General features: G+C 69.4%; 51 protein-coding genes and 11 pseudogenes (2 of these 62 only partly in view). 39 read left to right on the top strand and 23 right to left on the bottom strand.

The features are described from left to right. Positions 1-803, top strand: the 3' portion of a protein-coding gene (locus ACKTSN_RS00920) for an SDR family oxidoreductase (RefSeq protein ID WP_409467306.1). 88 nt of this gene lie to the left of the window's left edge; the window shows 803 of its 891 coding nt (coding positions 89-891); its start codon lies beyond the left edge, outside the window; the stop codon is at positions 801-803. A 771-nt stretch (positions 804-1,574) separates the two neighbouring features. On the opposite strand, the pseudogene ACKTSN_RS00915 reads toward ACKTSN_RS00920, so the two are convergent. Then, positions 1,575-4,372 (bottom strand): annotated as a pseudogene (locus tag ACKTSN_RS00915) (ATP-binding protein). A 226-nt stretch (positions 4,373-4,598) separates the two neighbouring features. Here ACKTSN_RS00915 and ACKTSN_RS00910 point away from each other — a divergent pair. The 5 genes and pseudogenes from ACKTSN_RS00910 to ACKTSN_RS00890 all read left to right on the top strand — a co-directional run bounded on the left by ACKTSN_RS00910 (position 4,599) and on the right by ACKTSN_RS00890 (position 8,948). Then, on the top strand, positions 4,599-5,141 hold the full coding sequence (locus ACKTSN_RS00910) for an epoxide hydrolase family protein (RefSeq protein ID WP_409467305.1): 543 nt from the start codon (positions 4,599-4,601) through the stop codon (positions 5,139-5,141). Positions 5,142-5,174: 33 nt separating this feature from the next. Continuing rightward, on the top strand, positions 5,175-5,798 hold the full coding sequence (locus ACKTSN_RS00905; RefSeq protein ID WP_409467304.1) for a hypothetical protein: 624 nt from the start codon (positions 5,175-5,177) through the stop codon (positions 5,796-5,798). A gap of 83 nt (positions 5,799-5,881) precedes the next feature. Beyond that, positions 5,882-6,115: pseudogene (locus ACKTSN_RS00900) on the top strand (helix-turn-helix domain-containing protein); the annotation flags it as partial. A gap of 527 nt (positions 6,116-6,642) precedes the next feature. Beyond that, positions 6,643-6,723: pseudogene (locus ACKTSN_RS00895) on the top strand (IS5/IS1182 family transposase); the annotation flags it as partial. A 182-nt stretch (positions 6,724-6,905) separates the two neighbouring features. After that, positions 6,906-8,948 carry an NACHT domain-containing protein gene (locus ACKTSN_RS00890; RefSeq protein WP_409467303.1) on the top strand — a complete coding sequence of 681 codons (2,043 nt, stop codon included), beginning with the start codon at positions 6,906-6,908 and terminating at the stop codon, positions 8,946-8,948. A gap of 129 nt (positions 8,949-9,077) precedes the next feature. Here the strand turns inward: ACKTSN_RS00890 and ACKTSN_RS00885 are convergent, their stop codons facing one another. Further along, a complete protein-coding gene (locus tag ACKTSN_RS00885; protein WP_409467302.1) occupies positions 9,078-9,875 on the bottom strand; it encodes an alpha/beta hydrolase in 798 nt (265 codons plus the stop codon). A 72-nt stretch (positions 9,876-9,947) separates the two neighbouring features. Between ACKTSN_RS00885 and ACKTSN_RS00880 the strand changes: the two genes are divergently transcribed. Then, entirely contained in the window at positions 9,948-10,976 is a 1,029-nt protein-coding gene (locus ACKTSN_RS00880) for an AraC family transcriptional regulator (protein ID WP_409467301.1), read from the top strand. 305 nt (positions 10,977-11,281) lie between these two features. Here the strand turns inward: ACKTSN_RS00880 and ACKTSN_RS00875 are convergent, their stop codons facing one another. Beyond that, the gene (locus ACKTSN_RS00875; protein ID WP_409467300.1) at positions 11,282-11,635 is read right to left on the bottom strand and encodes a DNA cytosine methyltransferase; all 354 of its coding nucleotides are present in this window, start codon (positions 11,633-11,635) and stop codon (positions 11,282-11,284) included. A gap of 65 nt (positions 11,636-11,700) precedes the next feature. On the opposite strand from ACKTSN_RS00875, the gene ACKTSN_RS00870 reads away from it, so the two are divergent. Next, on the top strand, positions 11,701-12,261 hold the full coding sequence (locus ACKTSN_RS00870; protein ID WP_409467299.1) for an SMI1/KNR4 family protein: 561 nt from the start codon (positions 11,701-11,703) through the stop codon (positions 12,259-12,261). 895 nt (positions 12,262-13,156) lie between these two features. Here the strand turns inward: ACKTSN_RS00870 and ACKTSN_RS00865 are convergent. Together ACKTSN_RS00865 and ACKTSN_RS00860 are read right to left on the bottom strand one after the other, a co-directional pair. Next, complete coding sequence (locus ACKTSN_RS00865; RefSeq protein WP_409467298.1) at positions 13,157-13,705, bottom strand: DUF1062 domain-containing protein; 549 nt, start codon at positions 13,703-13,705, stop codon at positions 13,157-13,159. Positions 13,706-13,915: 210 nt separating this feature from the next. Then, positions 13,916-14,290 (bottom strand): hypothetical protein, encoded by a 375-nt coding sequence (locus ACKTSN_RS00860; RefSeq protein WP_409467297.1) that lies wholly within the window; start codon positions 14,288-14,290, stop codon positions 13,916-13,918. A gap of 152 nt (positions 14,291-14,442) precedes the next feature. Here ACKTSN_RS00860 and ACKTSN_RS00855 point away from each other — a divergent pair, with 152 nt between their 5' ends. The 5 genes and pseudogenes from ACKTSN_RS00855 to ACKTSN_RS00835 all read left to right on the top strand — a co-directional run bounded on the left by ACKTSN_RS00855 (position 14,443) and on the right by ACKTSN_RS00835 (position 19,057). Further along, a complete protein-coding gene (locus tag ACKTSN_RS00855; RefSeq protein WP_409467296.1) occupies positions 14,443-14,910 on the top strand; it encodes a hypothetical protein in 468 nt (155 codons plus the stop codon). Positions 14,911-14,971: 61 nt separating this feature from the next. Next, positions 14,972-15,337, top strand: a pseudogene (locus ACKTSN_RS00850) (transposase); the annotation flags it as partial. Positions 15,338-15,490: 153 nt separating this feature from the next. Further along, entirely contained in the window at positions 15,491-16,810 is a 1,320-nt protein-coding gene (locus ACKTSN_RS00845; RefSeq protein ID WP_409467181.1) for an ISL3 family transposase, read from the top strand. A gap of 7 nt (positions 16,811-16,817) precedes the next feature. Next, positions 16,818-17,723 (top strand): annotated as a pseudogene (locus ACKTSN_RS00840) (IS701 family transposase); the annotation flags it as partial. A gap of 212 nt (positions 17,724-17,935) precedes the next feature. Further along, entirely contained in the window at positions 17,936-19,057 is a 1,122-nt protein-coding gene (locus ACKTSN_RS00835; protein WP_409474697.1) for an IS630 family transposase, read from the top strand. Positions 19,058-19,089: 32 nt separating this feature from the next. Here the strand turns inward: ACKTSN_RS00835 and ACKTSN_RS00830 are convergent, their stop codons facing one another. The 3 genes from ACKTSN_RS00830 to ACKTSN_RS00820 all read right to left on the bottom strand — a co-directional run bounded on the left by ACKTSN_RS00830 (position 19,090) and on the right by ACKTSN_RS00820 (position 22,208). Then, entirely contained in the window at positions 19,090-19,410 is a 321-nt protein-coding gene (locus tag ACKTSN_RS00830) for an antibiotic biosynthesis monooxygenase family protein (protein WP_409467293.1), read from the bottom strand. Between the two features lie 561 nt (positions 19,411-19,971). Beyond that, a complete protein-coding gene (locus ACKTSN_RS00825) occupies positions 19,972-21,165 on the bottom strand; it encodes an ISAs1 family transposase (RefSeq protein WP_409467292.1) in 1,194 nt (397 codons plus the stop codon). Between the two features lie 155 nt (positions 21,166-21,320). Continuing rightward, the gene (locus tag ACKTSN_RS00820; protein WP_409467291.1) at positions 21,321-22,208 is read right to left on the bottom strand and encodes an alpha/beta fold hydrolase; all 888 of its coding nucleotides are present in this window, start codon (positions 22,206-22,208) and stop codon (positions 21,321-21,323) included. 155 nt (positions 22,209-22,363) lie between these two features. Here ACKTSN_RS00820 and ACKTSN_RS00815 point away from each other — a divergent pair, with 155 nt between their 5' ends. Further along, positions 22,364-24,397, top strand: a complete 2,034-nt coding sequence (locus ACKTSN_RS00815; protein WP_409467290.1) for a BTAD domain-containing putative transcriptional regulator — start codon at positions 22,364-22,366, stop codon at positions 24,395-24,397. Between the two features lie 416 nt (positions 24,398-24,813). Here the strand turns inward: ACKTSN_RS00815 and ACKTSN_RS00810 are convergent. The 4 genes and pseudogenes from ACKTSN_RS00810 to ACKTSN_RS00795 all read right to left on the bottom strand — a co-directional run bounded on the left by ACKTSN_RS00810 (position 24,814) and on the right by ACKTSN_RS00795 (position 27,034). Then, positions 24,814-25,697: pseudogene (locus tag ACKTSN_RS00810) on the bottom strand (aldo/keto reductase). A gap of 15 nt (positions 25,698-25,712) precedes the next feature. Beyond that, the gene (locus ACKTSN_RS00805) at positions 25,713-25,910 is read right to left on the bottom strand and encodes a hypothetical protein (protein ID WP_409467289.1); all 198 of its coding nucleotides are present in this window, start codon (positions 25,908-25,910) and stop codon (positions 25,713-25,715) included. A 70-nt stretch (positions 25,911-25,980) separates the two neighbouring features. Next, positions 25,981-26,067, bottom strand: a pseudogene (locus tag ACKTSN_RS00800) (winged helix-turn-helix domain-containing protein); the annotation flags it as partial. A 73-nt stretch (positions 26,068-26,140) separates the two neighbouring features. Then, positions 26,141-27,034, bottom strand: a complete 894-nt coding sequence (locus ACKTSN_RS00795; RefSeq protein WP_409467288.1) for a helix-turn-helix transcriptional regulator — start codon at positions 27,032-27,034, stop codon at positions 26,141-26,143. A gap of 264 nt (positions 27,035-27,298) precedes the next feature. Between ACKTSN_RS00795 and ACKTSN_RS00790 the strand changes: the two genes are divergently transcribed. The 6 genes and pseudogenes from ACKTSN_RS00790 to ACKTSN_RS00765 all read left to right on the top strand — a co-directional run bounded on the left by ACKTSN_RS00790 (position 27,299) and on the right by ACKTSN_RS00765 (position 34,045). Further along, entirely contained in the window at positions 27,299-28,315 is a 1,017-nt protein-coding gene (locus tag ACKTSN_RS00790; protein WP_409467287.1) for a zinc-dependent alcohol dehydrogenase family protein, read from the top strand. 96 nt (positions 28,316-28,411) lie between these two features. After that, positions 28,412-28,822 carry a (R)-mandelonitrile lyase gene (locus tag ACKTSN_RS00785; RefSeq protein WP_409467286.1) on the top strand — a complete coding sequence of 137 codons (411 nt, stop codon included), beginning with the start codon at positions 28,412-28,414 and terminating at the stop codon, positions 28,820-28,822. Positions 28,823-28,868: 46 nt separating this feature from the next. Continuing rightward, positions 28,869-29,901: pseudogene (locus ACKTSN_RS00780) on the top strand (NAD(P)-dependent alcohol dehydrogenase). 660 nt (positions 29,902-30,561) lie between these two features. Beyond that, the gene (locus ACKTSN_RS00775; protein WP_409467285.1) at positions 30,562-31,833 is read left to right on the top strand and encodes a multidrug effflux MFS transporter; all 1,272 of its coding nucleotides are present in this window, start codon (positions 30,562-30,564) and stop codon (positions 31,831-31,833) included. 64 nt (positions 31,834-31,897) lie between these two features. Then, complete coding sequence (locus tag ACKTSN_RS00770) at positions 31,898-32,887, top strand: aldo/keto reductase (protein WP_409467284.1); 990 nt, start codon at positions 31,898-31,900, stop codon at positions 32,885-32,887. A 594-nt stretch (positions 32,888-33,481) separates the two neighbouring features. Next, a complete protein-coding gene (locus ACKTSN_RS00765) occupies positions 33,482-34,045 on the top strand; it encodes a dihydrofolate reductase family protein (RefSeq protein ID WP_409467283.1) in 564 nt (187 codons plus the stop codon). Between the two features lie 240 nt (positions 34,046-34,285). Here ACKTSN_RS00765 and ACKTSN_RS00760 read toward each other — a convergent pair whose 3' ends face one another. Next, positions 34,286-35,026: a VOC family protein gene (locus ACKTSN_RS00760; protein WP_409467282.1), complete on the bottom strand. Its 741-nt coding sequence runs from the start codon at positions 35,024-35,026 to the stop codon at positions 34,286-34,288. Between the two features lie 186 nt (positions 35,027-35,212). Here ACKTSN_RS00760 and ACKTSN_RS00755 point away from each other — a divergent pair, with 186 nt between their 5' ends. The 4 genes from ACKTSN_RS00755 to ACKTSN_RS00740 all read left to right on the top strand — a co-directional run bounded on the left by ACKTSN_RS00755 (position 35,213) and on the right by ACKTSN_RS00740 (position 38,420). Continuing rightward, positions 35,213-36,517: a hypothetical protein gene (locus ACKTSN_RS00755; RefSeq protein ID WP_409467281.1), complete on the top strand. Its 1,305-nt coding sequence runs from the start codon at positions 35,213-35,215 to the stop codon at positions 36,515-36,517. Between the two features lie 39 nt (positions 36,518-36,556). After that, positions 36,557-36,862, top strand: a complete 306-nt coding sequence (locus tag ACKTSN_RS00750) for a transposase (RefSeq protein ID WP_409467273.1) — start codon at positions 36,557-36,559, stop codon at positions 36,860-36,862. A 29-nt stretch (positions 36,863-36,891) separates the two neighbouring features. After that, positions 36,892-37,776, top strand: coding sequence for an IS3 family transposase (locus ACKTSN_RS00745; RefSeq protein ID WP_409467272.1), 885 nt, complete (start codon positions 36,892-36,894; stop codon positions 37,774-37,776). A gap of 251 nt (positions 37,777-38,027) precedes the next feature. Further along, positions 38,028-38,420 (top strand): hypothetical protein, encoded by a 393-nt coding sequence (locus ACKTSN_RS00740; RefSeq protein ID WP_409467280.1) that lies wholly within the window; start codon positions 38,028-38,030, stop codon positions 38,418-38,420. 3 nt (positions 38,421-38,423) lie between these two features. Here the strand turns inward: ACKTSN_RS00740 and ACKTSN_RS00735 are convergent, their stop codons facing one another. Both ACKTSN_RS00735 and ACKTSN_RS00730 read right to left on the bottom strand, forming a co-directional pair. Further along, complete coding sequence (locus ACKTSN_RS00735) at positions 38,424-38,807, bottom strand: hypothetical protein (protein ID WP_409467279.1); 384 nt, start codon at positions 38,805-38,807, stop codon at positions 38,424-38,426. A gap of 288 nt (positions 38,808-39,095) precedes the next feature. Further along, entirely contained in the window at positions 39,096-40,340 is a 1,245-nt protein-coding gene (locus tag ACKTSN_RS00730; protein WP_409467278.1) for an MFS transporter, read from the bottom strand. A gap of 134 nt (positions 40,341-40,474) precedes the next feature. On the opposite strand from ACKTSN_RS00730, the gene ACKTSN_RS00725 reads away from it, so the two are divergent. Beyond that, the gene (locus ACKTSN_RS00725) at positions 40,475-41,410 is read left to right on the top strand and encodes a LysR family transcriptional regulator (RefSeq protein ID WP_409467277.1); all 936 of its coding nucleotides are present in this window, start codon (positions 40,475-40,477) and stop codon (positions 41,408-41,410) included. A 102-nt stretch (positions 41,411-41,512) separates the two neighbouring features. Here the strand turns inward: ACKTSN_RS00725 and ACKTSN_RS00720 are convergent, their stop codons facing one another. After that, positions 41,513-41,911, bottom strand: coding sequence for a hypothetical protein (locus tag ACKTSN_RS00720; protein WP_409467276.1), 399 nt, complete (start codon positions 41,909-41,911; stop codon positions 41,513-41,515). 304 nt (positions 41,912-42,215) lie between these two features. Here ACKTSN_RS00720 and ACKTSN_RS00715 point away from each other — a divergent pair, with 304 nt between their 5' ends. Together ACKTSN_RS00715 and ACKTSN_RS00710 are read left to right on the top strand one after the other, a co-directional pair. Beyond that, the gene (locus tag ACKTSN_RS00715; RefSeq protein ID WP_409467275.1) at positions 42,216-42,461 is read left to right on the top strand and encodes a hypothetical protein; all 246 of its coding nucleotides are present in this window, start codon (positions 42,216-42,218) and stop codon (positions 42,459-42,461) included. Between the two features lie 197 nt (positions 42,462-42,658). After that, positions 42,659-43,192: an AAA family ATPase gene (locus ACKTSN_RS00710; protein ID WP_409474696.1), complete on the top strand. Its 534-nt coding sequence runs from the start codon at positions 42,659-42,661 to the stop codon at positions 43,190-43,192. Between the two features lie 427 nt (positions 43,193-43,619). Here the strand turns inward: ACKTSN_RS00710 and tnpA are convergent. Beyond that, positions 43,620-44,045, bottom strand: a pseudogene (tnpA, locus tag ACKTSN_RS00705) (IS200/IS605 family transposase). Between the two features lie 104 nt (positions 44,046-44,149). Here tnpA and ACKTSN_RS00700 point away from each other — a divergent pair. The 6 genes and pseudogenes from ACKTSN_RS00700 (at position 44,150) to ACKTSN_RS00675 (ending at position 48,097) form a co-directional block, all read left to right on the top strand. After that, positions 44,150-45,438, top strand: a pseudogene (locus ACKTSN_RS00700) (RNA-guided endonuclease InsQ/TnpB family protein). A 10-nt stretch (positions 45,439-45,448) separates the two neighbouring features. After that, complete coding sequence (locus tag ACKTSN_RS00695; protein ID WP_409467274.1) at positions 45,449-46,075, top strand: glyoxalase; 627 nt, start codon at positions 45,449-45,451, stop codon at positions 46,073-46,075. Between the two features lie 115 nt (positions 46,076-46,190). After that, positions 46,191-46,496 carry a transposase gene (locus tag ACKTSN_RS00690; RefSeq protein ID WP_409467273.1) on the top strand — a complete coding sequence of 102 codons (306 nt, stop codon included), beginning with the start codon at positions 46,191-46,193 and terminating at the stop codon, positions 46,494-46,496. A gap of 29 nt (positions 46,497-46,525) precedes the next feature. After that, a complete protein-coding gene (locus ACKTSN_RS00685) occupies positions 46,526-47,410 on the top strand; it encodes an IS3 family transposase (RefSeq protein WP_409467272.1) in 885 nt (294 codons plus the stop codon). A 113-nt stretch (positions 47,411-47,523) separates the two neighbouring features. Continuing rightward, positions 47,524-47,661, top strand: a pseudogene (locus ACKTSN_RS00680) (IS5/IS1182 family transposase); the annotation flags it as partial. A gap of 214 nt (positions 47,662-47,875) precedes the next feature. Beyond that, a complete protein-coding gene (locus ACKTSN_RS00675; protein WP_409467271.1) occupies positions 47,876-48,097 on the top strand; it encodes a hypothetical protein in 222 nt (73 codons plus the stop codon). A gap of 175 nt (positions 48,098-48,272) precedes the next feature. On the opposite strand, the gene ACKTSN_RS00670 is transcribed toward ACKTSN_RS00675, so the two are convergent. The 3 genes from ACKTSN_RS00670 to ACKTSN_RS00660 form a co-directional block, all read right to left on the bottom strand. Next, positions 48,273-48,623: a hypothetical protein gene (locus tag ACKTSN_RS00670; protein WP_409467270.1), complete on the bottom strand. Its 351-nt coding sequence runs from the start codon at positions 48,621-48,623 to the stop codon at positions 48,273-48,275. 212 nt (positions 48,624-48,835) lie between these two features. Further along, positions 48,836-49,504 carry a hypothetical protein gene (locus ACKTSN_RS00665; protein WP_409467269.1) on the bottom strand — a complete coding sequence of 223 codons (669 nt, stop codon included), beginning with the start codon at positions 49,502-49,504 and terminating at the stop codon, positions 48,836-48,838. Between the two features lie 10 nt (positions 49,505-49,514). Then, complete coding sequence (locus tag ACKTSN_RS00660; protein WP_409467268.1) at positions 49,515-50,228, bottom strand: TetR/AcrR family transcriptional regulator; 714 nt, start codon at positions 50,226-50,228, stop codon at positions 49,515-49,517. Positions 50,229-50,372: 144 nt separating this feature from the next. On the opposite strand from ACKTSN_RS00660, the gene ACKTSN_RS00655 reads away from it, so the two are divergent. The 3 genes from ACKTSN_RS00655 (at position 50,373) to ACKTSN_RS00645 (ending at position 52,093) form a co-directional block, all read left to right on the top strand. Then, entirely contained in the window at positions 50,373-50,978 is a 606-nt protein-coding gene (locus tag ACKTSN_RS00655) for a DUF6232 family protein (RefSeq protein ID WP_409467267.1), read from the top strand. Then, positions 50,975-51,409, top strand: coding sequence for a hypothetical protein (locus tag ACKTSN_RS00650; RefSeq protein WP_409467266.1), 435 nt, complete (start codon positions 50,975-50,977; stop codon positions 51,407-51,409). Before ACKTSN_RS00655 ends, ACKTSN_RS00650 begins: the two co-directional genes overlap by 4 nt. A 186-nt stretch (positions 51,410-51,595) precedes the next feature. Then, positions 51,596-52,093 carry a hypothetical protein gene (locus tag ACKTSN_RS00645; protein ID WP_409475113.1) on the top strand — a complete coding sequence of 166 codons (498 nt, stop codon included), beginning with the start codon at positions 51,596-51,598 and terminating at the stop codon, positions 52,091-52,093. Here the strand turns inward: ACKTSN_RS00645 and ACKTSN_RS00640 are convergent. Then, positions 52,002-52,811, bottom strand: coding sequence for a zinc ribbon domain-containing protein (locus ACKTSN_RS00640; RefSeq protein WP_409467265.1), 810 nt, complete (start codon positions 52,809-52,811; stop codon positions 52,002-52,004). The two genes, ACKTSN_RS00645 and ACKTSN_RS00640, sit on opposite strands and share 92 nt — an antisense overlap. Further along, positions 52,781-53,302 carry a hypothetical protein gene (locus ACKTSN_RS00635; protein WP_409467264.1) on the bottom strand — a complete coding sequence of 174 codons (522 nt, stop codon included), beginning with the start codon at positions 53,300-53,302 and terminating at the stop codon, positions 52,781-52,783. The genes ACKTSN_RS00640 and ACKTSN_RS00635 overlap by 31 nt, the downstream gene beginning before the upstream one ends. 387 nt (positions 53,303-53,689) lie before the next feature. Here ACKTSN_RS00635 and ACKTSN_RS00630 point away from each other — a divergent pair, with 387 nt between their 5' ends. The 3 genes from ACKTSN_RS00630 (at position 53,690) to ACKTSN_RS00620 (ending at position 54,874) form a co-directional block, all read left to right on the top strand. Next, positions 53,690-54,103: a hypothetical protein gene (locus tag ACKTSN_RS00630; RefSeq protein WP_409467263.1), complete on the top strand. Its 414-nt coding sequence runs from the start codon at positions 53,690-53,692 to the stop codon at positions 54,101-54,103. 117 nt (positions 54,104-54,220) lie between these two features. Beyond that, entirely contained in the window at positions 54,221-54,490 is a 270-nt protein-coding gene (locus ACKTSN_RS00625) for a hypothetical protein (RefSeq protein WP_409467262.1), read from the top strand. Positions 54,491-54,667: 177 nt separating this feature from the next. Beyond that, entirely contained in the window at positions 54,668-54,874 is a 207-nt protein-coding gene (locus ACKTSN_RS00620; protein WP_409467261.1) for a transposase family protein, read from the top strand. 292 nt (positions 54,875-55,166) lie between these two features. Here ACKTSN_RS00620 and ACKTSN_RS00615 read toward each other — a convergent pair whose 3' ends face one another. Next, positions 55,167-55,609, bottom strand: the final stretch of a protein-coding gene (locus ACKTSN_RS00615) for an exonuclease domain-containing protein (RefSeq protein ID WP_409467260.1). It continues 1,189 nt past the right edge of the window; the window shows 443 of its 1,632 coding nt (coding positions 1,190-1,632); its start codon lies beyond the right edge, outside the window — the gene reads right to left on this strand; the stop codon is at positions 55,167-55,169.

The raw sequence follows: 55,609 nt of genomic DNA, 5'->3' as shown, positions 1-55,609 counted from the left end.
GGACCGGTCCGATGGACCCACCACCCGATCACGGTGAGGAGTCCTATCGCGGCGCCGGTCGCCTGACGGACCGTAAGGCGGTCATCACGGGCGGGGACTCCGGCATCGGCCGGGCCGTGGCCCTCGCCTTCGCCCGTGAGGGCGCAGATGTGCTGTTCACCCACCTGCAGGAGGAGGAGAACGAAGCGCGCGAGACGTCCCGGCTGGTGGAGGACGCCGGCCGCAAGGCGGTCGCGGTTTCCTGCGACATACGCGAGGAGGAGAACTGCCGGGCGCTGATCGGGCGGGCGGTCGCCGAGTTCGGCCGCATCGACATCTTGGTGAACAACGCCGCTTACCAGATGTCACAGCCGGACGGTATCGAGGCCATCTCGACCGAGCAGTTCGACCGGGTCATGCGCACCAACCTCTACGGAATGTTCTGGCTGACGAAGTTCGCCCTGCCGCACATCCCGGAGGGCGGCAGCGTCATCAACTCGACGTCGGTGCAGGCATACAAGCCCAGCCCTCACCTCCTGGACTATGCGACGACCAAGGGCGCGATCGTGACCTTCACCCAAGGGCTGGCCCAGATGCTCGCGAAGCGCGGTATCCGTGTCAACGCGGTCGCGCCAGGGCCGGTGTGGACGCCCCTGATTCCCGCCACGCTGCCCGACACGGTGCAGTTCGGCCGGCAGAGCCCTCTCGGCCGCCCGGCACAGCCCGCCGAGCTGGCCCCGGCGTACGTCTTCCTGGCCTCCCAGGAGGCCAGCTACATCACGGCGGAGATCCTCAATGCCACCGGCGGCACGCCCCTGCCGTAGGAGACGTGCACAGTGATTCCGGGGGAGCGAAGAGGAGCCGCTGGAAACAACGGAATGGCATTGGACGAATCCCGGGAGGGGGCTTGACCCGGAACCTTGGACACGGGCTATGCGGCTTGGGCCAGGGTAGTTGATGTTGTGTCGAGTGATGACGGCGCCGGCGAGGCTGCTGGTGTGGCCCGTGCGAGACCGCCTCCGTCAGCAGCGGTGAGGAGACCACGGTGAACGGCCGTCCCGCCCTCGACGCACGTCTCTCCGTCGAGGGCAGCGCGCCCTGCTTGGTTCCACCTGCCTCATCGCCCATGAAGCCCACGTGGTTCAGGTCGCGACCCTCGGTCCTGCGGCAGACGAGGAGGCCGTGGACCAGATGCACCAGCAGGCCCTCGACGGCGTCAGCATGCCCTCTTCGGCACCCTCTTCCGCAGAGTCCGTCTGACTCCTGGAGTCTGCCGGGGTGCAGCACCATCGGACCGGGGCACAGAACCAGCACGATCACCCTGGACATATGCGCACGCGATACGGACGACGCCTGACGCCAGAAGCCCCTCGGGATGATCCCGAGGGGCTTGTGTTCTGTGTGCACTCGGCAGGATTCGAACCTGCAACCTTCTGATCCGTAGGATCGGGCGGGCTGCTGGGCGGAGGGTCCGTGGTCTTCCGGATCGATCGTCGACAGCGGTGATCATCGGTCAGCATGCATCGTGGCCGTCAGAGTTGCAGTCAAGGCCCGGAGCCCCACGGCGCCGCTCCTCATGGGGCATCCGCTGCTGGTTACGCCATCGGCATCCCCGGTTCCGGAGGAGACAGCACTGAGCGGAGGTGTCTGCGAGAGCTGACTCCGAGCTTGGCGAATACGTTGCCGAGGTGCCACTCCACCGTGCGAGGACTGATGAACAGCTGGGCGGCGATCTCGGAGTTGGTGTGCCCGTCTCTGGCCAGCCTGGCGATCTGGGCCTCCTGACTGGTGAGTTCCGCGTCGACGCCGTCCGTCCGCTTGCGTACGGTTTCTCCGGTCGCCAGAAGTTCCCTGCGGGCGCGTTCGGCGAAGCCGTCGGCTCCGATGCGGCTGAACACGTCGTAGGCGGAGCGCAGCTGAGTACGACTTTCCTGACGCTGGTTCTGGCGGCGCAGCCACTCTCCGTACAGGAGACGGGCGCGGGCGAGGTGGGCGGTGATGCGGCAGCGTCCGAGGTGCTCGATCGCCTCCTGGTAGAGAGCGTCGGCGACCTGGCCGTCGCTCAGCTGCGCGTGCGAGCAGGCCTCCGTGCTCAGGGCCCACTCGGTTCCGCTGGCGCGTGTGCGTTCGGTGAGTTTGGCCAGCGCGGATGCGGCGACCTCCGGCTGCGCGCTGCGGGCGGCCGCCTCGATCAGTTCGACCAGTGCCCAGCCGAAGAATCCCAGATCCTCGTACTGGCATGCGCGCGTCGCGGCCGCCAGCGCGGCGTCGTAACGGCCGAGACCGTTGTACAAAACAGCGCTCGCGTACTCGGCGAGGCTGAGAGCGCGTCCCTCGCCCCGGGAGACCACTTCCTTGGTGGTGGTCTCGATGAGGTCAAGCGCCTGGGACTGCTGTCCTCGCCAGGCGGCGAGGACCAGTGACGTGTACATCATGGGTACGCCGCCTGCCGCCTCCGAGATCGCTGTCGCCTCGTCGATCAGAGTCGCCGCGGTGTCGAAGTCGCCGGCATGCACGTGGAAGCAGGCCTGGTAGGTCAGCGCCATCGGGAGGACGGCGAGTGCTCCTGCTTCGCGGGCGACGGCGACGGCGCCGGTCGCCAGCTCGTGCCACGCCTCGTCGTCCCACAGCTCCGGTGCGAGAGGCTCGGGTGTCACCCGGAACGCCAGCCACAGCCAGCGCCTGTCCGCATCCGCCGCGCCGGACCTCTGCTCCTGCCGGACGGCGTGCAGTGCGCGCCTGAGGGCGTCGACGCCGGCGGTGTGGCCGTCGATGACCAGGCCGGACATGCTGTCCAGGAGGATGTCGACCATCCGCGGCGGCGTCGACGGCGGCGGTCCGGCGCGGGCCGCCTCGGCCACCTCCCGCTGTCCGGTCCCTCGGTCAGACGGCCGGCGAAGACCGCCGCGCCGATCGCTTCCAGCAGGGTGTCGCGGGCGAGGGCGGCGTCGAGGGGCGCCAGCCGGTGCGCGGCGTCGAGCAGAAGCCCGGGCGCGTCGCCGCCGCGCCGCTGGGCGAAGACCAGCCGGGCTCGCAGCCGCTCGAGCCGGGCGCGCTGCAGGTCGTCGAGCGGGCCGGCCTCCGCGGTCGCCAGCATGTTGTGGGCATGGTCGGCCCCGCCGGCGTCGATGTCGGCCTGAGCGGCGGCCAGCGCACGGGTGACGCGGCGCGCGGGATCGGGCGTCAGCTCCGCCGCCCGTCGCAGGAACGAGGCCGCCGCCGCGGCTCCTCCCCGGCCCTGGGCCCGGCCGGCCGAGCGCTCCAGGTCGACGGCGACGCTCTCGTCGAGCCGGGCGGCGGCGTGGGCGCGGTGCCACGCCCTGCGATCAGGATCAAGGCAGGGATCGGTGGCTTCCGCCAGCGCACGGTGCGCCGCCCGGCGGTCCGGCGCGGACGCCCTCTGATACACGGCCGAGCGCACCAGGGGATGGTGGAACCGCACTCTGGCGCCGAAGCCGACCAGCCCTGCGGCTTCGGCCGGCACTGCGGCTTCGGCCGGTATCTCCTGCAGACCGGCCGCACGCCACAGCAGGTCCACATCTCCGGTTGGCTCGGCCGCGGCGGTCAGCAGAAGCCGCCGACTGTCCTGCGGCAGTGACCGGAACCGTTGATGGAAGGCGGTCTCGATGCGGCTCGCCAGGGGGCGTGTGCCGGGAAGCCAGAACCCGCCCGCGAGCTCGGCAGGCGCGAGCGCGCGTGGCAAGGTCAACAGGGCCATCGGGTTGCCGTGCGCTTCGGCCACGATCCGGTCCCGTACCAGCGGGTCGAGCGGCACGCGGACGGCCGACGTCAGCAAGGCACGTGCGTCGGGCTCGCTGAGGCCCCCGACGATCAGCTCCGGCAGACCCGCCAGCCCACGATCGTCGTAGGAGTCCTGCACGGCGAAGATCAAAGCCACCGGTTCGGCCATCAATCGCCTGGCGACGAACGCCAGCACCTGCAGGGACCCGTCATCGAGCCACTGTGCATCGTCGACGAGGCAGGCCAGCGGCCGGTCCTCGGCGGCGCCGACCAGCAGACCAATCACGGCCAGGCCCACCAGGAAGCGGTGGGGCGCCTCACCCTCCCGTAGCCCGAACGCGACGGACAGTGCGTCGCGCTGCGGTCCGGGCAGTCGATCGAGCCGGCTCAGCAGGGGCGCGCAGAGCTGATGGAGGCCCGCGAACGGAAGTTCCATCTCCGACTCGACGCCCGCGACGGCGACGGTGCGGAACCCGACGGCCCGGCCGGCCGCGTAGTCCAGCAACGCGGTCTTGCCGATCCCGGCTTCACCGCGCAGCACCAGGACCGCGCTGCTGCCCGCCCGCGCCGTGGCGAGCACCCGTTCCAACGCGGCCAGTTCCCTGCCCCGGCCCCGCAGTGCGACCTGCGAATCGATGGCTGGCATCCCCATGGGTCGATCTTCCTGCCGCCGCTTGGTGCGCTAATGCGATCTTATTCCCTTCTGGATTTTATGAGAGTTGTGTGGGCTCATGCCCCGCCCCCGGGTCCGGCCACGGGACCAACCCCAGGGGTTTCCCCTGGGGCGACGCGCATCGGCCCAGTCCAAGGTGGACGAGCCAGCGGCACGGCGTCGCTGGTCACAGCGAGTCGCTGACCACAGCAAGGAGACCCTCCACATGTCTGTTACTCCCGAAGCGCCGGAGATCCGGCCGTTCTCCTTCGAGTTTCCCGAGGCGGAGCTCGAGGATCTGCGTCGGCGTATTGAGGCGACGCGGTGGCCCGAGAAGGAGACCGTCACGGATCAGTCGCAGGGCACACAGCTCGCAACGATCCAGGAGCTCGCGCGCTACTGGGCGTCGGAGTACGACTGGCGCAAGGTCGAGGCGAAGCTGAAGGCCCTGCCGCACTTCATCACCGAGATCGACGGGCTGGACATCCACTTCATCCACGTCCGCTCGAAGCACGAGAACGCTCTGCCGCTGATCGTGACGCACGGCTGGCCCGGCTCGATCATCGAGCAGCTGAAAATCATCGAGCCGCTCACCGACCCCACCGCCCACGGCGGCGATGCCGCGGACGCCTTCCACCTGGTGATCCCGTCGATGCCCGGCTACGGGTTCTCGGGCAAGCCCACCACGACCGGCTGGGGCCCCGAGCGCATCGCCCGTGCCTGGGGCGAGCTGATGAAGCGCCTCGGTTACACGAAGTACGCGGCGTAGGGCGGCGACTGGGGCGCGGTCGTCACGGACACCATGGCTCTTCAGCAGCCCGAGGGCCTGGTCGGTATCCACACCAACATGCCCAAGGTGGTTCCGCCCGCCATCGAGCTGGCGATCGTGGCCGGCAACCCGCTGCCGTCCGACGTCGTCCTCGCCAACGACGAGGAGAAGGCGGCAGTCGAGCAGCTGAACTTCGTGTACCGGCACGTCTACTACGCCTACATGATGGGGTCGCGTCCGCAGTCGCTGACGGCGTTCGCGGATTCTCCCGTGGGTCTGGCGGCCTTCATGCTCGACCACGACAGGGACAGCCTGGCCCTGATCTCCCGGGCGTTCGCCGGACAGAAGGAGGGCCTGACGCGTGACGACGTCCTCGACAACATCACGCTGTTCTGGTTGACGAACACGGCGGTCTCCGCAGCGCGTCTGTACGCGGAGAACAAGCGCCCGTTCTTCGGCGCCCTGGGCGTCACCCTCCCGGTCGCCGTGAGCGTCTTTCCCGACGAGCTCTACCAGGCCCCCAAGAGCTGGGCGGAGCAGGCGTACCCGAACCTCATCCACTACAACCGGCTGCCCAAGGGTGGCCACTTCCCTGCGTGGGAGCAGCCGGAGCTCTTCGTCGAAGAGCTCCGCTCGGGCCTCCGCTCGCTTCGCTAGTGCTGTGACCGCATAGGTTCGCCGGGTTGGTGGTCGTGGCGGTTGGATGTGCGGTGATGTCCGTTCCGATCGCTGGAGGCGCGGTGGCCGAGTCTGTCCGTGTGCGCAGACTGACCGACCAGGAGGGCCAACGGCTGCAGCAGATCGTGCGCCGGGGCAGCACCGGTTCGGTGCGCTACCGGCGCGCGATGATGCTGCCGGCCTCGGCCGGCGGGAACCGCGTGCCGGTGATCGCCCAGCTGGTGGAGGCCGACGAGGACACCGTCCGCGATGTGATCCACCGCTTCAACGAGATCGGCCTGGCCTGCCTGGACCCTGATTCCTTGTCAACAGCTCCAGCGGCGGGGACCACCCGCGCCGGACTGTTCGAGCGCGGAACTACGACGCCTTTCTGGACCCTGGCCGATGAGGCCTCCACTGAGAGCGGTGTGGGCCCCGATGCTCATGGTGGTGGTCGCGTGGGCTGTCGGACGGACGCCTCAGGAGGCCCTGGCCTCGACGTCTCACAACAGAGCGGCGGCGTTCGGCGTCCTCGCGGCCACCACCGTAAAGCGAGGGGCTGGCGCTCGTGGGCGCCGGGCGGACGCCTGTGCTCTACCTGGCCACGATGCCTCCGTGCAGAGCGGTGAGCCCGGCGCCGTCGAGCGTCAACACCCCTTGCCTTGATCACTCGTTGGTGCTGGTGGTGCGAGCCCACCACACGGTGACCTCTCGATACGCCCGAGCCCTCCGAGCTCCCGCATAGACCGAGGCCCGCGTGGTGCGCTGGTGCCACGAACAGCTAGTGAGGTGGCGGACCAGCCCCCATGGGCCGAGTCCTGGAATTAGGTCGTTGCGTGGCTTCCGCGACTGCCGCCTCAAAAGCGACGGCGTCCACCACGCGATGCTCGGCATCGCCAGCCTGCACAACCTCGCCCTCGCCGGACAGGTGAGCGGGCTGCGCAGCGAACAGTCGCGCCCACACCGACTCGAAGATTGCAGACGGGCAGGTCACCGTCACCGGCTCGACGCCGCCGACAGCATCAAATCCCAAGAAGGCCGTGCGAGATCTCGGATGATCGCTGTATGAGACGTCAACAACTACGGAAGGGGGGAGGACTGCTCTATGTGGTCGCGGCCGTGGTGGGAGCGGTGTGGTACAAGGCTCACTCCCAGATCGACATGCCCGTATTCATTGCGCTGCTCGGCGGCCTGCTCATGTTGCCCGCAGGGCTGCTTGCCGCACTTGTCTTGGGCGGATCCAAACCGGCCTCTGCTCCGCTGGACGAGGTAGCCGACCAACTCGCCGATAGGATGCGCGGCGACTGGAACAAGGAGGTGCAGGCCCTCTACTCTGCCCGTCCGCTGCCGGTTGCCTGGACGGCAGCCGGCGAGGACCTCGAGGACCTGGTCGAGGAGTGGTCGCGGCTGCGGGAGATGGCCGAAGAATGGCCCGGCGGTCCGCCCGGTGATCCTGCCAAGTGGGCCGCTGACCCTACGCAGCTGGCCGGCCAGTGGGGCGACATCGCCCGGGTTTTCCACGAGCGTGTTCCCACCCGCCGCCTGGTGGTCCTCGGCGGGCCCGGCGCTGGCAAGACCGTACTCCTTGTCCACCTGGTCTTGGCTCTACTGCGCCACCGCCTGCCCCGCGATCCGGTCCCGGTCCTGTTCCCCCTGGCTTCCTGGAACCCGGTCCGGCAGAACCTGTACAGCTGGATGGCCGACCAGCTCGTCCGGGACCACCCGCGTCTGGGCGATCCTCCCCCCGCCGATTCCACCCGGTCTCGCCCCAAGACCCAGGCTGCCGCCTTGCTGGACCGCCAACTGATCCTGCCCGTCCTCGATGGCCTGGACGAGCTCCCCCAAGAGGTGCGTGCCCGGGCCGTGCGCGCCATCAACAGTTTCCTGCTACCCGGGCAGCCGTTGGTGCTCTCCAGCCGCTTTGACGAGTACCGCAACGCGCTGACCTCGTCAGAGGGGATCACGGTGAAGCTGGACGGGGCCGCCGGCATCCGCCTCCTCCCCTTAGGCACCAGGCAGGCCGTCGCTTACCTGCAGGACCGCCCGGGCACCGCGGCTGCGGCCCGTTGGAACGCTGTCGCAGCTCGCCTGAGCACCAACGCCCCCGCCGCCCAGGCACTGAGCACCCCACTCGGCCTGTTCCTGGCCCGCGCCGTCTATAACCCCCTCCCGGGTGAAAGCCCCGCTCGCCTCGCCCACCCCCGCGAACTCTTCGAGGAAACCCGCTTCCCCACTCGAAAGGACGTCGAGGCCCACCTGCTCGCCGCCTTCATCCCCGCCGCCTACCGCCCCGACCCCCGCTGGGACCCCGACAAGGCCCAGCACACCCTCGAATTCCTCGCCCACCACCTCCAGTACACCCTTGGGGGCACCCGCGACCTTGAGTGGTGGAAGCTCGACAGGGCGCTTCCCCGACGCTGGCGAGCACTCCTGATCGGGCTCGCGAACGGTCTTGCGGTCGGGTCCGTGGCCACGCTCGCCTTCAGCCCCCTGGTGGGGCCCGCGGAGGGGCTCTCCATGGGACTCGCGTTCGCACTTCTGGCCGGGCTCTTTGGCGCGGTATTGGGGGCGAGAGACAAGACCCCCAGCGTGGGGATCGGCTGGGACACCCGTTGGCCTTTGCTCGTCAGCCAGCCCGTGGCGGGGCTCGGGGGCGGAGCTGTCCTGTCGTGGGTGGACGACGGAATCGGGCCCGTGGCCGGGCCGACCTACGGACTGCTGTTTGGACTCCTGGGGGCTTTCTCGTTCGCGGTCGTGCCGGCACCAGCTGATCTGCACACGGACGTGGGGCCAGGCTCGGTTCTGGCCCGGGATCGCCGCGCCGCCTGGGTCATCCCGATGGTGCAGGCGCTACCGGCCGGGCTGGTGATCAGCGTCTTGCTGATCCTGGCCGGAGTCCTGCCCCCGGTCGCGTTCGCGGTTGTGCTGGCATTCGGGCTGCCGCTCGGACTCCATGCCGCTCTCACCGATTCGGCCTGGGGGCAGTTCACCATGGTGCGGATCGGCCTGGCGGCGCTCGGGCGGGTGCCCTGTCGCCTGATGAGCTTCCTCGCCGACGCGCACCAGCGAGGCGTGCTGCGACAGGCGGGGGCGGTGTATCAGTTCCGCCACCCCGGCCTCCAGGACCACCTCTCCCAACGCCAGCCCTGACCGGCGGTAGAGGCACCCAGTGACTGTGCCGTTCGTCCCCACCGCCACGGTGACGCCGAGACGAACGGCACGACGAGGCGCGGGAACGCCACCCGTCCTTACGGCCGTCCTCGGCATGGTGGTACGTGATCAGGGGTGCGCCGCGGGTGGAAGATTGTTGTCGCGAGCCCAGGTGTCGATGGCGGCGAGGGTCTGGGGCATGAAGGTGCCGACGGTCATCATGTGGTCGGAGCAGGCGAGCTCGACGTAGGTGCCCCGTGACCCGTACTTCTTGGCTGTGACCTTGCCGATCCGCGGCACCGTGCACTTGTCCTCGGAGCCTGTGATGACGAGGACGGGAGCGTCGACGGCGTCGAAGTCGACTCGCGCGTTCCGGCGCGGGTCGAGGTACCACAGCGATATCTGCCGGTACGCGGTGCCTGACTCGGCGCAGAGCTTGGCGTAGTACGACTTCTGGATGTCGGGTGCCGTCGTGTTGCAGATCAGCGTCGTCCACGCCTTCCACGACACGGGATACATCGGTTTGCCGCCCAGCCACTGGGGCAGGTAGCGGCCCCACAGGAGGGCCATCGTCGGGTAGAGGTTGAACATGCCGGCCGTCGGTGCGGGGCCGAGCAGGACCACCCCTGCCGTTCTGACGCGCACGGCCAGCAGCTGCGCGACCAGCGCGCCCACGGAGTGTCCGATCACGATCGGGGGACCGTCCATCGTCTCGACGAGCTTGGCGAGGTCGGCGACGTAGTCCAGCAGACCGACCTTGCCGACCTGCTGAGCGTTGGCCCAGACATCGGTCTTGTCCGGCGCCCCGTGGTGGCGATAGGTCAGTGCGTGCACGACGTAGCCGCGCCGCTCGAGCTCGGTGGCGAACTCGCCCCAGTTGTCACCGTTGCACCAGGTGCCGTGAATGAGAAGCACGTTGTCACTCATGGCAAGGAGGCTAGGTCTGCGCGATGGGGCCGCTCTTGACATTTCGAGACAGCGCCGCGCAGCGTGGTCGCCATGACCGGTGTGGTGCGCGCAGCAGCCCTCCAGGGCTACGTCGACCTCACGCGAAGGCTCGGTGCGGAACCGCGTCGGCTGCTACGACGGCACGGACTGCGGCCGCACGACCTGACCGAGCCCGACAACCCCATCCCGCTCACCGCGGTGGCCACACTCCTTCAGGACACGGCGGCGGCCACGGGTTGCCCCGACTTCGGGCTGCGCCTCGCCGGCGAACAGACCCCACAGGTCCTGGGCGCATTGGCGGTGATGCTGATGAACAGCCCGACGGTCGACAGGGCGATCGCCGACGCCTCCCGCTACCTGTTCGTGCACAGCCCGGAGTATGAGGTGGTCCTCGACCGCACGAGCCCGTTGTTCTCCGGGCGCGCGAGCATCCGGTTCGAGATCCGCCTCGGTGCCGGCACGCCGGTGCGTCAGCTGATCGACGGATGTCTGGGGGACGCGTGGCGGCTGGTGCGGGTCATCACCCAGGACCGGCTGCGTCCTGTCGCGGTCACGCTGCCGCACACGCCGCTCGCCGGCGCCGAGGTCTACCGGCGGTTCTTCGGCGCACCGGTCCACTTCGGCCAGCCCTACGCCGGACTTCACTTCCCCGAGGCCGGCCTGGACCTGGACCTCGCGCCCGTAGCGCCGCAACTGCGTCAGGCCGCCCTCGACCACATCTCGATCCGCGTCGGGCCGCGTACCCCCTCGCTGTCGGATCGGGTCGCCCACGCGCTCGTCGCCACGATGGGAGCCCATCGCGGCACCAAGGGGGAGATCGCCTCGCTCCTCGCGCTCCACCCACGGACCCTGCAACGCCGACTGCAGGACGAGGGAACGACCTTCGAGACCGTCCGCGACGAGGTGTACCGACGGGCGGCGAGCCGTTTCCTGCGCGAGACCGACATCCCCCTCGCCCAGGTCGCCGGCGCCCTTGGCTATTCCGAGCAGTCGGCCCTGACCCGCGCCTGCCGTCGCTGGTTCTCCGCCACCCCCAAGCAGCTGCGCGAAGACGCCGGTCCGAGCCTTTCATGCACGTGACCCCTTGCGCTGTCCGGCTGACAGCCGCGGCAAAGGAAGGCGCAATACAGCAGGCACCGCATCCCCGGTCGGCCTGGTTACGCCAGGTTCTACTGACGTGCGGTCAGCCCGGCGCCTCCCGACACTGCTGTGTCGTGTCGCCGGACGGTGAGGGCTCCGCGGCCGGGGGCCGTGGTCTGGGGCGTGGATGGAGTTCCCTGGTGAGGTGAGTCGGTGGAACCGTCGGCCGGGCGTTGCCGCACCTGGCCGACGGGTTGAGCAGCGGTACGGGACCAGGAGGGTCCCGGACCGCGGTGCGGGGCGGGTCAGGCGGCCAGGGCCAGGCTGGGAAGCAGCCGTTCGCCCAGCCAGCGCGCGGCGTTGACGCTGACCGCGTTGCCGATCTGCAGGATGGCCTCGGTCTGGTTGCCTTGGATGATGTAGTCGGCGGGGAAGCGCTGGACCAGCTGAAGCTCCTCCACCGTCAGCATCTGCAGCGTGCAGTCGTCCACCGTCGGAGCCGGGATGACCAGCGGGTGGTGCGGCTTGGTCGCCACCGTGGTCAGCGGCTCGGCGGTGGTGCGCCCTTGCGGCCGATCGGGACGATCAGCGCGTGGTGGCGCCCGGGTCGCGGCCGCGTAGGGCTTGAACTTCTTGAAGTTGGGCCGGCCGTCGCCCATGCGCTGGCAGGCGGTGGCGATCCAGCACGCGGGGCGTTGTCAGAGCGGGGTGGTATCTATGCCGCATGAATGTTGATCAGGCTGACCCTGCTGAGCTGGCGGTGCTTCGGGCGGCGTTCGACGTCGATGACGGTGGTGAGTCGGCTCTTGGCTGGGAGGCAGTCCGTGCCTTCGAGGCAGCTCACGGGGTCGTGCTGCCTGAGCCGTATAGAACCTTCGTCGCTGAGATAACGGACGGTTCGTACTCCGGGCCGCCAGAGTACGGACTGCTGCCGGTGGCGGAGCTGCCGGACGACTGGGGCGATGACGAGCAGGAACGTGACCTGAGTAAGCCGTTTCCGTTGACGGAGGCGTGGATTTGGGAGGAGGACTCGGACCCGTCCGAGGATTCCGATGAGGTCCTTGAACAGGTCTACAACCACGGCTCGATCGTGCTGGGCACTGACGGGTGCGCGATGAACTGGCACCTCATCGTCGCTGGCCCTCACCGAGGGCACGTCTGGCTCATCAGTGACGTCGGTGCCGTTCCCTTCGGAGCGCAGTTCGGGTTCACCACCGGTGAATCTGGCTTTGCCGGCTGGGTCCGCCACTGGGCGGCGAACAAGCCCTGGTACGACGCTGCGTGACTCTCCAGGAGGGCGGCTTGTGGCCGTCATCTCCTGCCCTGATTGTCTTCCCGAGCTGGGTAAGAGCGTGATTTTGAAGGCCGGGATGGCCCTTGGGAGATCGTGGGACGATGCGGTCCATGGGGAGCGATGGGCACGGCTCAGCCGTGGGGATGCTCGCGGCGACATTCCGTGAGGTCCTGGAGGACGCCCAGTGGGAGCCTGACCAGGACTCCGACCTGGTGATGGCGACGTTGTTGGACATGAGTGACGGCGTCATGAGGTTGGTGACCGAGGCCAACGCTCTGACAGTGTTCGAAACGTCGCCACTCGGCGATATCTATGTCTTCGCTGCTGCTGTGCACAAGACCATCAATCAGCAGCACTCTGCCCAGCCCGGGCCCATCGAGCCATGCCTCGCGCGGAGTTCGCCGACGAGGTTCGCAAACGGTTCCCGTATTTCCACCGTACTCAGCGAGAACCGCTGGAAGCGCTTGACCAGGCGTTTCCGCGCCCTTGACGGAGCGTGTCGCCGTCGTACAAGGGGGGGCAGCGCATCGGCGGCCGATACCGCCTGGCCACCACCCTCCTTGACGGCTGGGCAGGTGCCGACGAGCCGGATCCCGCAGGTGCGGCGGCGGCCGCGGGCCGGTTCGCGGCTGTCGCGGCGGACAGTGGACGGTGGACGAGCAGCGGCCGGCCACGTACGCGCGGGATGCCGCAGCGGAGCGGCTGCGTATCCGGTCCGCCACGTCCGTTCGGCGGGCCGCGACGGCCGAGGCGGGGAACCGTGGGCGCAGGGTGCCCCGGTCTGCGGCGGACCGGGGGCACCCGTTCGGGTGAGTGCCTGTTTCCCGTGGCGTTCAGGGCCTGTCCGGCGGATCTTGCCGGACAGGCCCCTGGTCCCGAGGAGGGCTCAGCGCTTGAGCGTGAAGGTGAAGTCGCCGGAGAGCTTGCCGCTCAGCCGGACTGCCGAAATGAGTTTCCCCTCCGTGATCAGTCTCTCGACCTCGGCCCGTGAAAGACCGCAACCTTCAGCGATCAGTCGCACCGGCCGGACAGGAATCCGCGCCGCAAAGCGGACCGAGACGTCGATCACCTCGCGGTCCAGGTGATCCGATCCGCCGGTGTCGAGGCGCCAGGCGTTGTCCCAGTCGAGGGCCATGCGATTACGGCGCCGCACGACCGGATCCTGGAGCAGCTCAGCTGTCAGGCCAGGGTCGTTGTCATGCAGCCGGTCCAGCAGCTCAGGTTGTACGGAGCGCACATTCATCCGCTCCAGGACCGTGAGCTTTGCAGTTTCCCCACAAGCGGTACAGAGCGCGAGGAGCCAGGCGTCGATGAGTTTGTGGTTTGCGTTGACGCGAAATTTACCGCTTGCCCGGAAGCGCTCGGCCGCGCACGTGTGGCAACGGCGGAGAACGAGCGGCAGGCAGGTGGGCACGATCACCCAGTTTTTGAGCACAGAAGTACACCGGTTTCAGTGAGAAGTCCGCAGCAAAAAGAAGCGCGGCGCACATGCGCGACGCGCGACGAATCAGCGCTCGGGAGGTCTCACAGGGTGTACAACGGCACGTCCTTGACCAGACGACTTGGTTCGGCAGCACGGTAATGGCGCACAACGGCGCTGTTCCACTGGTTTTCGAGCGCCTCACCGCCCAGGGCGCAATCATTCTCAGGTCGTGGGCTTGATCAGGTCGAGTGCGTGGTCGGGGCGTGACCTGTAGTGATCGACTGCGGCTGCGTGGTTGTTCCAGCCGGCCAGCTCGGCGAGGGCGGTGTTGCGCAGGCGGGCCATGACGCGGGGCGCGCTGCCGGTGCGGATCTTCGAGGCGTCCTCGCGCAGGGTCACGTCGCGCAGGTGGTGCAGGGCTTCCACGCCCCAGTGTTCGTGTACGTGCTCGCCGAGTTGAGTGGTGGTCACCTGGTGTATCGTCAGATTGGTGAGCACGTAGGCCCGTTCGAGGGTGAGCTTGCCGGCGGCCAGGACACGGCGGCGGCGCATGATCTGCAGGACCTGGTCGGCGTGGGGGAAGGGTAGGCCGGGCACGGTGGCGGCCTCGAGGCGGCGGATCTCGTCGCGACCGGACCTGGTTCACTTGATGTGCGTCCACGCACCCAACATGCTCCCGAACAGGCTCGAGATGAAGACCTAAAGGAGTCCTATTAGGCTGGTCGCAGTCCCATTTTGGGAGGTATGCCATGCGTAGCCGACTCGCATCCGCAATCATCGCCGCCACGCTGGGAGTGGGCACTCCTGTGGCTGCAGCGGCGCCCGCAGCGTCTCTGTCTGTTGCGGCTCCGACCGCGTTCATCGTGCGCGACGCGCGCCTCATTCCCAGGAGCGCCGGGAACTTCATTGTCTTGTACACGGTCCACTTCGATCCCTCCGAACTCAACGGCAGGTTCCGAAGTAGTGTGGAGCTCTACGAAAGCGATGAAGGCCAGGGTGAGTCCGGCGGCCTCACTTTCATCGCGCGGGGCGTGACCAGAACATTCACGGCGACGAAAGCGGACATGCGGTTCACGACGGTCCTCTCCGCGACAACGACTCGGCTGAACACCGAACAGGGCCCAGAGGAGATCTATGCCGCCATCAAGTTGATGGACGGGGCCGGACGCAATGACCTCGATGCGACTACGACCCCGATCCGACAGATGAATCCCTAGTAGGGCTTTGTTAGGTACCCCGATTGATCATCGTCAGGTAGATTGTGATGTTCTGTCAGGTGTGACACCTGAGGAGATGGAGACGGTCCGCCCGCGCCTGGAGGCGTTCGCGGCGGAGATGCTCGGTTCGCTGGCGCGTCGGGACCAGCGGGCCAAGGGCGAGCTGTATCTGCGCGGGCTGATGCTGGACGGCAAGCGCAAGTCCATGCAGCCGATGGCCGAGCGCCTGGGCGTGGACCACCAGCAGCTGCAGCAGTTCGTCTCATCGTCCACCTGGGACTACTCCAAGGTCCGTGAGCGGCTGGCCCGTTGGGCTGCCGCGCACATTTCTCCCGAGGCGTACGCGATCGATGATGTCGGCTTCCCCAAGGACGGCTACGACTCACCGGGGGTGGCGCGGATGTACTGCGGCGCCCTGGGTAAGCGGGTCTTCGAAGTTGAGCGGTGCGCTGGTTCGGTTTGCTGACACGGCGTCACGCTCCGTGTGGGGTCGGGCTGCTTGGCCCTGGACGCAAGGTGCCCGTGGCCTGCGTGATCATCTCTGTTCTCTACGCAGAACGATCATGCAGGAGCCACGGGCTTGCTCAACGATACGACGTTGCTGCTCGACCTTGACGGGGTGTCCGTCGTCCGGGTCGAGCGGCTGGCGGACGGGACACGCCGGGTCCACCTGGCCACGGCCGATGACAGGGCCCGGGCGTGCCCGGCCTGCGGGGTGTTCGCCACCAGGGTGAAGGGCTCGGCGGTGACGCGGCCCCGCGATCTGCCGTACGGCGAGAGCGGACTGGAGTTCCGCTGGCACAAGCGCCGCTGGTGGTGCCGGGAGGCCGGCTGCCCGCGCCGGTCCTTCACCGAGCAGATCCCGCAGCTACCGGCCGGCGCACGGATCACCATGCGACTGCGCGGTGCCGCCGGGCGGCGAATACGCGACGCCGCCTCCACCGTCATCCAGGCCGCCCGGGATCTGCGTCTGTCCTGGCCGACCGTGATGGACGCCTTCCGCGCCGTCGCACGCGAGGTCACCGAGGCCCCGCTGCCCGAGGTGAAGGTGCTGGGCATCGACGAGACCCGGCGCGGACGGCCGCGCTGGGAACAGGACCCCGCCACGGGCAAGTGGATGCTGACGCGCGATCGGTGGCACACGGGGTTCACCGACGCGCTCGGCACCGGCGGCCTGCTCGGCCAGGTCGAGGGCCGCACCGTCGCCGATGTGCTCGCCTGGCTCGCCGCCACCCCGCTGACCTGGAGAAAGAGCATCGAGTACGTGACCATCGACATGTCGGCCACCTACCGCGCCGCCGTCCGCACCGGTCTCCCGCAGGCCACCGTCGTGGTCGACCACTTCCACGTCGTCCAGCTCGCCAACAAGATGCTGTCCATGGTCCGGCGCCGCACCACCGCCGAGATGCGCGGCCGACGCGGACGCGCCAGTGACCCGGAATGGAAAGCCAGGCGGCGCCTGCTGCGCAACCGCGAGGACCTCACCGACGAGCAGTTCGCCACGATGTGGAACACGCTGCTGGGCGAGGGGACGATCGGCCAGACCCTGTTGACGGCATGGATCGCCAAGGAGAACCTGCGCAACCTCCTCGCCTTGGCGAGAACCGGCGCCGACCGCCACCAAGACGGCCACGCCCGCTGGAAATTCCTCACGTGGTGCGCGGACTCCGACATCCCCGAGGTGCGGCAGCTCGCCGTCACCGTCGACCGCTGGTGGGCCGAGATCGCCGCATTCATCGACACCGGACACAGCAACGCCAAGAGCGAGGGCATCAACCGCGTGATCAAGCTCGTCGCCCGCAACGCGTTCGGCCTTCGCGATGCCGACAACCAACGGCTACGGACCCGCTGCGTCACCACCCGCCGGGCCCGCGGACACCTCCGCACCGCTCAACTTTGAAGACCCGGGTAAGCGCGGCAACTGCCAGGTCGGCGTCAGTGTGAACCTGGTCAGTGACCGTGCGTCATCGGCTGTCGACTGGCGCCTGTTCCTGCCCGAGAGCTGGGACGACACCAAGTACGGCGAGGACGCGCTGATGGCCGAGGCGATCCGGCGCCGCCGCGCCAAGGCGGGAATCCCGGACACCGAGCGGCACCGGGAGAAGTGGCGCCTGGCGCTGGACATGCTCGACGAGGTGCGCGACAACTGGGAGTTGCCCGACCTTCCGGTCGCCGCCGACGCCGGATACGGCGACGCCACCGGCTTTCGCGAGGGCCTGACCGAGCGCGGCCTGACCTACGCGGTCGCGGTCAAAGCCACCACGACCGCGCACCCCGGCAATGCCACACCCCAACGCCCGCCGTACTCCGGGCAGGGCCGCCCTCCCGTGTCCGCCTACCCCCAACCGCACACCACCCTGCGCGCCCTGGCCCTGGCCGTCGGCCGAGCGGCCACCCGCACCGTCACCTGGCGCCAGGGCAGCAAGGCCACCAGACGCAACCCGAACGCCGAGATGCGCTCGCAGTTCCTGGCCCTGCGGGTCCGACCGGCCAACCGCACCATCCGCCGCGCCGCCGACGGCTCCCTGCCCGACTGCTGGCTGCTCGTCGAGTGGCCACCCGACTCCGCCGAGCCAACCGACTACTGGCTCTCGACGCTTCCCGCCGACACCCCACTGCGCGAACTGGTACGAATCGCCAAGATCCGATGGCGAGTTGAGCACGACTACCGCGAGCTCAAGGACGGTCTGGGCCTGGACCACTTCGAGGGCCGCAACTACCTCGGCTGGCACCGCCACGTCACCCTCGCGTCCCTCGCCCAGGCCTTCTGCACCATGCTCAGGCTCGACCCAAAAGCCCCTGCGCCGGCCTGACCCTCTACGCGGTCCTCCGCGAACTCCAGGCCCTCCTGGCCACCTGGACCGGCGCCTGCTCGATATGCGGCCAACCCGCACCAGCACCCGAACCCCACCACAGGACCTAACAAAGCCCTACTAGTGCTGTGACCGCATAGGTTCGCCGGGCTGGCGGTTGGAACGGTTGGATGGGCGGTGACGTCGTTTCCCGACTGCTGGGGGTGGGTGTGGTGGCCGAGCCTGTGCGGGTGCGCCGACTGACCGATCAGGAAGGGCAGAAGCTGCAGCAGATTGTGCGCCGGGGCAGTACCAGCTCGGTGCGCTATCGCCGGGCGATGATGCTGCTGGCGTCCGCCGGCGGGAACCGGGTGCCGGTGATCGCCCAACTGGTTCAGGCCGACGAGGACACGGTGCGGGACGTGATCCACCGGTTCAACGAGATCGGCCTGGCCTGCCTGGACCCTCAATGGGCGGGAGGCCGTCCCCGCCTGCTCAGCGCTGACGACGAGGACTTCGTCGTTCAGACGGCCACCACCCGCCCCACCAAGCTCGGCCAGCCCTTCACCCGCTGGTCGATCCGCAAACTCGCCGCCTACCTGCGCCGCGTGCATGGGCGCGTCATCCGCGTCGGCCGGGAAGCCTTACGGTGTTTGCTCCGGCGCCGCGGCATCACCTTCCAGCGCACCAAGACATGGAAGGAGTCGCCCGACCCCGAACGTGACGCCAAGCTCGACCGGATCGAGCATGTGCTGGAACACTTCCCGGACCGGGTCTTCGCCTTCGACGAGTTCGGGCCGCTGGGAATCCGGCCCACCCAAGGCTCCTGCTGGGCCGAACAGGGCAAGCCCAATCGGCTCCCGGCGACCTACCGCCGCACCCACGGCGTCACCTACTTCCACGGCTGCTACTCCGTCGGCGACGACACCCTGTGGGGCGTTAACCGGCGCCGCAAGGGCACCGCCAACAGCCTCGCCGCGCTGAAGTCGATCCGTGCCACCCGGCCCGATGGCGCCCCCATCTACATCATCCTGGACAACCTCTCCGCCCACACCGGTCAGGACATCCGCCGCTGGGCGAAGAAGAACAAGGTCGAGCTGTGCTTCACCCCGACCTATGCCTCCTGGGCCAACCCGATCGAGGCGCACTTCGGCCCGCTGCGGCAGTTCACCCTGGCCAACTCCCACCACCGCAGCCATCCGGCGCAGACCCGAGCCCTGCACCGCTACCTGCGCTGGCGGAACGCCAACGCCCGCCACCCCGACGTGCTCGCCGCCCAGCGCAAGGAACGTGCCCGCATCCGCAGCGAGAAGAACATCCGCTGGGGCGGCAGACCACAACAAACAGCAGCCTGAACACAAAACTGGCAAACCATCCGGCCACAAACCTACGGCCGGTGTACGGACACGACCTCGTACGGTACGAGGTCAAGCGTCGCGATCTTCAGTACTTGCTCCATGCACGCCCGCACGTCGGCGTCTTCGCGCGCGGCCGCCAGATCCGCTTGCGAGCGCCACTGGTTGTAGTTGGCCACTCGAGTGCCCTCAAGACCCCGGTGAATATTGGCCTGCACATAGCCAGGCTGCTTCGGCATGACCTCCCGCGCCATGTACTGGAGCAGCTCGATGAGACGCTGCTGATTCTCGGGAGCGACGGTGAAGACATTGATGTAAGTGATCAGGTCGCCGCCCGTACTGATCTCGGTCATGCTCAATATCTCCTCGCAGGCCCTGTGAATCATGGTGTCTGTCACAGGAGGCAACACGGATCGGCACCGCGTTTCTTCCAGGCAATGGCACTGCGCAACGCGCCTGCCTAACAAGAAAGTTCGGCACCCAGGACCTTCCGCATATCAAGCTTGGGGAGCGCCGGGCTGAGCCCTGTGCGCTGCGACGGTGACCCGTCCTGGTTCTGGGAGAATCTGCAGGTGAGGGGCTTCCCGAGCTTGCGCGAGCGAGTCGTGGCCACCTGGACAACGAAGTCCCGTCGTTACGACTGAGCAGGCGGGGACGGTCTCCCGCCCTCAGAAGGTCCAGGCAGGCCAAGCTGATTTCATCAGAGCGCCCTGCAGACCGGGAAGCAAACACCAACGCGGTGAACCAATCCGGTCGCAGCACTAGCTGGCGCCATGACCCCGATAGAAGCCGTTGTCGTACCGATCAAGGGACTTACTGATCGAACAGAGATCTCGATCCGGTGATCGCTGGGGGTCTCCTGCATAGCGGCAGGGCCTCCGGAAGGCCACTGCCACCGCAGGGCGCGAGCTTTCTCAGGTCGTGGGCTTGATCAGGTCGAGTGCATGATCGGGGTTTGACCGGTAATGATCGGCGGCCGCGGTGTGGTTGCGCCAGCCGGCGAGCTCGGCGAGGGCGAGTGCGGTGTTGCGCAGGCTGGCCATAATGCGGGGTGTGCTGCCGGTGCGGATCTTGGAGGCGTCCTCGCGCAGGGTCACGTCGCGTACGTGATGCAGGGCTTCGATGCCCCAGTGTTCGCGTACGTGTTCGGCGAGGTGGGCCGGGGTGGCCTGGTGCATCGTCAGGTCCGTTAGGGCGTAGACCCGTTCGATGGTGAGCCTGCCGGTGCTCAGGACGCGGCGGCGGCGCACGATCTGCAGGATCTGGTCGGTGTGAGGGAAGGGCAGGCCGGGGACGGTGGCTGCCTTCAGCCGCCGGATCTCGTCGCGGCCGTGCGCGGTGGCACGGGTCTTGGCCATGAGCGGGATCTCGCTCCAGGGCAGCTGCTTCAACTGGGCGTGCAGGGTGGGGTGGTTGCCCTTGATCAGGGCGATGTAGTGCGCGTTCTTCTCCTCGATGAGGAAGCGGGCTTGGTCGTGTTGGGTGAGCAGGGCGTCGAAGGTGACGACCTTGCCGGTCAGGTCGAGGGGCTCGAGCAGCGGGCGGAACGCGGAGATCTCGTTGCTCTTGGAGTCGACCTGCCGCTGGGCGATGACGGTGCGGGTGCGGTGGATCGATGCGGCGAGCAGGTGGACGGCCCGGCGCTCGCGGGTGCGCGAGCCGCGCACGGTCTTGCCGTCGACCGAGACCGCGTCCCGCTTGACCGGCCCAGCCCCGCCGACCGGGCCGGTGAGCAGGTCGGTGTGCTGCAGTTGCAGCCAGGCTCCCAGCGCTGCATCGAAAGCGTCGCCGTCCAGGCTGGCGAGGAGGTGGGCCAGGGTGCAGGTCCGCGGGATGGCACGGGCCAGGCCGATGAGCTCGCGCAGCACCGGGTCGAGGCCGGCGGCGAAGCGGACGATGGCGGCCCAGGTGGACGCCCCGGCCATGACTGCGGTGGTGCACAGCACGAGCAGGGCGCCCAGCCGGTAGCGGCGGCCCCGCGTGCGGCGGGGGTCCGGCAGACGGTCCAGGACCTCAGCCAGGGTGATCAGGCGCTCGGCGTCGTCGGGCAGATCGCCCGGCATGTGGTCGTGGTGGCGGGCGATGGTGGAGATCAGGGAGGATGGCATGCAGGCGCGGCTTCGGTTGTGATCAACGGCTTCAGACACCTTGATCATCCGGAGCCGCGTCCCGTTTCGCCAAACCCGCGAAACCGACACCCCTCCCACACCGTCACAACCGTGTCATCTCGCCACCTGAGAACGCTCGCCCCCTGCCTCACCGCCTAGCGGTCCGTGAGGGCGCGGATCTCGGCGGCGATCAGCTTCGGGTCCTCCTCGGCCATGAAGTGGCCGCAGGAGACGGTGTGGTGGCGCAGGTTAGGGGCCCAGGTGCGCCACAGTCCCTCGGCGTGGTAGCCGAGGGCGGCGCCCCAGTCCTGCTGGAGGACGGTGACCGGCATGGCCAGCTGATTGCCGTTCTCGCGGTCGGTGGTGTCATGTTCGACGTCGATGCCGGCGGATGCGCGGTAGTCGGCGACGATGGAGGGCACGGCCGCGGCGCAGGCGTCGAGGTAGTGGTGGCGGACGTCGGCGGGGATCGCGGCAGAGTCGGTGGTCCAGGCGTCGAGGAAGTGGGCGAAGAAGGCGTCGGCGCTGGCCTGGATCATCTCTTCGGGCAGGCCGGGGGCCTGGGCCATCAGGTAGAGGTGGAAGCCGACCGCGCCGGAGACTCCGTGCAGGGCGTCCCACATGTCGAGGGTCGGGAGGATGTCGAGGAAGAGCGCGCGGGCCACCGCCTGCGGGTGGTCCATGGCGGCGCGGAAGGCGACGAGGGCGCCGCGGTCGTGACCGGCGAGCGTGAACCGGTCGTGGCCCAGTTCCGCCGCGAGACGGACGACGTCCCTGGCCATGGTGCGCTTGGAGTAGACGTCGGGGCCGTTTTCGGCGGGCTTGTCGCTGGCGCCGTAGCCGCGCAGGTCGGGGCAGATGACGGTGTGGTCTGCGGCGAGGTCGGCAGCCACGTGCCGCCACATCAGGTGGGTCTGCGGGAAGCCGTGCAGCAGCACCACCGGGCTGCCGCTGCCGCTGCCGCCGACGGCGGCGTTCAGGGCGACGCCGTCATCGACGTGTACGCGGTGCCCGGTGAAGCCGGGGACGCTCAGAGGGGACACGGGGGCTCTCCTGGTGCTCGTGTCAGAGTGGACGTTCCGGACTGTTCCGGTCCGGGTTGTCCGGGGACGTCGTCTAGGTTGAGGGCCCCGGATCAGCGATCGATGAGTGAGTGGGGACGGCTCGCCGGAGGGGCCGCCCGCGAAGGGACCGTGCTGTGGGCGTCGCATTCGGACTGCTGGGGCCTGTGGCTGCCTGGGATGCAGAAGGCGAGCCGGTGGCGCTCGGGGCGCCGCGGCACCGGGAGGTGCTGGGCCGGCTGCTGGTCGCGCGGGGCCGGGTGGTGCCGGTGGACCGGCTGGTGGCGGACCTGTGGGAGGACGCGGTGCCGGCTGGCGCGGTGGGGGCGGTGCGCACCTTCGTCGCCGCGCTGCGGCGCGCCCTGGAGCCCGCCCGGCCCCCGCGCCAGGCGTCCCGTCTGCTGGTGACGCAGGGCCCCGGGTACGTGCTGCACGCGGGCCGCGACGCGGTGGACGCGTGGCGGTTCGAGGGCGCGGCGGACCGGGCCGGTGCGGCGCCGCCGCAGGCGGCGGTCGCGCTGTGGGACGCCGCCCTCGCCCTGTGGCGCGGGCCGGTCCTGGCCGACTTCCCCGCCGCCCGGTGGGCCGCCGCCGAACGCGCCCGGCTGGAGGCGCTGCGCCTGCACGCGGTCGAGTGCCGCGCCGACGCCCTGCTGGCCACCGGCGCCGCCCGCGAGGCGGCTGTCGACCTGGAGGCCCACGTCGCCGCCCATCCGTGGCGGGAGGACGGCTGGGTGCTGCTGGCCACCGCGCTTGACCGCTCCGGCAGGCGCGGTGACGCCCTTCAGGCGCTGCGGCGCGCCCGGCGCACCCTGGCCGAGGAACTCGGCACCGATCCCGGGCCCGCGCTGGCCCGGGCCGAGGCCCAGATCCTCAAAGGCTCACCTGCAGCCGCGGCGGCGCAGCCGGCCGGGACCGCCGACGGGGTCTGGGCAAGGACGGCGGCGGCCTGGGACCGTTCCGTGCCGGCCCGGTCCCGGGCCCGGCTGCACGCCACCGCCGGCCTGCTGCGTGACCTCGCCGTCACCGGCGCCCACGGCCTGGAAGAAGCCCGTGCCCACCGGCAGGACGTGGTCGCCGTGGCCGAGGCCACCGGAGACGCCGAACTGACGGCCCGGATCATCGGCTCCTACGACGTCCCCGCCGTGTGGACCCGCGCCGACGACCCCAAGAGCGCCGGCGAACTCACCCGGGCCGCCGCTCGCGCCGCAGCCGCGCTCGCCCCCGGCGCTGCGCCCGCGCTGCGGGCCCGGCTGCTGTCGGTCGTCGCCGTCGAGTCCCGCGCAGACGCCGCAGCCGACACCCCGCCCGCCCGGGCGGCCGAAGCACCGGCCCTCGAACCGTGGCGGGCACGTGCGCAGCACGCCGCCGGGGAAGCCGTCCGCCTGGCGCGGCAGCTGGGCGACCCGGCACTGCTGGCCTTCGCCCTCAACGGCGCCTTCATGCAGTCCTTCGGCCACTGCGGCAACTGCGCCGGCCGCGAGAGCACCGGCCGGGAGCTGATCCGCCTGTCCGCCGACCACCAACTGCCCGGACACGAAATCCTCGGACGCCTCGTACGCCTCCAGGCGCTCGCCGGACTCGGTGACCTCGACACAGCCGAGGCGGAGGCCGAAGAGACCGACCGGCTGGCCGTGCGCTACGAACGGCCACTGGCGGGCGTGTTCACCTCCTGGTTCCGCGCCCTGCAAACCTGCGAGACCGACGGCTGGGCAGCCGCCCGCCCCCTGTACACCCGTGCGCTGGAGACGACCGCGGACAGTGGAATGCCCGGCCTCGCCCACGGAGCGGCCGCCCTCGTGGCCCTCGTACCGGTCATGCGCGCGGACGACGCCCTGCCGCGCCCCGACGACTTCGCCGGCCTCGACGCCGGCCCCTACCAGCCGTGGCTGCACCCCCTGCTGCTGGCCGGTGCCGGCGCCGTCGACCAGGCCCGGCGGGCGCTGGACCGGGTGCCCCGGCCGCCGCACGACCTGCTCCAGGAGGCGCTGTGGTGCGTGCTCGCCCGGACCGCCCGCGCTGTCGGGCACGAACCGGTCCTGCGCCGGGCGAGAGACGAACTCACCCCAGCCCGGCACGAGCTGGCGGCAGCAGCCGGCGGCCTGGTCTCCTTCGGCCCGGTCGAGCACCATCTGCGAGCCGCCGACACGGCCCTGACGGCGTACGAGTGACGCGCCACGACGGCGACGCCCTTCCCGGAGACGGGCGGTGACATGCTGCGGCGAACGGGCGCGGCGCGCTCGCCTGCGCCGGACGCCACGGCGGGCTGGTGAAGTCCGCCGTCGTGATGGAGCAGCTCGGCCGGCCCCAGGCTGTCGCACTCGACAGGACCGGCACCCTGACCGAGGGACCCCGTGCGTCGCCGACCTGCGACCGATGCCCGGCAGCGCCCTGACGGAGCACAGGCTGCTGACCCTGGCGCGCCGCCGCGGTGCACCTCAGCGCCCTTCGCCCGCGCCCGCCTTCGACACCGCCCCTCCCCACGACCTTCGCGTGCCCGCCACCTCCCGCTGCCCCTCGGCGTTCTGAGCCACGAAGACTCCAGTGCCGCCCGGCGCCGCCGGTACGGCCATCCGGTGGCGTCGATTCAGCCCGGCAGTTCGTGGTCGAGCTGCGTCAGCTCTGCCTCGCTCAGCTTGAGTTCCGCGGCCCGGGCCGAGTCGGTGATGGAGGCCGGGCGACTGGCTCCCGGCACCGGGATCACGGCTGGGGAGCGGGTGAGCAGGCAGGCCAAGGCGATCTGCTGCGGGCTGACGCCGCGCTGGGCCGCGACGCGGTGGAAAGCGGTGCCCATGGAGGTCGGGCCGGAGGGTCCGTCGAGGGAACTGCGGGAGATGCCACCGAGAGGGCTCCAGGGCAGGAACGCCAGGCCCAGCTCGGTGCTCAGCTGCAGCTGGGGCTCGCTGTCGCGGACGGCGGGCGAGTACTGGTTCTGTACGGAGACGAGTTGGTCGCCGAGGATTGCGTGCGCCTGGCGGATCTGGGCGGTGGTGACGCTGGAGATGCCGGCGGCGCGGATCGTGCCGGCGTCGAGGAGTTCGCGCAGGGCGCCGACGGACTCCGCCCAGGGCACGGCGGGTCCGGCTTGTGCAGCTGGTACAGGCCGATCGCGTCGACGCCCAGCCGCATGACGGAGGCTTCGGCAGCGTGCTTGAGATGTTCCGGGGCGCCAGTGACGGTCCAGCTGCCGTCGCCGGGCCGGCCGCGGCCGCCCTTGGTGGCGATCAGGACGCCGGAGGTGTCGCCGCCGTAGCGGGCCAGGGCGCGGGCGATCAGCAGCTCGTTGTGGCCCACCTCGCCGGCGTGCCAGTGGTAGCTGTCGGCGGTGTCGATGAGCGTGACGCCGACGTCGAGGGCGGCGTGGACGGTGGCGATGGCCCGCCTCTCGTCCGGGCGGTGCTCGATGGACAGCGGCATGGCACCCAGGCCGATGGCGCTGACGGTGGTGTCTGCGATGGTGCGGTACTGCATGGCGGTTGGTGTTCCTCAGGCGGCGGGGGCGGCGGATGCGGTGAGGGCTTCGGCGTCGGCGCCGGGCAGCCAGTCGATGGCGCGGGAGAAGGAAAAACCCAGTTCCTTCGCGCGGGTGTTGCTCGTGGCGTAGTGGCGGTCGAAGGAGAACGGCGAAGCCGTCTCGCCCGCGGCGACCACCCGGTAGACGGGCTCCCGGCCGGCCTGTGCCATTCGTGTGTTACCCGGCCGTGCCGGCGCCGCGCCGCTGCAGGCGGTTCTGAAGCCGCTCGAAGGCGAGCCGGTCGTGCAGGCGGCGGTGGCAGGGCGAGACGCTCAGCTGCACGCGGACGGTGAGGTCGGTGACGGTAAGGCGGCGATCCTGCTGCAGCTTCTACTCGTGGGCGGGCGGGGAGCGCTGTGCGCGGGCAGCGGCGTCCGTGCGGTGTGGAGCGGGCGCGGTTTCAGGCGGTGGGATGGTGTTGCCCTGCCGGGCTGACGTCTTCGGTGGCGGCCAGGGAGGCGAGCAGGCGTAGTCCCTCTTCGGAGGGGGAGCCGGGTTCGGCGGTGTAGATGGTCATGTTGAGTCCGGGTTCGGCGGCCAGGTCCAGGGACTCGTAGGCGAGGGTGAGGTCGCCGACGGCGGGGTGGCAAAACCGCTTGGTGCCGGTCCCGTGGCGTCGGACGTTGTGGGCGCCCCAGCGGGTGCGGAAGTCCTTGCTGCGGGTGGACAGCTCTCCGATGAGATCGTGCAGGTCTTTGTCGTGGGGGTCTCGGCCGGCCTCGCGGCGCAGGATGGCCACCGCCATGTCGGCGAACAGGTCCCAGTCGGGGTAGAACCGGCGGGAGGCCGGGTCGAGGAAGTTGAAGCGGGCCAGGTTGTGCTGGTTGTCCGCGTTGGTGAAGAGGTCGGTGTAGAAGGCGCGGGCGAGCGGGTTGGCGGCCAGGATGTCCATGCGGCCGTTGCACACGGTCGCGGGCCCCGCTGTGATCGCGTCGAGGGTCCATTGCAGGCTGCGGTGCGGGGTCCACTGCCGGCTGGTGGTGCGGCGGCGGGGGCGGGTGAGGGCGTCGGAGCCGTCGGCCGCCTGGGCCAGGTGCAGGAGGTGGGCGCGCTCGGCGTCGTCCAGCTGAAGGGCGCGGGCGACGGCTCCGAGGACGGCCGGGGAGACGCCGGCCAGGTTGCCCCGTTCGAGTTTCGCGTAGTACTCGACGCTCATGTCGGCCAGCGCGGCGACCTCGCTCCTGCGAAGCCCGGGCACACGCCGTCGGGAACCGGCAGGCAGGCCGGCCTGCTCCGGGGTGATCCTCGCTCGCCGCGAGGTGAGGAACTCGCGGACCTCCTCACGGTTGTCCATGTCTTCGACCGTACGGCCTGCCCGCCGTGGGAGGGAGGTACTGGCAGTACACCTTTCGCTGGTAACTCGCTAGCCGCCGGGATGGGCGGTTACCTGGAGCAGAGGCACTCCTCGAGGCGCCGCCGTCTCGAGGAATACCCGGCCGGGCAGTACGCGAAGGACAACGGCACTCTTACCCGTCCCGATGCGTACCTGCACACGGCTACGGCGGCCCGCGGGCCGCCCCCCAGGCCCGCCCCTTCAGCAAACGTAAGGACTTCTCCCATGCGCGGAGCAGTGATCCACGCCCCCGGCGATGTGCGCTTCGAAACCCTGGATGGCCCGAGGATCCTGAAGCCGACGGATGCGATCATCCGCACGGCCGTCACCTGTGTGTGCGGCTCCGACCTGTGGCCCTGGCGCGGCTTGGACGCGACCGACGAGGCCCACCCCATGGGGCACGAGTATGTCGGCTTCGTGGAGGAGGTCGGAGCTGAGGTCACCGCGGTCAAGCCCGGCCAGTTCGTCGTCGGTTCGTTCGCGACCTCGGACAACACCTGCGCCAACTGCCTGGGCGGCTTCCAGTCCAACTGCCTGAACCGCGAGTTCATGAGCACCTGCCAGGCCGAGTACGTGCGTATCCCCAACGCCCAGGGCACTCTGGTCGCCACCGACGAGGTGCCGGGCGAGGAGTTCTGGCCCGGCCTGCTGGCCGTTTCCGACGTGATGGGCACCGGCTGGTACGCCGCCGACGCCGCCGAGGTCCAGCCCGGCTCCACCGCCGTGGTCGTCGGCGACGGCGCGGTCGGGCTGTGCGCGGTGATCGCCGCGAAGGAGATGGGCGCGGAGCGGATCATCGCCATGAGCCGTCATGAGTCCCGCCAGCAGCTCGCCCGGGAGTTCGGCGCCACCGACATCGTCACCGAGCGCGGCGAAGACGGCGTCGCACGGATCAAGGAGATGACCGGCGGGATCGGCGCCGACTCGGTCTTGGAGTGCGTCGGTACCGCCCAGGCCATGCAGCAGGCCCTGCATTCCGCGCGTCCCGGCGGCAACGTCGGCTTCGTCGGCGTCCCTCACGAGGTGGCGATCGACGGCCAGGAGCTGTTCTTCTCCCACGTCGGCCTGCGCGGCGGCCCCGCCCCCGTGCGCCGCTACCTGCCCGACCTGATCGATCGCGTCCTCACGGGCCGGATCAACCCGGGCAAGGTCTTCGACCTCACCCTGCCCCTGGAGCAGGTCGCCGAGGGCTACAAGGCCATGGACGAACGCCGCGCCATCAAGGCACTCCTCAAGCCCTGAAGCACGACCTCCGCAGGCCGTCGCTCCGGCGGTCCTGCAGGAGAGCGGCCCGGCCGCGCCCGCCAACCCGCGACGCTCACAGAGAAAGAAACGACCTTGCAGATCACCCGAAGCTCGATCAACACCGTCAAGGGGCCCGCCGACTGGTTCACCGGCGACGTCTACATCGACGCCGTCGCCGCCGCACCCGCGCCGTCCCGGGTCAGCGCCAACCTCGTGCACTTCATGCCTGGCGCGCGCACCCACTGGCACCGCCACCCGCTGAGCCAGACCGTCTTCGTCACCGAGGGGATCGGTCTGTGCCAGCGCCGGGGCGGACCGATCGAGGTCATCCGGCCCGGCGACCGCGTCCTGTTCGAGGCAGACGAGGAGCACTGGCACGGCGCCGCACCGAACCGGCTGATGGTCCACCTGGCCATCAACGAGAGCGACGCCGACCACGACGTCGTCCACTGGCTGACCCCCGTCACCGACGAGGAATACGCCGCCGCCCCGGCCACTGACTGACACCTGGCCCGAACCAGCCACCACCCTGAACGAGGAACACCTGCACATGCGTGTCAACGCCTACGCCGCCCCCGCCGCCGGCCAGCCCCTGGCCCCCACCACCATCGAGCGCCGTGACGTCGGCCCGAACGACGTCCTCATCGCGATCCAGTACGTCGGCATCTGCCACTCCGACATCCACACCGTCAACGGCGACTGGGGCCCTCAGCCCTTCCCGCTCGTCCCCGGCCACGAGATCGTCGGCACCGTCGCCGAGGTCGGTGCCGACGTCACCAGGTACCAGGTGGGCGACCGCGTCGGCGTCGGCTGCATGGTCAACTCCTGCGGCGAGTGCACCCACTGTCGAGGCGGTGACGAGCAGTACTGCCTCAACGGCACGGTCTTCACCTACGCCAGCGCCGACCGTGACGGCACTACCACGCAGGGCGGCTACTCCACCCACGTCGTCGTGGACGCCGACTACGTCCTGTCCGTCTCCGACAGCCTCGATGCGGCTGCCGCCGCGCCGCTGTTGTGCGCGGGCATCACCACCTACGCGCCGCTGGGGCGCCGGTCCCGGCAAGAAGGTCGCGGTCGTCGGCCTCGGCGGCCTCGGCCACATGGCGGTCAAGATCGCCCACGCCATGGGTGCCGAGGTCACGGTGCTGTCCCAGTCGCTGAAGAAGCAGGACGACGGGCTGCGCCTCGGCGCCGACCACTACTACGCGACCTCCGACCCGGACACCTTCACCCGGCTCGCCGGCCGGTTCGACCTCATCATCAACACCGTCAGCGCCGACATCGACATCAACGCCTACCTCAGCCTGCTGACCCTTGATGGCGCTCTGGTCAGCGTCGGCGCTGCCCCCGGGCCCCTGGCCGTCAACGGTTTCCTCCTTGGCAGCCCCCGGCGCATCCTCACCAGCTCGATGATCGGGGGCATAGCCCTGACCCAGGAGATGCTCGACTTCTGCGGCGAGCACAGTATCGGCGCCGACGTCGAGGTGATCTCCGCCGACCGGATCAACGAAGCCTACGAGCGGGTATTGGCCTCCGACGTCCGCTACCGCTTCGTCATCGACACCGCCACTATCGCCTGACCTGCGGACGTGTCCGCCGAGAGGGCCGCACGCCCTCTCGGCCTTGGCACCACCGGGCACCGGCATCCTGAACAGGTCCGGCTTCACCGTCTGCCTGCTGATCGCCCGCCTTTCCTGCGCCGGCGATGCCCGGCCAGCCCGGCTCATCGCTCGGCGCCCCCTGGAGCCGCCGATCAGATCCGGGTGCCCTCCGCGGGCAGAGGCCTGGAGACGGTCGACGCCGCCGTCGCCGCGCTCGCGGCCCTCTTCCCGCCAGGCTGGCGTGCGTCCAGGAGGCTGCGCCGGTCGGCTGTTGCCGTGAGCTCGCCGTATGCGAGGAGGCGTGCGGCGAGAGCACGGCTTTCAGGGGGTGACCGGGGTCGCGATGGCTGTACAGGCGAAGGCCGGCGCGGGCTCCCGGCCGGCGCCGGAAACCGCGTCTGTGACGCAAGCGGCTGTGACGGGGAGTCGTAGGCGACCGTGCAGGCTGCGCGGCGCGGTGGTGTGCCCACGCGACCGAACGCCCGGCGCCAAAGCCAGGCATGTACTGCCGGTACACCCCTTCACAGAAACTCCCTGACCTCCGCGGTACGCGGTTGTCTGGGAAGCGGTGAAGTTCCCGCGGAGTCCCCAGTGGCTGCTGGTGAACCCGTCTTCTCGCCCCTGTTCGATTGGAGCCGTGTGAGTACCCCCGTGATCCCGAGCGCGCCGCGCGAGCGGACGGTCGGCCGTGCCCTGTCCGTCGTTCTCGCGCTGCTGACCGTCTTCGGACCGATCTCGATGGACCTCTATCTGCCGGTGCTGCCCGCGCTGACCGGCGAGCTGGACGCGTCGACGTCGGCCGCTCAGCTGACGGTCACCGCCTGTCTGCTCGGCCTGGCGTTCGGGCAGGTGGTCGCCGGACCGCTGTCGGACCGGTTCGGCCGGCGCCGCCCCATGCTGGCCGGCGCCGTGGCCTACATCGCCACCTCGGTGCTGTGCGCGTTCAGTCCGAGCGTCGAGTCGCTGGTCGCCGCCCGCTTCGTGCAGGGCCTGGCCGGTGCGGTGGGCATCGTGATCGCCCAGGCCGCGGGCAGGGATCTGTACTCCGGCGGCAGGCTGGTGCGCTACTACGGCCGCCTGACCGTGATCGGCGGCCTTGCCGCGATCATCGGGCCGGTTGCGGGCGGGCAGCTCGCCGCCTTCACCGACTGGCGCGGCATCTTCCTGTTCCTCGCCCTGCTCGGCGTCATGATCCTCCTGGCGTGCCTCGCCGTCTTCCGCGAGACCCTGCCCCCACAGGAGCGCACCGGCGGTGGGCTGGCCCAGAGCGGGCGCGACTTCCGTCGGCTGCTGTCCGACCGGCTCTTCCTCGGCGCCGTCCTGATCACCGGCTTCGTCAACGCGACCCTGTTCGCCTACCTCAGCGGCGCCACCTACGTCCTGCAGGGCATCTACGGGCTCTCCCCGCAGGGCTACTCGTTCGCGTTCGGACTGAACTCCGCCGGGTTCATGGTGTTCGGCTTCGTCGCGGGACGGCTGTCGGAGCGGTGGTCGCAGAAGGGCACCCTCGTCCTGGGCCTCGCCATGACCCTCGCGGGTGCCGGCGGGCTGCTCGTCACCGCGGCCTGGCACCTGCCGCTGGCCGCGATGGTGCTGTCCCTGCTCACCATGGTCAGTGGCGTGGCCGCCACCACCCCGCCCTCCACCTCGCTCGCCCTCGCGTACTACCCCGAGATCGCGGGCACCGCGTCCTCGCTGCTCGGTATGGCGCGCTTCGCGTTCGGCGGGCTGGCCGCCCCGCTCGTCGGCCTCGGTGGCGCCGGCACGGCCGTCCCGCTCGGGCTGGTCACCTTGGCCTGCGCCGTGCTCGCGGTGATCGTCTACGCCCTCGCCGTCCGCCCCCACGCCCGGGCGGCGCAGCACACCGTTGCCCGCGGGCGGCCCGTCGACCGGGTGACGGCCACCTCCTGACCCGCCAGTCATGCGCGGTACGGGTACGTGTCGCTACTGCGCTCCCACGGAAAGGACACACAGCATGCAGTACGCACACCTGGGACGCAGTGGTCTGAAGGTCAGCCGCCTCGGACTGGGCACCATGAACTTCGGGGACGTGACGGACGAGGCCGAGAGCTTCAGGATCATGGATGCCGCGCTGGAGGCCGGCATCAACCTGATCGACACCGCCGACGTCTACGGCGGACCCCAGTCGCCCGACATGGAGCAGGGTTACGGGCTGTCCGAGGAGATCATCGGACGGTGGCTCGCCCAGGGCGGCGGCCGACGCGAGCGGATCGTGCTGGCGACCAAGGCGTACCAGCCGATGGGCACCGGCCCCAACGACAAGTACCTGTCCGCCTACAAGATCCGTAAGGCCGCCGAGGACAGCCTGCGCCGGCTGCAGACCGACCACATCGACCTCTACCAGATGCACCACGTCGACCGGTCCACACCGTGGGAGGAGATCTGGCAGGCGATGGAGCAGCTGGTGCGCGAGGGCAAAGTGACCTACATCGGCAGCAGCAACTTCGCCGGCTGGCAGATCGCCACCGCGCAGAACGCCGCCGCCTCCCGCAACTTCATGGGCCTGGTCTCCGAGCAGAGCCTGTACAACCTGACCGCCCGCACCATCGAACTCGAAGTGATCCCGGCACTGCGCTACTACGGTATCGGCCTGATCCCGTGGAGCCCCCTGGGCGGCGGCCTGCTCGGCGGCGCGCTGAAGAAAATCGAAGGCGGCCGCCGCATGACGCCGCACATGCAGAAGACCATCGAACAGCACCGCCCCCAGCTGGCGGCGTACGAGGCGCTGTGCGACGACGTCGGCGAACAACCCGCCGACGTCGCCCTGGCCTGGCTGCTGCACAACCCCGTCCTCACCGCCACGATCGTCGGCCCCCGCACCACGCAGCAGCTCGCCACCAGCCGACGCGCCCTGGACGTCACCCTGTCCAAGGACACGCTCGGCAAGCTGGACGAAATCTGGCCCGGCCCCGGAGGCGAAGCCCCCGAGGCATACGCCTGGTAACCGGGCACCGAAATCCCGTCGTCCTCACCGAGCGACTTGATCCCGGCGATCCGCGTGCGGCCCCGCGCACGCGGCGCAGCGGCCTCTGTCCACCGCCGAAAGGCACTCACCGACCCCCGGGCCGGCCCCGCGCCGCATCCCGCCGCCACTGGCAGGCAAGACGAACGGCTCCCATCCCTACAAACGTTCCACGCAACCCCTGTAGCGGTAGGCCGGCTGGCCGAGCCAGGTACGAGCGGGAGCAGCGCCCGACCTCACGCTCAGGACTTTGGGCGCGAACAGGGTGACCACGACCGGCCCCCATTCGGCCCAGAACAGCGCCTGAACGAGTGCGGTCAGCAGCCGTGCAACGGTTGAGCCGGGACACGGTAGTTGGAACCAGCGGGGCGGGGTGAGCTGGCGGTTTCTGGTCGATGGGACACGCTTGTTGGCACCAAGAGGTCACGCTTCTTGCAACCAGCCGCGAGTTGCCAGTGAGGTTTTCTCAACGAAATGATCTCGGAGGTGACTCGGCCCAGGGGATCCCGCGAGTCGCGATGAGTCCTGCGGCGTCCGGCGGTCGTACTGTCGAACCGTTACCGAGGAGGACTTCTGATGCGCAGCGTGACCTATTCGATGGGCGTCTCACTTGACGGCTATATCGTCGGGCCGGACCGCGACTTCGACTGGACGGCGCCCAACGAGGAGGTTTTTCGCTTCGTCACCGACGAGATACGAGAGGTCGGCGTCCACCTGTTGGGACGACGGCTGTACGAGACGATGCTGTACTGGGAGACCGCCGACCAGGATCCATCGCTCGACGCCTCAATGCTCGAGTGGGCCGCGATCTGGAAGCCGCTCCCAAAGGTGGTGTTTTCCACCACGCTGTCGGCGGTGCAGGGCAATGCCCGCCTGGCCTCCGGCGGCCTGGCGGAGGAGATCGAGCGGTTGCGAGCCGAGCCGGGGGAGGGCGACATCGCGATCGGCGGCGCGACTCTCGCCGCCGAGGCGGCCGCGTTGGGTCTGATCGACGAGTATCGGGCCAGGGTCTACCCGGTGCTGGTTGGCGGTGGCATTCCGTTCTTTCCCCAGCGCGAGCGTCGGGTGGATCTCGAACTCGTCGAGACCCGCACCTTCAGCTCGAGAGTCGTCTACCTCCGCTACCGCGTGGCGCGCTAGCCGGCTCGTCGCGGAGTAACTCCGCCCATGAACGAGGTCCCGCAGAGCGCAGAGCTGCTCTCGGGCACTTAGCGCTTCGGTTGGCGAGTTGAGTGTTGTGGTCGGCGAGCGAGCTGATCTCGCCCCCGACACGCAAGTTCTCGCCGCCCGAATCGATCGAGACGCCGCAGCCCAACCCGCCGGGGATCATGGCGCATGAGCGCACAAGGCTCACGTGTCGGGTGTCGTCAAGGCTCCGCGTCAGGACGGGGCGAGGACGCAGAACTCGTGGCCCTCCGGGTCGGCCAGGCACGTCCACGGGACGTCGCCCTGGCCGAGGTCGATGTCGGTGGCGCCGAGGGCCCGCAGCCGGGCCACCTCCGCTGCTTTGTCGTCACCGGGGTACGGCAGCAGGTCAAGATGGACGCGGTCTGGCACGGTCTTCACGTCGGGCGTGCGGAGGAACTCGAGATACGGGCCGACGCCCTTGGCGGAGCGCAACACCGCATGATCGTCGGTCACCTCGTGCAGGGTCCAGTCCATCGCCTCACCCCAGAACCGGGCCATGGCCCGCGGATCCGCGCAGTCGACCACCACCGCGGCGATCGGCCCGGTGTCCCGGTAGATCTCCCGAGGCTCCAGCACGCAGAACTCGTTGCCCTCGGGGTCGGCGAGGACCGTCCACGGCACTTTGCCCTGGCCCACGTGGGCGGGCGTCGCACCGAGAGCCTTAAGGCGCGCGACCAACTCCGCCTGATGGGCCACAGAGGTGGTGGCGAGATCGAGGTGCACACGGTTCTTCGTTGTTGTCTTGGGTTCCGGGACGGGAACGACGTCGACGCAGACGGCGACCGGGTCCGGCCAAACGAGGCCGCCGCCGGGGCCGACGTAGGTGGTCACGCCGGGGCTGTAAGCACTCCAGCCGAGCGCCTCCGCCCAGAACCGGCCGACCGCCGAGGCATCAAGAGCCTTTATGTTCACCTGAACAGGTCGCAGTGCCATGCCGGCGATCCTATACACCCGCTCTGCAACGACATCCGCACCGTCGCCAAACAGAGATCAACTCGCTCACCAGCCGCAATGCTCAACTCGCCAACTAGAGCGCTCAGGCGGCGGCTTGCCGGCAGGAGCGCGTCGACGTAGAAATCCACCAGCCGTTCGACCACGGCCCGGGCAGGATGTCTTGCTGTGAACCATGTACTGTGCGGGCTCGCCGCTAATGCTGCTCTGCCGTTCGAACTGGTCGACCGACTGATCTCGGTCGCGGACACGGACATTGCCGAGAGCCTCGCAGGTCGCGCGGACCTCAGCCACGAGCAGGCGGTTGCCCTGGCCTCGCAGATCGGGGAAAGCGCTGTGCGGCTTGCGTACGAGGGCCGGCTGACCGCAGCCGACGTCGATCCCGTTGCACGGCCGCAGGCCGCGCTCGCCCTGCTCGACGAGGGGGCCGGTGACCTGGAGTGGGCGCGGCTCCTCGCGGCAGATCCGGAGGTGGAGCGCCGGGAAAAGCTGGCCTCCTGCCCCGGACTCCCCTCCGCTGTACGGGAGATGCTGGCCACAGACCCGGACGTACGGGTCGTCGCGGAGCTCGCATTGTGGACGACGGCGGACATGGCCGCCCGGCTCGCGCGGCATCCGCATGCCGAGGTTCGCCGCGCGGTGGCGGCCAATGAGGCGACGCCGCCCGACGTATTGGCGATGCTGATCACCGGCGAGGGGCTGCCCCCGGCGGAGCGGTGCCTGGTCTGTGACGGTGAGGAGACGCCGTTCGTGCACGATGCGCGGTGCTCGCGGCTCGACTGCGATCTGCGGTCCGGTGCCTCGTGCGCGGGCTCGCACGAGTCCACCGTCCTTGAGATGGCGGAGCTGGCGCTGCAAAACCCTGCCACGCCTGTCGAAGCCGTCGTCCGGTTCGCCGACCACCCCTCGATGCTGCTGCGCTGCCGACTCGCCGCCCGCCCCGACCTGCCGCCGGAGGTGGGGGCACGGCTCGCCGATGACCCGGTGCCCGGCGTTCGAGCCGACCTCGCCGGGAACCCGGCGATCGACGACGCCCTGATCCGTACGTTGGCGACCGATCGTGGCCATGACGTGCAGCGCAGGCTCGCGTACAACCCCCGCGTGCCGCTCGACGTACTCTCCTGCCTGGCTGGCGCTGTCAAGATCGGTCCGACCCTCCTGCCGAGGATTGCAGCCGCCTCTCCCACCGAGGTCAAGGAACTGTCCAGGTCGTCGAATCCGGCTGTGCGGATGCTCCTGGCCGAACGGCGCGATCTGCCGGCCGAGATCCGCGACGCGCTGGCCGCCGACCCCGACGCGAAGGTGGTCAAGTCCATCGCGCCCCATCCGGGCCTCTTGGAGACACAGCTGCGCAGCATGGTCGAACGGCACGGGGTTCGGGTCGTCGCCAAGGTGGCAACCAACCCGGACGCACCGTCGGCACTGCTGGAGGACCTGACCAGTGAAGTTCCCCCCGCTGCCCGGACAGCCTGATACTGGGACGGACGGTCCCGGAGGAAGCAGTTCCAGGTAGTGAGCAAGAAGAGCAATACGAGCAAGCGGTACACGGCCGAGTTCAAGCGCGACGCGGTGGCCCTGGTGTACTCGTCGGGCAAGACGGTCACCGAGGTCGCCCGGGACATCGGCGTCAGCGCCGAGGGACTGCGGAACTGGGTCAACCAGGACAAGACCGACCGTGGGCAGGGGCCGGCGGGAGCGTTGACCACGGCGGAGCGCGAGGAACTGGTGCGACTGCGCCGCAAGGTCCGCGAGATGGAACAGACCATCGAGGTGCTGGGAAAAGCGACCGCCTTCTTCGCGAACCACAAGACGAAGTAGACGTAGCCGCGCGCTACGCGTTCGTCGACGTGGAGAAGGCCGGCCCCGACCGTCCGGACGGCTACAGCGTCTCGTTGCTGTGCCGGGCTCTGAAGATCTCACGCTCCGGCTACTACGCCTACCTCGCCGCCCGTCCGGCCGCTGCCGCCACAGCGCGCGAGGAGGACGAACTGGTGGCCGAGATCCGGCAGATCCACGAGGAGTCCCGCCGCGCCTACGGCTCCCCGAGGATCACCGCGGCCCTGCGCCGCCGGGGACGCCGGATCAACCGGAAGAGGGTCGAGCGGCTGATGCGCGAGCACGACATCCGCGGGATCACCCGCCGCAAGCGGCGCAGCCTCACCAAGGCAGACCGTAAGGCGGCACCCTCCCCGGACCTGGTCGGACGCGACTTCACCGCTGTCGAGCCGGGCACGAAGCTGGTCTCCGACATCACCTATCTGCCGACGTTGGCCGGCTGGTGGTATCTGGCGACGGTCATCGACCTGGCTACTCGCGAGGTGGTCGGGTACGCGATGGCCGACCACCACCGCGCCGAGCTGGTCGTCGACGCCCTGAAGATGGCCGCCGGCCGTGGCGCCCTCAAGCCGGGCTGCATCGCGCACTCGGACCGGGGCTCGGAGTACACGTCGCGCGAATACCGCATGCTGATACGGGAGTTGAACCTGAGGCAGAGTATGGGAAGAACGGGCTCGTGTTACGATAACGCCGCGGCCGAAAGCTTTTTCGGACTGCTGAAAGCGGAGATCGGAACCACCGTCTGGGAGTCCCACGAAGCGGCCCGCGCTGACGTCTTCCGCTTCATAGAGGTCGAGTACAACCGCACCCGGCTGCGCAAGCACCCCGTGTACGGCTACGTCACGCCGCTCGAGACTAGAACCCTGACGGCCCACGACCTCACCCCCGCAGCGTAACCATCCGCTGTCCAGGTCCAGGGGGGAACTTCAACACCGCGTTCTCGGCGAGCTTTGCGGCGCTTCCCCGCTTTGTTGAGATCGCAGCCGGTCGGGAGCCTGACGAGCGGCGCTGGGTTCTGTTCGCGGCGGGCCCGATCGTTTCCTGCGCGCGCCGGTCGGCCGAGGGTGTTGCCGCGCGTGAGGTCTACTCATCACAGATCGCCGAGCTTTCGCAGCTCACTGAGGAGTGCCTCCGTCTGCCGCTGGAGATGGAGGACTATGTCGGATTGCTCCAGGCGGCCTTGGCCTTCGAGGACGTAGAGGTCTGGGACGAGCACCTGGACAACCTGGCGCAAGGCGAATACGAGGTCGACTGCCCTTATTGCGGGGTGAACTTGTTCATCGTGATGGGCGATGACGGCTTCTTCTCCTGCAGCGATGACTACGCGCTGGGGGATGTCGAGAAGACACCGCTGCGGCCCACTGCTCCGGCGGAGCTGGAGGGCTTGGCCAAGCAGCTGCATGACCAGGCCCTTGCTGACGGACAGCCAGTGCTTGCTCAAAGGCTGCCGCATCTGTTCGGACAAGCGGCGTGTACTGACTGCGGAACGGTGTTCTCGGTGGCGGACCGCGTGGTTGCGAACACGATGCCGTCCTGGTGAGCGTCAGCGGCGCTCAACACTTGGCGTCGTGACACCTTCGGCAATCAGGCCTCGAAGATGCTCGGCCAGCAGGGCGGGTGCGATAGAGGGGGCAACAGGCAGCCATGTGACGACATCGAGGGCAGGATCGCCCGCGGCATCGAGCGGGGCGAAACCCCAGCCATGACGTCCTCCGCGGGTCCCCCAGAACACCGCGATTCCGTGCGCCCAGGGCCCATGACCGAGCACTGGGTCGCCCTTGGTCCAGTAGAAGGCCGTCCCACCGGCCTCGTCATGCTGCTCTCCTGGCGGCATACCTGCGTCTGCGCGCGCCCGAGCCGCAGCTGAGCAGTACCGGCGGATCTCGGCATGGCTGATGGCGGCTGAAGTGCCATCCTGCATCGTCACGGTCCCCTCCCTTCCGTTGTCGCCGACGGATCCCTCCGCTTCAGTCGAATGAGGACTCGCCTTCGCCGACTCATCCGCTCGGGGCCAACTTAGACCGTGTCCTATGTGCCTCAGGAGTACCTGCGACTGTTGAGGAGTATTGTGCATGTGAGCCACGATTGGCCGCGCTGCGACCCCCACCGGCCACGGCGGAGGCCGTCGCGCTCATCTCCGAGCTGTACGCGGAGGGGTGGACCGTTTCGAAGAAGGGGGGCGCAGCCCGATCGCGGTGACGGCCGTGGCGGCCCGTCAGGTGCGGCTCGGTGCCGGCTCCGGTTCGGAGGGATGCGCTGCCGCGCGGCGGGGGAGCAGCAGGGGGGTCGCCAGCAGGAGCACGCCGGCCAGACCGATGGCTGTACGGGGGCCGAGCAGGCTGCCCAGCACGCCCCAGACGGCTGTCAGGAGCGCGGTCGTGGCCTTGGTCGTCACCGCCCAGGCGGTCAGCGTGCGGGTGCCCCGGTCGGTCGCGGTGCGCTCGAGGCGGTAGGTGGTGTAGACGGGGTTGAAGACCCCGCAGCAGAAGATGAGCCCGAGTTCGACGCCGATGACCAGCAGCAGCCCTCCGGTGCCCGGCCCCAGGAAGGCCAGGCCGAGGGGCCAGATCGCGCGTAGGGCCCCGGCCACGACAAGGACCTGGTGCTGCCCGAACCGGGTGACGAGCGGTCGGGCCAGCTGCGAGGCGAGCAGCCCGCCGATCGAGGGCGTGGCGAAGGCGAGGCCGTACTGCCATGGTGCGAACCCGAGTTGGCCGAGCATCAGGACGGCCAGCAGCGGCTGGGCGGCCATCACCAGACCGTTGAACAAGACGGTGTTGAAGAACAGCGGACGCAGCGTCGCGTCGGCGAGGATGTACCGCCAGCCGTCGAGCAGGTCCCCGGCCCGCATGCGCGCGGCCTGTCGGCGCTCGGGCCGCGGCTCGTGCCCGCCCATCGCGCGGATGCCCAGGGCCGAGAGCAGGTAGCTGACCGCGTCGGCCACCACCGTCGCCACCGGACCGAGGAGCCCGATCGCCGCGCCGCCCAGCGGCGGTCCGATGATCGTGGTCGTCCAGGTGATGGACTCGAATCGGGTGTTGGCGACGAGCAGGTCCTCGGCCGGCAGCAGCGTCTTCAGGTATGCGCCGGAGGCGGCGCGGAAGGTGATGTCGGCCGCCGCGACGACGACCGAGACCAGCAGGAGCTGAAGGAAGGTGAGCACGCCGAGCGCGAACGCGGTGGGGATCGTCAGCAGCGCCGCGAACCGCACCAGGTCCATCGCGATCAGCACGGGTCGCTTGCGGCGGAACTCCACCCACGGGCCGAGCGGCACCGCCACGGCCGCGCCCACCGCAGACCCCACGCAGGAGAGCGCGGCGACCTCGGCCGGTCCGGCGTGCAGCACCCGGATGGCGATCAGCGGGAACGCGCCGAAGGCGAGCCACGTGCCGAGCGCGCTGGTTCCGTACGCTCCCCAGAGCCACCCGAACCGCCGCCCCAGCCGGTGCCCGCTCCTCATGCCCGACGCCCCTCGCCCCTCACCCCGCACAACCGATCCGCGACCGGAAGTATCAAAGCGAGCACCATACCCAGGGATCAAACAACCGCAGAGCCGTCGGTCACAACCAATAGTTGTGCCCATAGGGTATCGGGATGGACCTCGACACCGTCCGGACCTTCGTCGCCGCCGCCGAGGCGGGGCAGTTCCAGGAGGCCGCCGCCGAGCTGGCGGTCACCCAGCAGGCCGTCTCCAAGCGCATCGCCGCGCTGGAGCGCAACCTCGGCGTGCGGCTGTTCACCCGCACCGCGCGCGGCGCCGAGCTCACCATCGACGGGCAGGCGTTCCTGCCCCACGCGCGCGAGCTGCTGTCTGTGGCCGAGCGTGCGGTCGCGTCCGTGCGCACCGGCCGCCGTCCGCTGCGCGTCGACGTGATCGCCTCGCGCGGCGCGGCGACGGGCCTGATGCGCGGCTTCCACCGCGCGCACCCCGAGATCGAACTCGACGTGGTGATGCTGTTCGACATCGAGACGGCCATCGCCGCCATCCGCTCCGGTGCGATCGACGCGTCCTTCCGCGCCGTCGCCGCGCCCGGCCGGCCCCTTCCCGAGGACATCGAGTCCATCCGGGTGCTCGACGAACCGCTCCAGCTCCTCACCGGTCCCGCCCACGCGCTGGCGGGCGCCCGGTCGGTGACCGTCGCTCAGCTCGCCGGGCACCGGATCTGGATGCCCGGCATCGTCCCCGGTACCGAGTGGGCCGCCTACTACGACGACCTCGTCGCCGAGTTCGGCTTCACCATCGAGGCGACCGGCCCCAACTTCGGCTCCGACGCGCTCCTCGACACCGTCGCCGACACCCCGGCCCTGGCCACCTTCATGGGCGAGCACACACGCCTCGTCTGGCCCGCCGACCACGGCCTGCGCCGCATCCCGGTGACGGATCCGACGCCCGTCTACCCGCACTCGCTCCTCTGGCACCGCGACAACCCCCACCCAGCGCTGGCCGCCCTCCGCGCCCACCTCGCCGCCACAGCGACCGGCCACGACGCCGCCGGGACCTGGGCGCCGAGCTGGGTGATTCCGCGCTGAACCCGATTCGGCTCAGGAACCCCAGATAACGGCTGGTGACGGTGGCAGAGCTGGGCAGTGCGAAGGAGCAAGCCGGGCAGGACGCCGCGGATTCAGCCGTACTCACTCGCTGAGAGGCAGGGTGGGCCGTCCTGCGCGGATGTAGTCCCGGTACTCGTCACCGGCCGTCCCCTGATTGACCCACCGGTCACGGCCTGCACCGATCCTCTCCTCGGCGATGGCCAGGGCCACGAGGGCGTCGTCGACGACGGCGATCTGGCGGCCGAAATCTTCCTCCCCGTCCTCGCCCTCGAAGGATGGGAATTCGACCAGGTCGTAGAAGTTCTCGCCACCGATGTCCTGGGCCACGTGAACCACCAGGGCGAAGCCTTTGGCCGTGGGCCGCAGCTCGGCCCATCGGATGCCGGGATCTTTCGGGGTACCGGCAGCGCCCAGGAACTGCTCGATCGACCGGCCACGCCGAAGCGCGGCGAGTGCGAGGGGCTCGACGAGGTAGCGCATTCGGGCAGGTTAGACGTTGTTGAGACGCATGAACACTGTGATCACTGGCTGCGCGGTCGAGGCAGCTCCAGGGCGACAGCCGGACGGCGAGTGAGCCGGGCCGCCTCGGCCTGCTTCGTCCGCAGGAACGTCAGCGTCAGGTCGATTCCGTCGATCTCCCCGAGCCACTGTTCCTCCTCCGCCCTTTTGCGACGCAGGAGGAGGTCCTTCTCGATCTCGGCGAGTCGGGACCCTGCTGGCCGGACTGCTGCTCGCCGCCGTCGGCACCGGCGTCGACGCCGCCCATCAGGGCATCTCCTCCGCCATGGCCTCCACCACCCAGCAGATCGGCAGCGCCGTCGGCCTGGCCGTCCTGGTCGCGGTTGCCTCCCACGGCACCCACGTCGCCGACGGTCCGGCCCTCGTACCCGGCCTGCGCACCGCCGGATACACCGCCGCCGCCCTGACCCTGCTCGGCGCCGCCGTCGCCCTCACCCTGCGACGCAACAACACCTCACGACCGGCCACCGACAGCGACACCGAGACCGCCTCCCCGGCCCTGTCCGCCTGACCACGAAAACAACCGCGTCGCCGACCCGCAAGCAGCGGGCACGGCGGCGCGGTTGGCTACCAGCAGCTCCTGTGGCGCCCGCCCAAATTGGCGACAGGGAGCCCAGGACGGCAGACCCCAAACACCCGCTGGCACTGCCCCGGTCAGCGGGAACACCCCCAGGGGTGTCACTGGCCGTCGGTAGCGTGGCAGCCGTGATGGTGGGCACCGAAGAAACCCGGCTGGTCGTGCTGCGCGGCAACAGCGCGTCGGGGAAGTCGTCCGTCGCGGCCGGCATCCGCGAGAAGTTCGGCCGTGGCCTGGCCCTGGTCAGCCAGGACAATCTGCGCCGCATCGTGCTGCGCGAGCGGGACCGGCCCGGCGCGGCGAACATTGGGCTGATCGACACAGTCGCCCGCTACGCCCTCGATGCCGGGTACCACGTGGTCGTGGAAGGGATCCTGTACGCGGACCGCTACGGCGAGATGCTCGCCCAGCTACGGGCCGATCACTGCGGCCCGACCCACGCCTACTACCTGCACGTGCCGTTCGAGCAGACCCTCGCCCGTCACGCCACCAAGCCGATCGCGAACGAGGTCGGCGAGCCACAGCTGCGTGACTGGTACCGGGAACTTGACCTGCTGCCCGGCGGCATCGAGACCGTCATCGGTGCCGACAGCACCCTGAACGAGACGGTCGACCGGATCATGCTCGACACCGGTCTGGCCGGCCTTCCCGCGCTCGAGCACTGACGGGGCGCGGGGCCGGGGGCTACATGCCGAAGTGGCTCTCGGCTCGCATGGCGAGCTGCGCGGCCCGTTCGTCGACGTCGATGTCGTCGACGTCCTTGACTCCTTCGAGGTATTCGGTGAGACGGCAGGAGGCAGGCACCTGGTCGTGGACACGCGCGGACTGCCGCTGTTGGTCATGGTGACTCCGTCGACGTCCACGACGCCGTCGCAGCGAAGGAGGTTTTCCTCCGCCTGCGTCTCCTGCCCCCGAAAGTAGGCGAAGTCGCCCGCCTTTCAGCTCGTGCTCGCGGAGCACGCGCATCACGGTGGTCGGCGACCTCAGGGCTCTACCTTTGATCTTGCGCAGTGCTCCGCCCTTCAGGGCGGAGGTGAAGCGCATCCTCGGCTTCCCGGCGCGGAGCGCCGGGGCATCACTGCGAAGCAAGGCTCACACAGGGCGCGGCTGGTTCTCGATGTACTGGCGTACGACGGTCAGCGGCGCCCCGCCGCAGCTCCCGGCGAAGTACGAGCCGGACCAGAAGTGTCCGCCCCACAGGTACCGGCGCACATGCGCCTCGTACTCCTTGCGCAGCAGCCGGGCGGAGACGCCCTTGAGAGAGTTGACCAGCTTGGAGAGCTGGACCTTCGGCGGGTAGTGCACCAGCAGGTGCACGTGGTCATCCTGGCCGTTGAACTGCTTCAGCTCCGCCTCGAAGTCCTCGCACGCGTCCCTCATGATCTGCTCACACCGATCGAGCATGGCGTCGGTGAAGACCCCGCGCGCCGGTACCTGGTGACGAACACCAAGTGGGCATGAAGGTTGTTGACGACGTGACGGCCCCACATCGGGATGTGAATCCCAGCGTGGCGACATAAACCAAACGCTGTTGTGATCGCGCGAGTACGGAACGTGTGCAGCAGGAGCGGCAGTTCGGGCACCGCGCCCGGTTGGCGCTGACCCCTGCTGCGGTCCGGCTCCTGGACGCCCAGGCGCACGCCGCCCGTGCGACGTGGAATCTCCTGCACGACTGGTGGACGATGCTGCCGAAGGGCAAGCGCACGCTGGCCGCGGCGGACGTCGCGATCCGCCAGGCCCGCAAGGACATCGACTGGCTCGCCGTCCTTCCCGCCCAGGCCGCACAGGCAGTCCTCAAGACGTACTTTCAGGCATGGAAGAACTGCTGGGAGCAACGGGCCGAAGCACCGAACTTCAAGGCCCGCTTCCGGTCGGTGATGAGCGTGGACGTCCCGCAGGGCCGCGACCTGCAGATCAAGCACGTGCACCGCCGCTGGGGCATGGTCCACATCCCCAAGGTCGGCCGCGTCCGCTTCCGCTGGACCAAAGACCTCCCCATCGGGAAGAACGCGAACACCGAGAACCGGATCACTGGCGCCCGGCTGATCAAGGACGTGCTCGGCTGGCACATCGCCTTCCGCATCCAGACCCTCGAACCCGCGCCCGAGCCGCACTTCGGCCCCGAGGTCGGCATCGACGGCACCACGGGCGACCCGCACGGCTCCCGGACGGCACAGCCGACCGGGACAAGTGGCTGAACACCGACGAGAAGGCCAAGCTGCTCCGACTGGAGCGGCGGACCGCACACCGCAAGAGCTCCCGCAAGCCGGGGCAGAAGACCTCCAACCGGCTGAAGCGGACCTACGACCAGATCGCAAGCCTTCGTGCGAGAGCCAAGCGCAGGGCGATCGACTGGCAGCACCGGACCACCACCGACATCGCCCACACCTACAGCCTGATCGTGGTGGAAGACCTGGACATCCCGAACATGGTCAAGAGTGCCAGGGGCACCGTCGAGAACCCGGGAGGAACGTCGCGCAGAAGTCCGGCCTGAACCGCTCCATCAGCCAGGAGGCGTGGGGCAGGACGGCGACGATGCTGACGTACAAGACCGCCCGCCACGGCGGCACCCTGCACAAGGTTCCCCCCCGGTACCTCCCAGCGCTGCTCGATGTGCGGCTTCAGCACACCGGGCAGCCGGGAGTTTCAGGCCGTCTTTGTATGTAGGAACGAAGGCTGCGGCTGGTCCGGCAACGCCGACCACAACGCCGCCCGGAACATCCTGCACCTGTACCGGATGGGCCACACGCTCATCCCGGCTGCCGGAAGGGCAGTCGTCAGGCGCCCACGAGGCGTCAAGCCCGCCCCCGCAAGGGAGGCGGGAATCTCCCGGCTTCAGCCGGGAGAGAACTTCAATGGGTCTTCGTTCTGGTCAGGAATCGAGAAGCACGGGTCTCGGAGCCGCAGCTAGCGTCAACGTCATGACTTCCATCGAATCCGTCACCCTTGAGGTGGCCGACTCCACCGCCGCCAACCGCTTCTACACCACCGCTTTCGGCCTGGGCAGTCAGATACTCCTGCGGGCCTCGGAGGCACCGACAACCGGCTTCCGCGGGTTCACACTGTCGCTCGTGGTGTCCCAGCCGGCCAACGTCAACGCCCTCATCGACGCAGCCGTGGACGCCGGCGCTGCGACGCTGAAGCCCGCCGCCAAGTCGCTTTGGGGCTATGGGGGCGTCGTACAGGCTCCGGACGGGACGATCTGGCAGATCGCATCGTCGTCGAAGAAGGACACCGGCCCGGCCACCCGCCAGATCGACGAGATCGTGCTCCTGCTCGGCATCGAGGACGTGAAGGCCAGCAAGCAGTTCTACGTCGAGCACGGCCTCGCCGTGGCAAAGAGCTTTGGCAGCAGATACGTCGAGTTCGCCACCGGGTCGGGTCCCGTCAAGCTGGCGCTGTACAAGCGCCGTGCCCTGGCCAAGGTCGTCGGCGTCTCTCCCGACGGCACCGGATCGCACCGGCTCACGATCGGCAGCGATGCCGGGCCATTCACCGACCCGGACGGATTCGCGTGGACGACCGCATCGCAGACCGCGACGCTGTGAACCGGGTGACGCAGGTACACGCCGACATCGACCAAAGGAGTTCTCTGAAGTTCCCCCCGCTGCCCGGACAGCCTGATACTGGGACGGACGGTCCCGGAGGAAGCAGTTCCAGGTAGTGAGCAAGAAGAGCAATACGAGCAAGCGGTACACGGCCGAGTTCAAGCGCGACGCGGTGGCCCTGGTGTACTCGTCGGGCAAGACGGTCACCGAGGTCGCCCGGGACATCGGCGTCAGCGCCGAGGGACTGCGGAACTGGGTCAACCAGGACAAGACCGACCGTGGGCAGGGGCCGGCGGGAGCGTTGACCACGGCGGAGCGCGAGGAACTGGTGCGACTGCGCCGCAAGGTCCGCGAGATGGAACAGACCATCGAGGTGCTGGGAAAAGCGACCGCCTTCTTCGCGAACCACAAGACGAAGTAGACGTAGCCGCGCGCTACGCGTTCGTCGACGTGGAGAAGGCCGGCCCCGACCGTCCGGACGGCTACAGCGTCTCGTTGCTGTGCCGGGCTCTGAAGATCTCACGCTCCGGCTACTACGCCTACCTCGCCGCCCGTCCGGCCGCTGCCGCCACAGCGCGCGAGGAGGACGAACTGGTGGCCGAGATCCGGCAGATCCACGAGGAGTCCCGCCGCGCCTACGGCTCCCCGAGGATCACCGCGGCCCTGCGCCGCCGGGGACGCCGGATCAACCGGAAGAGGGTCGAGCGGCTGATGCGCGAGCACGACATCCGCGGGATCACCCGCCGCAAGCGGCGCAGCCTCACCAAGGCAGACCGTAAGGCGGCACCCTCCCCGGACCTGGTCGGACGCGACTTCACCGCTGTCGAGCCGGGCACGAAGCTGGTCTCCGACATCACCTATCTGCCGACGTTGGCCGGCTGGTGGTATCTGGCGACGGTCATCGACCTGGCTACTCGCGAGGTGGTCGGGTACGCGATGGCCGACCACCACCGCGCCGAGCTGGTCGTCGACGCCCTGAAGATGGCCGCCGGCCGTGGCGCCCTCAAGCCGGGCTGCATCGCGCACTCGGACCGGGGCTCGGAGTACACGTCGCGCGAATACCGCATGCTGATACGGGAGTTGAACCTGAGGCAGAGTATGGGAAGAACGGGCTCGTGTTACGATAACGCCGCGGCCGAAAGCTTTTTCGGACTGCTGAAAGCGGAGATCGGAACCACCGTCTGGGAGTCCCACGAAGCGGCCCGCGCTGACGTCTTCCGCTTCATAGAGGTCGAGTACAACCGCACCCGGCTGCGCAAGCACCCCGTGTACGGCTACGTCACGCCGCTCGAGACTAGAACCCTGACGGCCCACGACCTCACCCCCGCAGCGTAACCATCCGCTGTCCAGGTCCAGGGGGGAACTTCATCTCTCATGTGTCACCCCACGTGGGGCCGCGCACTTACCGCGGCGCAGCGCCTGAGCGACCTCGAGGCTGCGTCGCGTTCGGGACCGGATCTTCAAGGAGGCTCGGCCGGCATCGCTGAGTGGTCGAGCGCACGGCGTCCTGGCTGGCCGGATGCCGCCGGCTACACCGTCGCTCCGAGCGCAAGGCCGAGTACTTCCTTGCCTTCGTCGGCATAGCCGAAGGACCCTCAGGCCGCAGATACCAGGGGGAGCGGAGATCAGCTGCGACGGATCGTGGCGGTACCGATCCCACCCATGCCACTGCCGACCACGTGCCGTATCCGGGCGGCACAGCGCGGCGCTGCCCGAGCTCGTCGGTGGCGGGCGGACCGCGCCCGGCCATGACAGCCGGCCACAACGAACAAGGACGGGATAAACCCTACGGCTGTCGTCATGCTCGCCCGTGCCCTGCGCCAGGCCGCACTGGTACTGGAGCTGCCGGAGGATGACGCCATCGAGTTCACCGAGCTCGCGACGCGCCTCGAAACCGGGGCCGCCAACGGCTCTCCCGACCCCGGACGACTCCAGCGCTGGGGCGCCTCCATCATCGGCATCCTCAACTCCCCCGTAGTCAGCGGAGCGCTGAGAAGCGTGCGGCGAGTTTGTCTGCGGTGAGTTTGGTGTGCCGGTTGTGGTGTTGGAGAGCCAGACGCAGAGCAGTGCGGCGAACCCGCCAATCCCGGCGCGCGGAGACGACTGAAGGTGCGGTCCTTAGCCTGTCAGGGTTTCTGGGTCGTCTACCGTGCTGGGCTGGATTGTGGCCGGCCACCACCGGCTGAGCGGGCCGGCGCTATCGCCGCTGGTGACGCCAGTGCTGGTGGACCTTCAGGACCTCGTAGCTCCATGTCGTCTGCTGCTGGGCGACGTCGGCACCGCATGACAATCCGAGCTGTTCGGCGACGGCGGGGAAGCGTGGGCGCATCTGCTGGTTGCCGACCGTGACGAGGGCCGCCAGGAGCGGTTCTCCTTCCTGGCGGCCCTCGTCCACCAGCCACAGGATCACGCATTCGTCGTCGCGGTGAAGCCGGGGCAGGCCCGGCAGGTGCTTGCGGATCAGCGGCCAGCTGGTGGTGGCGCCGGCGCGTGCAGTCTCCTCCAGCAGCGGCCGTAGATCGGCCGCGATCTCGTACAGCCGCGCCACCTCCAGCAGAGCGGGCTGCGCAGCGCGAGAAGACGGCTGGGCCGTCTGGGCTGGGGGAGCGGGCCGCGCAGCCGGTCGCCGTGTGCGCCGGGGTGACGTGACCGGCCGGACCTCTTGTTCCGATTCCGAGGACCAGACCGGCTTCTGCTTCTCCGTCCAGCTGGCGGCAGCCGGACGGGGCGGGGGTACGGAGGCTCGCTCGGGACGCGGTGTCATCGCCGGCGGTGCAGCCGACGCTGGAGCCGCTCCTTCTTCCGCCAACGCCGGGAACCGAGGATCTCCTTGTAGGACTGCAGGAGCGCCCGGTGCTCCCTGGTCTCGCTGGGCGGTGCCCCTGCTGCCTGTTGCCAGGCCAGGGCGTATAAGTCGACCGCCTCCGCGACGGCATAGTTGTCGATGGCCCGCTTCAGCTCGGTCAGGGTGTGGTTCAGCATGCGGCGGACCGTGGCGATCTCCATGGGCGAGCGCAGCGCACGGCCAGTGGTGCGGCGGCGGAAGTCCGTCTGCCAGGCAGTACCCCCACTCAGGCGTACCCGGTTCTTCCCCAAGCCCACTCCCCTCAACGAGCCGTGAACTCCGGCGACGTCACGGCGGACATTCAAACGGTTGAGCAACATCAGGAGGCACGCAAGCGCCCTGTCCGACCCGTGACCACCCAGCGCCAATCCAGGGCGGGATCGGTGCTCCGGTGGCGGGTACGGTCTGCGGGTCCTCGGGCAGGGCATCTTCTCCGGCAACCCGGTGCCGTCGTGGAAGGCACAGGCAGCCCATACGGCCTGGCGGCCGGAGTTGATGACGACGGCGGCCATATTGCCGTCGTCGGTGAGGGCGGCGGCGTCCACGGCGGTGCGGCCGGCCTCGATCGCCTTCCTGCAGGGCAAGACGAGCACCTCACCCCTGACCGGATCTCCGACTGACCCCGAGAAGGGCCAGGAGCTCGTCGAGCATGCGGTTGAAGAGGGGGAGGGGGTCGTCGAACGCGGTGGCCAGGTGGCTGTAAACGGCCATGCAGGTCAGGCCGTAGATCTGGCGCCAACAGGAGATCATCAGGAAGACGACGCCCAGCGGGAGGTCGGGGCCCTGGCCCATCAGGCGGCGGTAGGCGGCGAGTTGGCGGGTGAGGACAGGGTCGAAGCTGTCGTCGGGCGGATGGGTCAGGGCTCCCTCCTCCCGCAACCGGGAGAACAACGTCGCGTACAGGCTGCCCAGTTCGCGCAGCAGCAGCGTGTCCATGGCCTCGACGGAGGCGGCCAGCCGGGCGTAGCCGGACCCCATCAGCAGGTCGATCTCGGCGGGGTGGGCGATGGACCAGTCGAAGAGGGCCCGGGTGGCCGCGTAGAGCTGTGCGCCGAGGTCCTTGGGGTCCTCCCGTTCAGCCGCTTCGGCCACGACGGAGACGAACTCCATGAGCAGATCCTCGTAGACGGCGAGGGCCAGGCCCTTCTTGCCGTCGAAGTACCGGTAGAGGGCGGGCGGGGTCACCCCGATGCCCCGGGCGACGGCGGACAGGCTCAGCCCGTCGATGCCATGGGCGGCGGTGAGCCGGCGTGCCTCGGTGCGGGCGTCCTGCTCCAACTCGGCCCGGAGCCGGTCACGCCGCTTCATCGCGCTGCACCCACTCGTCAATTCTCCACATCAGCACCACACTTCCGACGTCTATCGACTTGCTCTGAAGGCATGTTACGTAGTTAATGGTCTTCACGAAGTGACGGGAATCACCGATAACTCACTCAACCTCTGGGGTACTTGATGACAACAGCCGAACCACCGGGACACTTCGACGTCCCACCTCCGCCTCCCACGCCGCCGCAGCTGTTACCCGGGATCGATCTCCGGGTCAGCAAGCGGCTGCTCTGGGTCAGCGGGGCCTGCTACCCGCTGGAGAACATCGCCCGGGTCTACACCCTCACCATCCATCCCCGGCGCAAAGAAGCCGTGGTGCGCTTCCTCAAGAACGCCGCGATCATCGCGGCCGTGACGATCGCCCTCACCATCATCAGCGGCCTGACACTCATCGCAGACGAGAACGTGGGCGGCGGCCTCATCATCTTCGTCTGGCTGGGCGCGGTGGCTGCGGCGATCTACTCCTTCGTGGAGATGATGCAGGTCCTGAGCGCGCAGTCCCACTACGTCCTGGCCGTCGAGACCTCCGGCCCGTCCCAAGCGGTGGTGACCAGCCGGAACCCGCACCACCTGAACCAACTCGTCGGACAGATCGCCCACGCGATCGAGAACCCCGATACCGAGTTCCAGGTGAAGGTGGAGAGCATCACGATCAGCCCGAAGAACTACTACTTCGGTGACAACGTCAACATGTATGGCGGCAGCGGCAACGTGGGGATGGCAGGCGCATGAGCACCAACCACTACTACGGCGACAACGTCAACATGCACGGGGGGCACCAAAACACCGGCATGATCAAGAACCAGACGGCGCGCACCGGCACGACGTACAACAACTTCATGCCGAACGCCCAGGGCGTCGTCATCGGTGAACAGCAGAACTTCACCCAGAACAACACCGGCGGCATCGACCCGGCTGCGTTCGTGCAGCTGGCCGGGTACGTGGGCCAGATCAGCCCCACCTTGGGCATGGACGAGCCGCAGCGGGTGGAACTGGAGCGCGTCGCCCAGGAACTCCACGACGAAGCGACGTCCCCGGAGCCGGAGCCGGGCCGCCTCCGTCAGCTGGTAGGACAGGTCAAGGACCGGCTGCTGGAGGCCGGCGCCACGATGGCCGCGACGATCGGCATCCAGATGGCCGAGCAGGCCATCAGCAGCCTGTAGCAACACCCGACAACGAGCCGAAGCCTCAGGGACCGCCGAAGGACCCGGAGGCTTCGCCGTCTCCCACGGCCTGCCCTTCCTTCGGGATGGGCCCCAGGGCGGCCTTGAGCCGGGCCAGTTCGAGAGACGAGGGAACTGGTGCGTACCGCTGCACGAGTGCCTCGCGGCCGATGGAGGGGATCAGGAGTGTCGGGTGAGTACGCCGCTGCGGGGCTGCTGTGGCGCGTCCTTGAGGACGGGCCCGCCGCCGTGCTCGCGGGCGCATTCCAGGACGGCGGCCACCAGGGCGGCGGTGTCCGCGGCCAGGGGTCGGCGCTGGCTTGTCGCCGTCCCGATGACCGACGCCCATCGATAGGCTCTCTCGCCATGCACATAGCAACACGCGGAGGCGTCCTCGCCGCCGTCGGTCTCGCTGCCGTCTTCCTGACCGCCGTCACCGGGTGTTCGTCCGACCCCGGTCAGGACGACAGCGAGTCGGAGTTGCTGAGGGGACTGGCCATCCTGGCCGACAGCAACAGCGCGAATCAGGTGACCTGTCTCAACGTCGCCCATGCACAGAAGCTGAGCAAGGAGGATAAGGAGCGATTCGGCGTCATCGGGCTGCCCGGCACCAGCCTGTGGACCGGGTACGAGCCCGGACCTTGGGGACAGAGCGTCTCTGATCGGCTTGGGTTTCCTGGGTGATCCCGGGTGTTCGGGACCGTGCGGGAGGGTGACTCGGCCACGGCCGTCTTCGGGCGGGGGTGGTGTGGGCGTGGCGGTGGAAGCCTGCCCCGAGTCTGGCCCCGTCCGGCCGGTGTGGCTGTTGGGGGGTGCCGATCGCGTTCGGTCCCTGCTGCCGTGAACGCCGCTGGGTGGGGCGTTTCGGGTGCGTGGGGGTCCGCCCCGCCGGACGCTTTCCACCCGGCCGTGCTGTTGGGGCACGGTGGTCGGGTGGGGCGGGGACCCTGCGCCGCTTCCCGGGCACAGGACGTTGTGCTGTGGGGCCGCTCTTGGTGCGGTCCCGGGTCTGCTGCTGGACCGCGCCGGCGCGGTCCAGGGCCTCGACCACCGCGCGGATCACGAGGACTGCGCTGGTGCGGTCGAGGCGGGTCTGGTGCTGGTGGGTCAGGCCGCGGGCGCCGATCCGCTGCCAGGCGGCGTGGTCCCGGCCGGTGCTGTAGCCGCACGCCGGGTTCGGGCAGGTCGCCCAGGCCCAGCCGGTGGCCCTGTCGTTGGGGGCCTTGTGGTGGCGGAAGGCGGTCAGGCACCGGGGGCAGTGCTTCGACGTGCCCCGCGGCGGGACGATGACCACCGCGATCCCGTGGATGGCGGCCCGGTGGCGGACGTGGGCGGTGATCGCCCCGCGCACCGTCTGCGACAGCCGCGTGTTCAGCGTGCGGCCCCTGCCCCGCGCCTCCATGTCGCGGAGGTCTTCCAGGTAGATGACCGAGGCCCCGGCCGCGATCCGTGATCGACCATGAAGCGGGCCGCTGCCCGGGCCAGCGTCGCGTTCAGCCGGGTGCGCCGCTTTGCGACGCGGTCCCGCTCGGTTTGCAGGACGGTGAGCTTCGCCGTCAGCCAGAGGTTCGGGGGCATCCCGCGTTCCTGCCGGGAGGTGATCAGGGTGCGGAGTCGGTCGATGCGGGCGGTGATGTGCTCGCCGTGGAGGCGCAGCCGGTCGGCCTTGGCCAGCACCCCTGCCGCGCGGAAGGACACCGGGCGCCCGTCGGTCACCACCCGGGGCTGCACCTCGTCGGTCAGGTGCAGGGTGCCGCCGGTGAGCAGGGTGTTCAGTCCCCAGTCGAAGGCGACCGCGATGCGGTGCCCGGCCCGCTGGGGTTCCGGAACGGCGAGCGCGTAGGCACGTCGATCAGGAGCCGGCCCTGGCGGATGCGCAGGGTGGGCGCGCACAGTGCGGCGGTGGCGGGCACGTGCGGAGGCAGCCGGAAGCGGATACGGATCGGGTGCCAGTCGGCACGCGAGGCGGGGTCGGGCCGCACGGGCAGGCGCAGGGTCAGCACCGCGTAGCGGAACGGGTCGTCCGGGCAGCGTTCCAGGGTGGCGAGCTGCTGGTCGGCCGCCGCGAGCACCACCTGCCCGCCCGCGCCCGGAGCCGACTCGCACTCCGTCACATCCGTCGGCAGCCGCCGGTGGCGGGCGTGGAAGGCGGCGATCTGCCGGGTGCGGGCCCGCGGCACCCCGCCCGCCACCACACCGCCCTCGGGCAGCGTCGCCCGCGGGTCCTCCGGCGCACGGCTGGCCGCGGAGCTCGGCGCGGGCGGACACGCGGTCTCGTACATGGAGGCGGACCTTGGATCGCTGGAGAGCGTCCGCTCGGCCGCCACCGAGATCCGCGACCGGCTGGAGCGCGGTGAACTCCCGCCGCTGCGCGGCTTCGTGGGCAACGCGGGCATGCAGTACACGAATGCGCTCACCGAGGGACCCGACGGGTTCGAGTCCACCTTCGCCGTCAACGTGCTCGCCAACCACCTGTTCGTGCGCCTGCTCCAGGACCGCTTCGCCGCTCCCGCCCGGATCGTGATCACCGTCAGCGACACCCACTTCGGCGACTTCAAGCACAACATGGGCATGGTGCCGGGCCCGGCCTGGAAGTCCCCGGACGTCCTCGCCCGCACGGGCGCCTTTCCCAAGCCGGACACCGCTCCCGGCGGGCGTACCGCGTACTCGACGAGCAAGCTGGCCGCGATCTAACTGGTACACGAGTACGCGCGCCGGCTGCCGGCCGGGATCGACGCCGTCGCCTACAACCCAGGGTTTGTCCCCGGCACCGGCCTCGCCCGCAATGCAGGACCTCTATCCCGGTTCGCGATGCGGCGCATCCTGCCGGTGCTGACCCTCACGCCGTTCGCCACCAGCCGCAACGCCGCGGGCCGCTACCTCGCTGACGTCGTCCTGGGCACAACCCAGGCTCCGACCGGCTCCTACGTCGATCGCAGCCGTGCGGACCGCTCGTCGGAGGAGTCCTACGACCCACGGCGCGAAGGCGAGCTCTGGGAGGCCGCCGAACGGTTCACCGCGGCACATGCTGACAGGGCGGACGCGTTCTCAGATGACGTGATGAGCGGTTCACCCCGATAGATCGAGCAGCGACCGAACGGCCCGACCGGAGCAGCGAAACGCGCCCCCTGATGATCAAGGTTGTCGAAGCCTTTGATCACGAACAGGGATCGCGTTCGCATGCCATCCTCCCTGATCGGTGTCCTGCAGCGCCACTGCGAGGATCGAACTGACCTGCCCACCGATGAACTCACTTCCTTGCGCGAGGTCTTGGACCGGCTTCCCGATCCCAGGCGGGTTCGGGGCCGCCGCTACCGGCTGGGCTCCCTGCTCGCCCTGTGCCTGCTCGCGGTCCTCGGCGGTGCCACCACCCTGGCCGGCATCGCCCGGTTCGCCGCCGACACCACTGCCGAAGTGCGGACACGGATCGGGCTGACGCGTCTTCCGCGCGCCACCACCCTGTGATGGCGGATGCCAGGGCTGCGGCGACTACTGCTGCAGCGGTGGCGATGATGGCCGTGTTGGCCCGCTTCGGGGGCTTCGGCGGCGGCCCGTAGCCGGGCATGGGCGGCGGCGTGATGTTCTGGCTCATGGTCCCCCAGGGATGGTGCAGTTGAGTGGTGAATCATCCCCGCTGCACAAGGTCCATCCTGGGATCGAGACCGTCGAACTGCCCTGAGCGGCAGACATACAGCGGGCCGGGCCTGTGTGGAACAGGCCGGGCCCGCTGCATGTCCCGCGCCGTACGGCGCCGGACTCAGGCGCTGACCTTTTCCTTCGTACGCTCCAGCACCCACTCCGGGGCGGACGCCAAGGACATGAGGACCTCCAGCGCGGCGCACGTGTCGCCAAGGGCATGGTGCCTGCCGCCCAGCGGCAGGAAGTCCCGCATGCTCTCCCAGTCGGAGCGCTTGCGCATGATGCACCCCCACCGATCCCTCTCCCGCAGGTGCTGCGGATCCGCCTCCACCCGAAGGCAGTCACTCATGATGGCCGTCTTGTCGTATTCCGCGTTGTAGGTGAGGATCTTTCGCCCGGCGGTGACGCGCAGCACTTCTGGCAGCACCTGGTCCCAGGTCGGCGCGTCCGCGACCATCGCGTCAGTGATCTTGTGAAGGTCGAAACTGTCCTCGGTCACCGGGATCTGCGGGTTGACCAGGCTCTCCAGCAGGACCTCGCCGGTGGCCGCATCGACCGCGG

The organism is Streptomyces flavusporus, from assembly GCF_046267975.1.
Classification (GTDB): domain Bacteria; phylum Actinomycetota; class Actinomycetes; order Streptomycetales; family Streptomycetaceae; genus Streptomyces; species Streptomyces flavusporus.
Note: the sequence above shows the minus strand (reverse complement) of the source record. Positions and strands in the feature narration are given on the sequence as shown.

What these genes read in the sequence shown, in the direction of transcription:
- ACKTSN_RS00910 (WP_409467305.1), top strand. Translation starts at nt 4,599, where the DNA reads ATGTCTGTTACTCCCGAAGCGCCGGAGATCCGGCCGTTCTCCTTCGAG.
- ACKTSN_RS00905 (WP_409467304.1), top strand. Translation starts at nt 5,175, where the DNA reads ATGGCTCTTCAGCAGCCCGAGGGCCTGGTCGGTATCCACACCAACATG.
- ACKTSN_RS00885 (WP_409467302.1), bottom strand. Translation starts at nt 9,875, where the DNA reads ATGAGTGACAACGTGCTTCTCATTCACGGCACCTGGTGCAACGGTGAC.
- ACKTSN_RS00880 (WP_409467301.1), top strand. Translation starts at nt 9,948, where the DNA reads ATGACCGGTGTGGTGCGCGCAGCAGCCCTCCAGGGCTACGTCGACCTC.
- ACKTSN_RS00875 (WP_409467300.1), bottom strand. Translation starts at nt 11,635, where the DNA reads ATGGGCGACGGCCGGCCCAACTTCAAGAAGTTCAAGCCCTACGCGGCC.
- ACKTSN_RS00870 (WP_409467299.1), top strand. Translation starts at nt 11,701, where the DNA reads ATGAATGTTGATCAGGCTGACCCTGCTGAGCTGGCGGTGCTTCGGGCG.
- ACKTSN_RS00855 (WP_409467296.1), top strand. Translation starts at nt 14,443, where the DNA reads ATGCGTAGCCGACTCGCATCCGCAATCATCGCCGCCACGCTGGGAGTG.
- ACKTSN_RS00830 (WP_409467293.1), bottom strand. Translation starts at nt 19,410, where the DNA reads ATGACCGAGATCAGTACGGGCGGCGACCTGATCACTTACATCAATGTC.
- ACKTSN_RS00825 (WP_409467292.1), bottom strand. Translation starts at nt 21,165, where the DNA reads ATGCCATCCTCCCTGATCTCCACCATCGCCCGCCACCACGACCACATG.
- ACKTSN_RS00805 (WP_409467289.1), bottom strand. Translation starts at nt 25,910, where the DNA reads ATGGCACAGGCCGGCCGGGAGCCCGTCTACCGGGTGGTCGCCGCGGGC.
- ACKTSN_RS00795 (WP_409467288.1), bottom strand. Translation starts at nt 27,034, where the DNA reads ATGGACAACCGTGAGGAGGTCCGCGAGTTCCTCACCTCGCGGCGAGCG.
- ACKTSN_RS00790 (WP_409467287.1), top strand. Translation starts at nt 27,299, where the DNA reads ATGCGCGGAGCAGTGATCCACGCCCCCGGCGATGTGCGCTTCGAAACC.
- ACKTSN_RS00770 (WP_409467284.1), top strand. Translation starts at nt 31,898, where the DNA reads ATGCAGTACGCACACCTGGGACGCAGTGGTCTGAAGGTCAGCCGCCTC.
- ACKTSN_RS00765 (WP_409467283.1), top strand. Translation starts at nt 33,482, where the DNA reads ATGCGCAGCGTGACCTATTCGATGGGCGTCTCACTTGACGGCTATATC.
- ACKTSN_RS00760 (WP_409467282.1), bottom strand. Translation starts at nt 35,026, where the DNA reads ATGGCACTGCGACCTGTTCAGGTGAACATAAAGGCTCTTGATGCCTCG.
- ACKTSN_RS00740 (WP_409467280.1), top strand. Translation starts at nt 38,028, where the DNA reads ATGGAGGACTATGTCGGATTGCTCCAGGCGGCCTTGGCCTTCGAGGAC.
- ACKTSN_RS00730 (WP_409467278.1), bottom strand. Translation starts at nt 40,340, where the DNA reads ATGAGGAGCGGGCACCGGCTGGGGCGGCGGTTCGGGTGGCTCTGGGGA.
- ACKTSN_RS00725 (WP_409467277.1), top strand. Translation starts at nt 40,475, where the DNA reads ATGGACCTCGACACCGTCCGGACCTTCGTCGCCGCCGCCGAGGCGGGG.
- ACKTSN_RS00720 (WP_409467276.1), bottom strand. Translation starts at nt 41,911, where the DNA reads ATGCGCTACCTCGTCGAGCCCCTCGCACTCGCCGCGCTTCGGCGTGGC.
- ACKTSN_RS00715 (WP_409467275.1), top strand. Translation starts at nt 42,216, where the DNA reads ATGGCCTCCACCACCCAGCAGATCGGCAGCGCCGTCGGCCTGGCCGTC.
- ACKTSN_RS00710 (WP_409474696.1), top strand. Translation starts at nt 42,659, where the DNA reads ATGGTGGGCACCGAAGAAACCCGGCTGGTCGTGCTGCGCGGCAACAGC.
- ACKTSN_RS00695 (WP_409467274.1), top strand. Translation starts at nt 45,449, where the DNA reads ATGACTTCCATCGAATCCGTCACCCTTGAGGTGGCCGACTCCACCGCC.
- ACKTSN_RS00675 (WP_409467271.1), top strand. Translation starts at nt 47,876, where the DNA reads ATGCTCGCCCGTGCCCTGCGCCAGGCCGCACTGGTACTGGAGCTGCCG.
- ACKTSN_RS00660 (WP_409467268.1), bottom strand. Translation starts at nt 50,228, where the DNA reads ATGAAGCGGCGTGACCGGCTCCGGGCCGAGTTGGAGCAGGACGCCCGC.
- ACKTSN_RS00655 (WP_409467267.1), top strand. Translation starts at nt 50,373, where the DNA reads ATGACAACAGCCGAACCACCGGGACACTTCGACGTCCCACCTCCGCCT.
- ACKTSN_RS00650 (WP_409467266.1), top strand. Translation starts at nt 50,975, where the DNA reads ATGAGCACCAACCACTACTACGGCGACAACGTCAACATGCACGGGGGG.
- ACKTSN_RS00640 (WP_409467265.1), bottom strand. Translation starts at nt 52,811, where the DNA reads ATGGAGGCGCGGGGCAGGGGCCGCACGCTGAACACGCGGCTGTCGCAG.
- ACKTSN_RS00630 (WP_409467263.1), top strand. Translation starts at nt 53,690, where the DNA reads ATGGAGGCGGACCTTGGATCGCTGGAGAGCGTCCGCTCGGCCGCCACC.
- ACKTSN_RS00625 (WP_409467262.1), top strand. Translation starts at nt 54,221, where the DNA reads ATGCGGCGCATCCTGCCGGTGCTGACCCTCACGCCGTTCGCCACCAGC.